Below are 55,232 nucleotides of genomic sequence, written 5' to 3' on the forward strand. Positions count from 1 at the left end.
CCGGTCCCCAGAGTGCACCATCGTGGTGGGGATGCTCAGGGCGGGATCGTGGAATTCGCGTTCCCGCGTGGCCGCGCCGCCGTGGTCGGTGACGGTCCAGCGGCTGATGGTGTTGTCGGTGTTGTGCACCACCCACAGCGTGTCGCTGCGCAGTTCCAGGCCGTCGCCGTTGCGCACGGTGCCGCCGGTCAGTGCCACCTTGCGAATCGGCTCGGCGCCGGTGAGGTCGATCCGGTACAGCTCGCCCGCCGACATCGCGACGACGAGCAGGTAGGTGCCTGCCTCGTCGGCGACGATCCCGTTGAGTTCGAAGGTCTTCGGGTCGCGTGGTCCGAGCACCGGTGCGAGGTCGGCGGCGACGGTCAGTTCGCCCCGGCCTTCGGTGGTGTGCGTGAGGGTGGCGCGGTAGACGACATTGCGGATGCTGTCGGTGAGGTAGGCGCTGCCGTCGGCGCCGAAGGCGAGGTCGTTGACGAAGCGCGGTCGGGTGTCCGGGACATCGAATCGAGCGAGCAGGGCCCGAGAACCGGTGTCGTACACCATGACTCCCGCGGTCGAGTCGATCACCCACAGCCTGCCGTCGCGGTCCACCCGTAGTCCGTTGGTTGTCTTGCGGCCGTCGGCGCCTGCCGGGAGGAATACCTCGGCCGTCGCCGTGTCCGCTCCCGCGCGGAACACGGTGCCGTCGGCGTAGGAGCCGACATAGGTGGTTCCGGTGCGTGGATCGAGCGCGATGCCCTCGGGATAGACGGCCGCGCCCGGCAGTCCATATGCGGTGCTCAGGACGGGTGACGCGGCCGGGTCGTCGGTACCGCAGGCGGTGAGCGCGAGGCAGGCGACGGCCATCGCGAGGGTCCTGATCATGGTTAAGCCTCTCGTTCACGTAATGCAATACATCATCAAACGAGCAGAAATGTAGATTAGAGTTCTAATGTTCGTCAAGGGTGATACTTCGAAATGGGCGGATACCATGCAGCCATGACGTCCATGCCCTCGACCGAGAGGCTGGGCACGTTTCTCAAGCGTGCCGAGCAAGCCATGATCGCGGCGAAAACAGCCGCGCTCAAACCGGCCGGGCTGACGGTTCCGCAGTTCAGCGCGCTGATGTACCTCGCCGAGAACCCCGGTATCTCGGCTGCCGCTCTCGCCCGGCTGGCGGGGGTGACGCCGCCGACGATGAACACCGTCCTGACCAATCTGCAGGACCGCGGCCTGGTCGAACGCTCACCACACGAGTGGCACAAGAATGTCCTCGAGACCCGGCTGACCGAGGCGGGCCGTGAGGTCACCGAGGCGGCCGACGCGCGCGCGATCGCGGTGGAACGCGCCGTGGCCGCCCGCTTCACCGCCGCGGAATTCGCTACGCTGACAGCGCTGCTGACCCGCACGGCACAGGCTTTCGAGGAAGTCCGCCGGGATCTTCCGTAGCAAACGCGAAGAGCCCGCCGGAGGGGTCCGGCGGGCTCTCTGGGGCGAACGGGTCAGCGTTCGGCCGCGGCCTTGATCTTGCGCAGCGTCTCGTGCATGCCCGAGACGAGATCGGCCTCGAACTTCTCCTCGCCGCCGGCGAGCTTGATGACCGGGCCCATCCAGCCGGGAATTCCCTTGGGGTCGAGGGTGCGTCGCTCGACGAGGCGGGTGCCCGCGGCGGTCGGCGCGAGCTCGTAGCTCCACACGGTGTGGTTCTCGTTCATCCGGAACGCCAGCGCGGTGTTGGGGACGAACCGCACGATGCGCGAACTGGTCGGCCAGACCTTCCAGCCGTCGCGGTTGAAGTTGATGGTGCGCGCCCCTTCGCGAACCCCACCGATCGCCAGCATCTTGACCGTGGTCGGGCTGAACTCCGACATCCGGTTCAGGTCCGCGAGAATCGACCAGACCTGCTCCGGCGATGCGGCGATGTCGATACTTGCTTCGAGATTGTTCGGCAACGGTGCCTCCGGGTTGTGCGTGACGTACGGTCACACCGAGCATAGGGTCGCCACTCGCTCCAGCCCTCCGCCCACAGTCGGATTTTGCCCCCACGACCCACCAAGCGGGGACGCCGGTTCGAGTCCGGTCGACGGGGCATCCGCCGCCCTGGTTTTCGGGGGCTTGTGGGTTCTCACAGAAAAGTGGGGGAAATTCCTTTAAAACACCTCCTATTCACATTTGGCTTCGGTATCGTCCGAGACGGCAAATCGCCAGTGACAGAAGGTCACAGAGTGTCAACTTGGAGTGCACCATGCTTTACAACATCACCGAGTCCAACTCCGGCAGCAGCGGCGACGGCGGCATCCTCGCCCTGCTGATGAGTCTGCTCACCAGCTCGATGAGCACCGGTTCGGCCCAGACCTCCGGTAACTGAGCGCATCTGAAGCAAACCTCCGGCTAACGCGCGGTAAGCCGGGAGGGCTGTCGTTGGGCCCGATCCATGACGAGGGGATCGGGCCCTTCGGTATTGTCAGCGACAATGTCACAGGATGCGAATACGGGACGAATGTATGCCGGGCAGCCCGTAGAGGACCGGCAACGCCAGCGGCGTGCGCGTTTTCTGGAGTCAGGCCTGACGGTCTTCGCGCGCGACGGGTACGCCAACAGTTCGGTCGGTGCCATCTGTAAGGACGCCGGACTGTCGTCGCGGCAGTTCTACGAGGAGTTCACCGGCCGCGAATCGCTGCTACTCGAGCTGTACGAGCAGATCGACCGCGAATCCCGCGAGGCGGTGGCTACCGCCCTCGCGGCGAAAAGCGACGCCAGCGCGATCGATCAGATCGACGCGGCCGTACGCGCTTACGTCGAGACCATCGGCACCGATCCACGCAAGGCGCGGGTGGCGCTGGTCGAGGTGGTCGGCGCCGGACCCAAGGTCGAGAAGTTCCGCCTCGAGCTACGCCGGGTGTGGGGCTCGCTGCTGGCCGGCGCCGCCGAGGACGCGGCCATGCACGGCGAAATCCCGTCCGGCGACTACGAGTTGCGGGTGCTCGCCATCATCGGCGCGGTGAACTATGTGGTCGACGGCTGGAGCGGTGCCGATCCGCGTCCGCCGCTAGACGATGTGATCCAGGTGCTGAGCCGGGTGATTCTCGGCGCGGTCGGGGCTTGATGGCGCGGGTCGAGACCGTCCCGATCCAGGTACCCGACGGCACCACCCTGCCCGTGCGGCTGATTCCGGCGCGCGGGCCGCACCGTCATCCGGTGACCCCCGACGCCCCGCGTCCGGTGATCGTGATCGTGCCCGGTCTCGCCGTGCCCGGTGAGTTCTACGAATACTTCGCCCACCAGCTGTCCGGGCGCGGATTCGATGTGGCCATCGGCGAATTGCGTGGTCAGGGCGGTAGTACTCATCGTCCCGGTGCCGAAAGCACCTACGGTTACCACGAATTGGTCGCCGTGGATTTTCCGGCGATGCTGCAGGTGGTGCGCCACCGTTTCCCCAGCAGCACCCCGTACCTGCTCGGGCACAGCATGGGCGGCCAGCTGTCGGTGCTGTACGCGGCCCGGGTGCGCGGCAGACTCGGCGGCCTGATCCTGATCGCCTCCGGCACACCGTATTACCGTGGCTACCGCGGTGTGCTCGGTCCGGGGATGCTCGTCGGCACGGCCGCGGTGGCGGTCGCGTCGAATCTCGCCGGTTTCTGGCCGGGCGACATGCTCGGCAAACGGGCATACGGCCGCCAGTCCAAGGTGCTCATGTCGGACTGGGCCCGCCTGGCCCGCACCGGCCGCTTCGTTCCGGTCGGCGCCGATATCGATTACGAGGAACGCGTCGCGCGGCTGAAGTTCCCGGTGCTGTCGATCACCATCGAGGGCGACGAGATGACCCCGCAGACCTCCGCCGACCATCTGCTGAGCAAGATGCCCGCCGCCGAGGTCACCCGCCGGTTCGAGCCGGAACCGCTTGGCCACAACGGCTGGATCACCAACCCGGACTCCACCGTCGATGCCGTCGAGAAGTGGCTACGCGACCGCTGAGACGCGGACACAGACGATCGAATCGCACGGGAACAAAACCGGTTCGCTGAATACATATATTCGTCATACTGGTCCATATGCGACGAATGGAGAATCGGTGACCGACCCGGGTTCGGCGGTGCTCGTGCGTGCGCTGGCGGCCGACGCCTCGCACACATCCGAATCGGTGCGGGCGGTGACGGCGCGGCTCATCCGCGACGGTTCCCTCGCCGAGGGGATCCGGTTGCCGACCATCCGGGAACTGGCCCAGCATTGCGGGCTGAGTACCCGCACGGTCGTCGCGGCCTGGGGTGAGCTGCGCAAAGAGGGACTGATCGCCACCAATCGCCGGGGCGGCACCGTGGTGGCCGCGGCCGGGGGAGTGCCGCTGGGGCGCCCCCTCGCCGAGCGTGACCTGCTCACCGGCAGCCCCGATTACGCCCTGCAGCCCGACCTGGCGCCCGCGATGCTCGCCGGGCTGCACACCGACGACCTGAACCGTCCCGGCCGCGACTACATCACCGACCGTTTGCGCGCGGCGGTATGTGACGGCTGGCCCTTCCCCGCCGAGGCGTTCGTCGCGGCGGGTGGCGGCTCGGAGGGTTTGTTTCTCGCAGTGAACGCGGCGGCCCCGGACGGCGCGCTCGTCGCGGTGGAGGAACCGGTGATGCCCGGGTTCCTGGATACGCTGACCGAGGTCGGATATCGGGTGATCGGGATCGCCGCCGACGAGCAAGGGGCACTGCCGGATTCGCTGGCCGAGGCATTGCGCCGGAGCCCGGCGGTGGTGGTGTTGCAGCCCGAAGGCGCGTACGCGACCGGCGGTGTGCTCTCGCCGCATCGGGCTGCGGAACTGGCCGAGGTGTTCGCGGCGGCGGAGGCGGAGCCGTGGATCGTCGAGGACGACGCGGTCGGACCGCTCGCCGCGGCGCAGGCGCACTCTCTGGGGAGCTGGTACCCGGAACGCTGTGTACGAGTGCGCAGCTACTGCAAGGCCTTCGGGATGGATATCCGGACCTGCGTGATCGGTGGCAGTGCCGAACTGGTCGACCGCGCCATCCGGGCCAGGGTGCACGGTATCGCCGCGAACAGCCGCATCCTGCAGAACGCCCTGGCGCACTTGATCACCGATCCTGGTGCGGCCGCGCTCATCGACACCGCCCGCGAACGCTATGCCGCGCGGCGGGCCGGTTTGATCGCGGCGCTGGCCGCACACGGGGTGGTCGCCGAGGCCGGGACGAACAGCCTGGTGGTGTGGGTCGAGGTCGCCGACGAACAAGGTGCGCTGCTCCGCTGCGCGCGGCACGGGGTGGTCGTCGGGTCGGCCGCGCGATCACATGTGGCGGCGGCGCGCGCTGCTATCCGGGTGGCGGTTCCCCAACTCCCCGACGACCCGCGACGGCTCGCCGAACTCGCGGCCCTGCTGGCGGACGCGGCGGCATCGACCCACCGCGAATTCCTCGACTGACCCGTTCGCGGGCGGCCGGACATCGGCCGTCACGCAGCGCTCGATCGCGTCACCGAGGGTTCGCGGACTGCCGCCCCTCGGCCCTCACGCCGTCCTGATCGCCTCGTTCGTCGACAGGGCCGCGATCCGGGTCAGGCAGTCGAGGTATCGGGGGTGGTGGACGGCGAGCGGCACGTAGTAGAGCACGTCGGTCGCCACAGGACGGTCTGTGTCCTCGGCGAGCTGCGCGGTGATCTGCTCGTTCGAACCGATGAGGATCCTGTTGTCCGTCAAATACTTTCGCAGGTCTGTGGGCTGCGGGTAGTAGCGCGGGCTCAGTGCGATGTCTGCCTCGAGAAGGGCGAGGGAATCGTGCTCGCTGTCGCCGGGGAGCACCGCCACATTCGTTCCGATCCGTGGCGTTTCCCGCGAGGCGTCGAGGTAGGCGTCGACCAGTTCGGTGACACTGCCGCCCGCACGTGCTTGTGAATTGCCGTGCGGCAGTAGTCCGTCGCCCGCGGCGGCTATCCGGCGGGCCGTGTCGATGTTCCCGGTGGACTGCCAGATCCGGGACCGCAGGGTGCCGGGCGGTGGGTAGAGGGCGATGTCGTCACCGACCTGTCCGCTGTCGAGGATGCGGTGGAGTTCGGCGACCCGCTGAATGTAGATCGTCTCCCGTTCGGCGTCGGACACACCGAATCCCGCGTAACTGGTGGCGGAATGCCCGAAACCGAGGCCCTTGCCGAGGCCGAGTTCGAGCCGTCCGCCGCTGAGCGCGTCGGTGACGGCCGCGTCCTCGGCGAGACGGACCGGATGCTCGAACGGCACTGTCACCACGCCGGTTCCGAGCCGGATGTGATCGGTGTGCTGGGCAGCGGCGGCCACGAACGGGAACACCGACGGCAACGCCGCGTGATGGGCCTCGAAGTGCCGTGCGGCGAACCAGACGGTGCCGAAACCGAGGCGTTCGGCGTGCACCGTGATCTCGATGGTGCGGCGGTAGACCTCGGCAACCGGTGGGCCGCTGCGCAATTGGACGAACAGGGCGCGATTCACAGGCCGTAGTGCCCTCTCAGCGTTGTGGTCTGGTACTCGGTGCGGAACAGTCCACGTGCCTGCAGCAGCGGAACGACGTGATCGACGAAAACGTCCAGCCCGCTGGGCAATTCGTCGAGCATCACGTTGAAGCCGTCGGCGGCGCCTTCGGTGAACCAGTCGGTGATGAAGTCGGCCACCTGCTCGGGCGTGCCGACGACCTTGGCGTGCACGCTTCCGGACGCGAGAAGCCGCGCGGCGCCGCGGGTATCGGCGCCCGTCGCGCGCACATTGTCGAGCAGGACCGCGCGCTGGCCGCGTGAGCCCGCGTCGCTGTTCTCGTCGGGGATCTTGTCCCACGGGAACGGGGCGTTCAGGTCGAGGTCGTCGGGGGAGATGCCGAGACGGTCGGCCAGGTTGGTCAGTTGCACGTCGTCGGGGATCAGGTCGAGGAGCTCGCGTTCGCGTTGCCTTGCCGCGGCTTCGGTGTCGGCGAGCACGATGATCAGACCGGGAAGCAGTTTCACGCTGTCCGGGTCGCGCCCCGCCGCGGCGGCGTGCTGTCGCAGTTCGGTGCGGCGCGCAGCAGCGGAGAGGGGGTCGACATGCGCGGAGTAGATCGCGTCGGCGGTCCTGGCGCCGAGCTCGACGCCGTGGCTCGACGCGCCCGCCTGGATCAACACCGGTTTGCCGTGCGTCAGCGGCGGTGACTTCAGCGGGCCCGCCACCCGGAAGAATTTGCCCACATGGTCGACCGGGCGGACCACTTCGGGATCGAGGTAACGCCCGGTCGCCTTGTCACCGACGAGTGCGTCCGCCGGGACCGAATCCCACAGCGCTGTGACGACCTCGAGGAATTCCGCGGCCCTGGCATACCTCTCGGCCTTCGGCAGCGCTTGGTCGAGGGAGTAGTTGCGGGCGGCGTTGTCACCGCCGGTGACCACGAAGTTCCAGCCGACCCGCCCGCCCGACACCGACGAGAGCGCCGCGAACGAGCGGGCCAGATTGTAGGGGTCGTTGTAGGAGGTGGTCGCGGTGACGATCACCCCGATCCGGCTGGTGTGCGCGGCCAGCACGGCATGGGCGACGAACGGTTCGAGCAGGCGGCTCGGCGCGGTCCAGTCCTTGGCCTGGATATCGGGGGAATCGGCGAGGAATACCGCGTCGAGCAGGCCGCGCTCGGCGGTGCGTGCCACGTCGAGGTAGTGCTCGATCTCGACGAAGTGGGCCGCCGGCTCCGGTGCGCGCCGCCACGGGCTGCCGATGGCGCCGCCCGGAATGAGATTCGCGTTGAGAATGACATGTCTCGGCATGAGGGATCCTAGGAATTCGACAGGGCGACAGAGGGTTCCGTTGCGAGCGGACGGGCGGGATCGGCGACCCACTGCGACAGGGAGCCGGGATAGAGGGCGATCTCGATGCCGAGCGTCGCCAACACGAACACCTGCAGGGCCGCCGCCATCGCGCTGCCGCAGTAGCTGGCGGCCGGGGTTCCGGCGTCGAGGCCGAGGCGGTGGTAGCGGGCGCGCAGCGTTGTCTCGTCGAGAAGCAGTCCCTCGTCGTCGAAGTCGTCGAAGACCGGGGCGCTGACGGCGCCGGGAATATGCCCCGGATACTCGCCCCCGCCGTGGAAGTGGGCCGGCGGGCGGGCATCGAGGAGAGTGCCGAGGCTGGGAAGCTCAGCGACACCGACTGTTTCGATGACGGGCAGTGCTCCCGGTCGTGCGATGGCGGAGGTGGCCCGCATTCCGGACGCATTGGGTTCGTTGGCGCCGTCGTTGCCGCGAGCGTCGGGCCCACTGCCCTGTGTGCTCGACGGCTCCCCGGGCCGATCCGAGGTGAGTCGGCCGCCCGCCGCCTGCCAGGCGCGTAGTCCGCCGTCGAGGATGCGGACGTCGGTCAGACCGGCCCAGCGCAGCACCCACCAGGCGCGGGCGGCGGCCACCGAGCGGGCGTCGTCGTAGACCACCACCGTGCTGTCGGGATGGATACCCCAGCGGCGCAGTGATTCCGTGAGGTGGTCCGCGTGCGGCAGGGGGCGTGCGCCGGAATCGGCGGTCGGGGTACCGGACAGATCGGCGTCGACATCGGCGAATCGCGCGCCCGGCAGGTGTTCGCGCTGGTAGTTCGCGCCCTCCCCGGCCGTGCGGACGTCGAGCAGCACGAGCCGCGCGGGCGGGGCGTCGCGCAGGTCGGCTGCGGAGACGAGGTGGGCGGCACGGTCGCCGGGCATCGGGGTCCTTTCGCCGATTTCGGTGTGTTCGACCGGCCGAGAATATGTAGTCCGGGTGAGGGAACACATATTTGGAGTCCGCCTGACTTTTTGTGTTCCCGTGGGTGTTTGGCCGACTTATGTTTCTCCCGCCGGGTCGTCGGAACCCGGGAGATGGGAGGTCGGCCGTGACAAGCCGGATCGTCGACGCGCAGTGGGTACGGAACCGTCGCGCGGACGCCGTCGTCATCGAAGTGACCAATGGTCATGGGCCTGCCGTCATCCCGGGTGCCCGGTCCGTCTACTGGAAAGACCTGCTCTGGGACCGGTCGCGCCGCGAGTTCCCCACTGCTCGTGAGCTGGCCGACCGTCTCCACGCTCTCGGTGCCCACGCCGACGCCCCGGTTGTCTTCGCTGGGGACCCACCACAATTCGCGGCCTACGCACTCTGGGTCGCCACCGCTGTGGGAGTCGGGGGCGATCTGCGCTACCTCGATGGAGGTACCGCAGCGTGGCAGCATGACCGGGCGGAGGCTGCGCGAACGCCGCTTCCCCTCGTACCGCCCCGGTTCTCCGAGGTCGTCGTCGGCCGCGAGCAGGTTCGCGCGGCGATCGACTCTCCGGCGGTCCTTCTCGACCTGCGCTCGCCCGAAGAGTTCGCGGGACACCGCGTTTCACCGTCGTCGGAGCCGGTCGACCACGGCGCCGAGCGACACGGACACATTCCCGGAGCGCTGAACCTGCCCGCACAAGACCTACTCGACCCTGCGGGCTTGCTCCGGCCGATCGACGAAATCGCCGCGCGCGTAGCGGAACTCGACATCGCCGGCGTCGACGACATCGTCGCCTACTGCCGGCTCTCCCACCGAGCCGCACTCGGCTGGCTGATCTTCACCGACCTTCTCGGTGACCATCGCCTCCGCGTCTACGACGGCTCGTGGACCGAATGGGGCAGCCTCGTCGGCGCTCCGGTCCACAACCCGGCCGAGGCGGGGGAGCCGACCTCATGACGGAATCACAAGCGCGGGTCGCACCGAGCTCCCTCGACCACGCGAAGGTGCGCCGAGAGGATGCCGAGGCGCGCAAGGGAATAGTCGCGAGCCGGCACCGGGTCGTCGCACGTCGTGTCTCCGGGGTCCTTCTTTCGGCTGTCGGGATGATGTGGGCGGCCGTCACGTTGGCGTTCCTCGCGGTGCACATCGCGCCGGGCGACCCGGTGACCGCGATCATGGGCGAGTCGAGTGATCCGGCCCTGCGGGAGCGGATCGAGCGGGACTGGGGGCTGGATCGTCCGCTGCTCGTGCAGTACGGCCTGCATCTGGGCCGGTTGTTGCACGGTGATCTCGGCTATTCGTATGTGCGCGGTGAACCCGTGGCCGACATCCTGTTCGGCGAGCAGTTGGTGACGAGTGCGCAGCTCGCGGGGTTCGCGCTCCTGATCGCGGTGGTGCTGGCGCCGTTGCTCGCCGTGCTCACGGCGGGTCGGCGTGATGTGTTCAGCCGGGCGACCGCGACACTGGAGGTGATCGTCGCCTCGGCGCCCCCGTTCTGGACCGGTCTGGTGCTGATCTGGGTGTTCGCGTTCACGCTGAAAGTTCTCCCGGTGACCGCGGGCAACGAATTCCAGCGGCTCGTCCTGCCCGCCGTCACCCTGGCCTTGCCGATCGCCGCGGTTCTCGCGCAGGTGATGCGGGAGGGGATCGAGCGCGCCCTGGAGCAGCCGTTCGCGCTCACCGCCCGCTCGCGCGGGATCAGCGCCACCCGGTTGCGGGTGCGGCACGGGTTGCGACATTCGCTGATTCCCGCCGCCACGCTGGCCGGCTGGGCGGTGAGCGGGCTGCTCACCGGGACGGTCGTGATCGAGGAGGTCTTCGGTCGGGCCGGTATCGGCCGGGAGACCATCGCCGCCGTCACCCATTCGGATGTGCCGGTAGTCCTCGGCGTCGCCCTGCTCACCGCCGCCATCTACCTCACCGTCACGGTCCTCGTAGACCTCGCCTACCTGTGGATCGACCCCCGCCTCCAGGAGCCGACCGCATGACCGACACCGCATCCGCTCACCTGAAAGCCGCGAAGCCGACCGGCGGCGTCGACCCGACCGCCGGCGGTCCGTCCGATGGGCGGTACAGCGAGGCCGTCGCGGTCGAGGCAGCCGACGTGCCTCGAGGGGTCTCCGAGCGGTCCACCAACGGGTCGACATCGAAGTCGCGGACTTCGGTGGGCCGGCAGGAGACGCGCGGCAAGGTGCATGCGCTGCATCAGTTGGTCGCAGTAGCCTCGAAATGGCCGCTGAGCGTGATTGTTTCGGCGGCTGTGCTCGCGTCGGCCGCCGTCGCCGCACTCGCACCGGACCTGCTGTCGGGCAGCGACCCACTGCACACCGATCTGCTCGCCGCCCACGAATCACCGTCCCTTGCCCACCCGTTCGGCACCGACCAGCTCGGCCGGGACGTGTTCACCCGCGTCGTGCACGGCGCTCGGCTGTCACTGTTCATCGGGGTCACCGCGACAGCGCTGGCGGTGGCCATCGGGGTGACGCTCGGATTGATCGCCGGAATCGGCAATCGGCTCGTCGATGCTGTGGCGTCGCGGGCGTTCGACCTGCTCGGGGCGTTTCCGGAGATCCTGCTCGCCCTGGTGCTCATCACGTTCACCGGCACCGGCACCGCCAACCTCATCCTCGCGATCGGTATCGCCGCCGCACCTCGGTTCGCCCGGGTGATGCGGGCCGAGACCCGGGCGGTGCGTGGCAGCGAGTTCGTGGCGCAGGCGGGGTTACTCACGCGGTCGCGGGCACGGACCGTGGTCCGCCACATCCTGCCCAACGCGCTGCGCTCGCTGCCGGTGGTGGTCACCCTCGGGCTCGGCACGAGCATTCTCGGGGCCGCCGCGCTGAGCTTCCTCGGCTTCGGCCCGAAACCGCCCGTGCCGGAATGGGGTTCGATGCTGGCCGAAGCGCACGGTGATCTGCGGATCGCCTGGTGGTCGGTCGTCTTCCCCGGTGCCGCCGTCACCGTCGTCGTCCTCGCGACGACCGTCCTCGGCCGCTATGCCGGTCACCGTTTCGAGCGAAGGGCGCAGCTATGACCGACACCCTGATCGAGGTCCAGAACCTGCGCGTCGAATTCGATGGACGTGAGGTGGTGCTTGGGGTCGATCTCGAGCTGCGCCGCGGCGAAATCCTGGCCATCGTCGGCGAATCCGGGTCCGGGAAGTCGGTGACCACCCGCAGTCTGGTCGGTCTCGCGGGCGGCCGGGTCAGCGCCGATCGGCTCGATCTGTTCGGCGCCTCGGCCCTCGACCTCACCGAACGGCAGTGGCGTGGAATACGCGGCGCCCGAGTCGGTTTGGTGTTCCAGGACGCCCTGGTGGCGCTGGACCCGTTGCGCACCATCGCCGACGAGATCGGTGAGTCGCTGAGCGCGGTCCCGCGCAACGAGCGCAACGACCGCATCGACGGACTGCTGCGTTCCGTCGGCATCGCCGACCCGCAGGTCCGCAAGCGGCAGCGCCCGTTTCAGCTTTCCGGCGGCCAACGCCAGCGCGCCCTGATCGCCTCGGCGCTCGCGGCGGGCCCGGACGTCCTCATCGCCGACGAACCGACCACCGCCCTCGACGTGACGGTCCAGAAGCAGGTGCTCGAGCTGCTTGCCGCACAGGTCGCCGGTGGTCGGGCCATGATCCTGGTCAGCCACGACCTGGCCGTCGTCTCCTCGATCGCGGATCGCATCCTGGTGATGCGGGCGGGCGAGGTCGTCGAGGCGGGGTCCGCCCGTGAGGTCATCGAGCGACCCCGGCACGAGTACACCCGCGCGCTGCTCGCGGCGGTGCCGCACGGCAGTGCCCGCGCGCGGGTCACCGAGCCGGTTTTCACCGCGGAAGGTCTCACGAAGTCGTACCGGGGAGTTCCGGCGATCACCGATATCTCCTTCGAAGTCGGTGCGGGTGAAGTGCTCGGCGTGGTGGGTGAATCCGGGTCGGGTAAGTCGACCGTGGCCAAGATCGTCACCGGGCTGATCGAGCCCGACCGCGGCGAGATGCGCTTCGGTACCGAGCCTTTGACGCGTAGGACTCGCAAACCCGGTGAGCTGGGTCTGGTCGCACAGGACTCGGTCGGTTCCTTCGACCCCCGCTACCGGGTGGGCGAGATCATCGCCGAGAGTGTCGCGCTGCGTGTGCCGCGCGCCGAACGTCGAGCCGAGGTGCTGCGCTTGCTCGACGCCGTGCACCTGCCCGCCGACACCATCGACCGACACCCACGCGAACTGTCCGGCGGGCAACGGCAGCGGGTCAATATCGCCCGCGCGCTCGGCGCCCGCCCGCGCCTGATCGTGTGCGACGAACCGGTGTCGGCGCTCGACATCTCCGTGCAAGCCCAAATCCTCGACCTCGTCGCCGAACTCGCCGCCACCGAAGACGTCGCGATCGTGTTCATCTCGCACGATCTGGCCGTCATCCGGCAGATCTGTCACCGGGTGCTCGTCCTGAATCACGGTGTGGTCGTCGAATCAGGTACGGCCGACGACGTTTTCCACCACCCCTGTTCGCCCTACACCCAAGCCCTGCTCGATGCCGTCCCCCGACTGGCGGTCCCGGCTCCCACAGAAAGCTCCTCGCGTGCGTAATCGCCTCACCCGACTGTTCACCGCGCTGCTGCTGGCCACCGCGCTGGCCGCGAGCGCCTGCGCCGCCGACCCCGAACCCGGCGGCGGCGGTGGTGGCCCGACCACTCCGCCGCAGGCAGGCGGCACCTTCACCATCGCCTTGCCTGCCTATCCGTCGCGCGGCCTCAGCCCGCACTACGGCGCGGCCTTCGACGCCTCCCAGGTGCTGCGGAGCAGCTTCGACAGCTTGATCGCGGAGGACCATGACGAGCAGTTCCATCCCTGGCTTGCCACGGAATGGACCATCTCGCCGGACGGCCTGGTCTACGAATTCGCCCTGCGCAAGGACGTCACCTTCCACAACGGCGAGAAGTTCGACGCCGCGGCGGTGAAGGCGAATATCGACGCCTTGCGCAACCCCGACTACCCGTCCTGGACGGTGCTGGGCCTGCTGCAGTATTCGAGTGTGAGCGCGGTCGACGTGCTCGACCCGTACAAGGTGCGCATCACCTTGAGCACCCCGCGCGCCGATTTCCTGTCCACCCTCGGCGGACTCAGCGGCGCCATCGTCGCCCCGAGCAGCCTGAAGGCCGACAAGCAGGCGCTGACCAGCGGCGCGGGGTTCGTCGGGTCAGGCCCGTTCGTGCTCGACAAAGTGGTGCAGGGCCAGGAACTGCGGTACCGGAAGAACGCTGCCTACAACTGGGCTCCCGCCACCGCGAAACACCAGGGTGCCGCCTACGTCGACGAACTGGTGGTGAAGTTCATCCCTGAGGCCGCCACCCGCGCCGGACTGCTGCGCAGTGGTGAGGTGAACGCCATCGGCACTGTGAAGGCCACCGATATCGGCCTGTTCGACGGTGTCGGCGGATTCCAGTACGAGCAGATCGGTTCGGCGGCCTCGCCGTGGGTCATCATGCTCAACCTCACCCACGGTGCCACCACCGATGTGCGCGTGCGTCGCGCCATCGCCAAGGGTGTCGACATCGCCGCTGTCACCAAGAGTCTCACCAAGGACACCCAGCAGCGCGCGTGGAGCCTGATCTCCCCGGACAGCGCCTACTACGACCCGAAGTTCGAGAACAAGGGCGGCCCCGAACTCGACGCCGCGAAAGCGCTTCTGGCGGAGGCCGGCTGGACCGGCACCGATGCCGAGGGCTACCGCACCGACGGTACCGGCAAGCGGTTGACCGTTCGATTGGTCGCCACCAACCCCACCTACCCCGAGGACGATTTCCTGAAGGCCTGGCAGGCCGAATTGCGCCAGAACCTCGGCATTCAGGTGGAACTGCAATTCGTCGACAACGCCCAGATCTACGACCTGCTGGCCCGCAACGACTACGAAGCCTTTCCCCGTCAGGTCGGCGGCCTCGACCTGTCGCTGCAATTCAACCGCGCCTACGGGTCGACCACCCCCGACCTGAAATACGGCCAGATCGACGGCATCACCATCGGCTCCATCGTCGGCGGCTCCAAGCTGGCCGACCCGCAGGTGGACCGGTGGCTCGTCGACGCGACCAAAGCCACCGATCGCGAACAGCGCAAACAACTGTTCAACCGCATCACCGCCCACCTTCTCGACAATGCCGTCGCGATCCCCCTCTACACCGACCGCAACAGCGTCGCCGCCGACGCGACCGTGCACAACCCGACCTCGCTGTTCGATGCCCCTCGCAACAGCGTCAACGGCTGGGCCTACGACATCGCCGTCCGCTGACCAGCATCCTCCTCCCGGAAGGCTCGATCATGACCGTCGCCACCCCCACCCCTACCCTCACTTTCGACCGCAATATCCCGCGCGGACTCGTGCACCGCGAATCCATCGCCGAGGTGTTCCTCACCGACGCGCAACCGACGCCGGACGGTGCGATCTTCGCCGCCCAATTACCGCGCAACCATTCCTATTTCAGCGATCATCGCGGCACCGCGACCACCTATGACCCGCTGTTGCTGATCGAGGTGTTCCGGCAGGTCGCCATCTATTACGCGCATTCCTTCGTCGGGGTGGCGCGCTCGGAGAAATTCATCTTCGGGTCCGCCGACTTCACCATCGCCGACGCCGACACCCTGCGCATCGGCCAGTGCCCCGGGCACTGCGTCATCGAGGCGCGCGTGATCGCCGACAAACGACGCGACGACCAGATCATCGGCCTCACCCTGGAAATGGTCGCCGAGATCGAGGGCCACGAGGCGGCCCGGGAGATCATGGTCTACCAGTGGATGCCCGCGCCGGTGTGGAACCGGATCCGGGTGCGTGGGCGCGAATCGCTCGGCCTGCCGGCCGAGCCGAGTATTCCGGCCCAGCCGCCGGTCGCCCGGATGCGCCCGGGTTCGGTGGGCAGGCACAACCCGCGCAACGCCATCCTCGCCAACCCGGTGCTCACCGGGGAGGAACTGACCGCGCTCACCATCATCGACACCGATCATCCGTCGCTGTTCGACCACGCCCTCGACCATGTGCCCGGCATGCTGCAGTTCGAGGCGGCCCGGCAGGTGGCGATGGCGGCCGCCAACGCCATTCTCGGCCTGGACACCAGCCGGATGGTGATGCACCGGCTCGGCATCGAATTCACCAAATTCGGGGAATTCGAACGGGATACGATCGCCCGCGCCACCGTCACCGGTGACACCGACGGCGCCCGCGCCCGGGTGAGCCTCACCCAGGGCACCGATGTGATCGCCGCCGGTGACGTGGAACTGCGTTTCCGTCCCGCCGATATCAGGACGATGGTCCAGTGAGCGCCCCGTTCGTCTGGTTCGATTTCGGCGGCGTGCTCTCCCCACCGCTCGACGAGCTGTTCCAGCGCTACGAACAGGTGGCGGGCATCCCCGTCGACCTGTTCAAGCACGCGATCGCCGAGGTGGGCGCCCAGTACGGGCTGGCTCCGCTGGCCCCGATCGAACTGGCCCTGCTCGACGAACGCACCTGGGTGGCGAAGTTGCACGCGGTGCTCCGGGCCAAGGCACCCGAGCTCGACTTGTCGCGCAGTGAACCGGATTTCGGCAGACAGTGGTTCGCCGGGCACGAGGTGAACCACGCGGTCCGTAATTTCGCCATCGAGCTGGCGGGCGAAGGAGTCCGCGTCGGCGTACTGAGTAACAATGTCGTCGAATGGGAGCCGTACTGGCGCACCATGATCGACCTCGACGGCCACCTCAGCGCCCTGATCGATTCGTGCAAGGTCGGCTTCCGCAAACCCGACCCGGAGATCTTCACTCTCGCCGCGGAGACCGCCGGTGTGCTCCCGGGAGAATGTGTCCTTGTCGACGACCTGGCCGAAAACTGCGCGGCGGCAAGGGAAGCCGGGTGGACCGCCGTGCAGTACCGCGACGCCGACCAAGCCATCGCCGACGTGCGTAGGGCCATATACGAGGCCCGATGATGCGACGGCATCCGCAGCGCCCGGCTGAAAGCTGTGCACACAGGCACCTGGTAGCCACAAGCACGGCCCGCGATCCGATCCTGCGCACGAGCGCTGAAGGCTCGAGCGCCCCCGTCCAGTGGTCTGTTCAGCGCGATGGCGCATGGGGTGGGGCGGGGCCGGTCCGGTGGTTGTTCCGGTGGGATGGCGGCGCATGGGGTGGGGCCGACCCGGCTCGGCGGTCGGGCCGGGTCGGCGACCCGCGAGGTGTGGAAGGTGTTCGCCCCGGGTCGGCATGGCGTGGCAGCGGGTTCGTCCCGGCCGGTCTCGACCCGGTGGCCCGCTCACAAGGTGGACGCGAGGTAGCCGTCGGGGCGGATCACAGCCGAGGTCCACGGCTGGTCGGGTGCCACCTTGCCGGTGACGACCAGTGCGTCGTCGGGAGCGTCGGGGACGGGAGTGTGTTCGTCGGGACGGATCGCGACGAACCGGCCCGCGTGCAGCAGTTCCGCGAGAGTGCTCACCCGCCCGTTGTTTTCGGTGAGGACCAGGTCGTGCTGGAATCCGGGCTGGAATTGCCCGCTGATGAGTTCGGCGATCCCGTCGTGCACAGCGGGCACGGCGAGCATGGCCAGCACGGCGTCGCGGACCTGCGGGTTCGCGGGGTTCATCATCCGAGACTGCAGGACGGTGTTGCCGACGATCGCCGCGGCGTGCGCCACGCGTTCGCGGGAGTAGTCGGCGAGGACGGTGGGTCGCGCGCGTCCGGTGAGCACGCGGGCGAGCCGCCAGCCGAGGGCGAAGGCGTCCTGCATGCCGGAGTTGAGTCCTTGGCCGCCGAGCGGGTAGTGGCTGTGGGCGGCATCGCCCGCCAGCAGCAACCGCCCGTCCCACATGCTGGTGCGGTAACGGCCGTGGTCGCTGAACCGGGTGAGGTGGCTGATCCGGCTCAGCGCGGGCTCGGCACCGAGTACGTAGGCGAGGCGTTCCCGGTACTCCGCTTCGGTCGGTTCGGGGCGGTGCTCGAGGGGCCCGCTGAAATCCATCGCGATGATGCGAGCCTGGCCGCCCGGGTTCGGGTTGTGCATGGTCCAGCCGGTCGGCGTCGGGTTCCAGCCCGGCGGAATCTCGCCGGGCACATCCGAAACCGCGAGGCCGGCAATGGCATTCATCGTCGCCGGGTACACCTGGGCGGGGAAGTCCCCCGTGCGGGCGACAAGACTGCGTGCGCCGTCCGCTCCCACCACGTACTTCGCCCGAATCCGCATCCCGACGTCCCCGGCGCTGCCCTCGTGCACATCACGCCGCGCGTTGCTTTCGGTCGTGGTCTGGGCGGTGCCGCCCCGCGCGCTGTCCCCGGTCGCGGCACGGGTGCCGCCGACCCCGACACCTCCCGCGGTGGCGGCGTAGCCGATGTCCATCCCGGTACCATTTGCGGCCGCGCTCCTCTCCGCTGCGCTGCCGCCCGCGACTGCCGCACGTTCGCCGAGTTGTGCGTCGACCTGAGCCGTGACCCCATGGTCTCCGGCATCCAACCGGATAACGCTGTGCCCCCGCAGGATTCGGGCACCCAGCGACAGCGCCCGATCCTCGAACGCCGCCTCCAACCTGGCCTGCGGGATTCCCGCGATCGGTGCGGGCTCCACGCTCGGCGCGCTCAGCGTGAGCACCGGTTGCGCCGCGAACTGGAACCGGGTCCGGTGCACACCCACCGGATTGCGGGCGATGGCATCGGGCTGCACCGACGGAATGTACCCGCGCCGGGCCAGCAGCGACAGCGTGCGGGCGTGCACGGTCCCGGCGCGTGGACGCAGGTCGAGTTCGGTGCGCGACTCCACGACAACCACGTTCACCTGCTGCAAGGCCAGCTCCGCGGCGACGAGCATGCCCACCGGACCGCCGCCGACCACCAGGACATCGGTCTCGATCGCGTGCGGTCCGGTGCTCATCGGCTGCTCCTGGGGCGGGTAAGCCGCATCCGCGACTTCCGGTTGTACGAGAACTGTCGTAGCTACTAATATCATCGTACCTACCGATCGGGTAGTACCTAATTCGCGTATCGGAGCCCACCGAGGGAGATCCATGTCGACCGCAACCGAAACCCAAGCTCCACCCAGTCCCGCCACGCTGCCCGTCGTTCTCGCCGCGCAGTTCGTCACCCCGATGGCGATCGCGGGCACCGCCATCGCGCTACCGCTCATCTCCCGTGATCTCGGCTCGAATCCCACTGCGCTGCAATGGGTTGTCAACGGGTTCAATATCGCCTTCGCGCTCACCACCCTGTTGTGGGGTGCGGTCAGCGACCGGATCGGGCACCGCCGCACCTTCGGGATCGGTGCCGCGCTGGTGGTCGTCGGCAGTGTCGGCAGCGTCGTGGCGCCCGCGCTGATCGTGCTCGACCTGGCCCGCGTGATCGCGGGTGTCGGCGCGGCGGCCATCCTCACCGGATCCACCGCACTGCTGTCGAGCGCATACGAAGGCTCCCGCCGCACAAAGGCTTTCGCGATCTTCGGCACGGTCAACGGTCTCGGCCTCGCCCTCGGACCGACCATCTCCGGCCTGCTCATCGCGGTGGTGGACTGGCGCGGAGTGTTCGTGGTGCACGCGCTGATCCTCGCCGCCGCGGGCCTCGGCACGCGCCTGCTGCCCGCCGCCGAACCCAGCACCGCCGAGCACGGCCCGATCCTCGACCTCGGACTCCTGCGCAACCGCGAATTCCTGGCCATGTGCCTGGTTCCGGTGGCCGGATCGATCGGTTTCGTCACGCTGCTCACGTACCTGCCGTCGGCGCTGAGCGGCATCACCGACCTGTCGCCCGGTACGTCCGGGCTGCTGATGCTCGCGATGACCATTCCCGTATTCATCGCGCCCGTCGCGATCGGTCACCTGGTCACCCGGTTCCCCGCGCTCACCATCGGCCGCGTCGTCTACCTCAGCCTCGCGGCCCTGATTCTGGGCAATATCGGCGTACTCGCCCTCGACGAAGGCCGATCGGTGCTGTGGATCGTCGTGCCGATGGTGCTGCTCGGCCTCGGCTTCGGGCTGCCCATCGGTCTCGTCGACGGGCACGCGCTGTCGGTCGTTCCCCCCGAACGCGGTGGCACGGCGGCCGGCGTCCTGAACTTCTTCCGCATCGGGAGCGAGGCCGTGTTCGTCGCGGGCTACGCGATCGTGCTGTCCGCGGTGGTCGGCAGGCAGCTCAGCGGAGCCGCCGCGCACGACACCGCCGCAGGCCAGTTCGGTCACCCCGACGTCTATCGCACCGCGTTCACCACCACCGTCGGGGTGCTCATCGCCCTGCTCGTCGCTCTCACTCTCGCCATCATCGTGGTCCGCCGACAGGCGCGCCCGGAAGGAGTCACCTCATGACACACGCCATCGACGCCGTCCGGGTCGATCTCGACGGCATCGCGAACATCAGCCCACCCACCATGATCGAGCCGGTGGCCGAGCGCTCGCGCGGCGGGTTACCGCAGGTCGTGCTGCCCAGCGGCCACACCGCCGTCCACGTGACCAGCTATCGCGACGTGCACGCGGTGCTCACCGACCTCAGTTTCGCCCGCGCGGAGACCAACGTCGAGGACGGGCCGACCTTCCTGCCGACGATCATGCCGACGGAGATGCTGCTCAACCTCGATCACCCCGGGCACGGCAGGCTCAAGGGCTTCGTCGCCTCGGCCTACAGCGCCGCGACGATCGCCCGCCGCGCACCCGCGGTGCAGCGCGTCCTCGACGGAACGGTCGCGGATCTGCGGGCGCAGAACGCCGGCGGCACAGCCGATCTCGTGCAGACGCTGCTGGACCCGGTGACCATCGGCGTGAACGTGGACTACCTCGGTATCCCGACCGCCGACATCGCCTACTTCCGGCACCTCTCGCGGAAGATGCAGCTGGCCCACGACACCGACGTCCCCGCCTTGCTCGCCGAGTTCTGGACCCTTTACCACTACATCGAAGACCTGGTGGCCCGGCGCCGCGACCTCGAACCTGGCCTTATCCTCGACCTGCTCGACGCCCGCGACTCGGTCTCACCCCCGGTCACCGACGCCGAGTACGCGGCGATCCTGCTCGGCTCGATCGTCGGCGGCGATCAGAACATCCTGTCCGTCATCACCAAGATCGCCTACGTGGCCCTGGCCCGGCCCGAACTGTGGGACCACCTGGTGCGCAACCCCGACACCGTCCCCACGGCGATCGAGGAATTCCTGCGGCTGCTGCCGCTGGGGCGCATCTCCACCTTCCCCCGGGTCACCACCCGGGAGATCACGCTGTCACAGGGCGTGCTCCACCCCGGCGACATCGTGTACGCCGACGCCCACTCGGCCAACCGCGACCCCGACGTGTACCCGGACCCGTCGGTGCTAGACCTCGGCCGCGACGGGAAACGGCACCTGCAATTCGGCTACGGCATGCATCACTGCATGGGTGCGGCGCTGGCCCGGATGGAGATCATCGAGGTGATCCGGCGGCTCGTCACCGAGTTCCCCACCCTCCGACTGGCTGTACCGGAACACGAGATCGTCTGGGAGACAGGCGTTCTCGTGCACCGGCCGGTGACGCTGCCGGTCAGCTGGTAGCCGGGGCGGCCGGATGACGGTCCGCTGCGAGGATCGCGGCGAGCAGACCCGGAAACGCGGTTTCCATGTCGTCGCGCCGCAGCTTCGTCATCCGGCCGTTGCCCACGTCGCGCTGCCAGATCAGCCCGGCCTTGCGCAGCACCCGGAAATGGTGGGTGCGGGTAGACGGTGCCCAGGGCATCCCGAACACGCTGCAGAACTGTTCGGCGCCCTCGGGCTCGGCGTAGAGCTGGGCGATCACGCTGCGCCGGTTGTCGTCGGCGAGAGCGGCGAGCACGGTCGACAGGTCGAACTCCTCGATATCGGGATGACCATCCGCATCGGCCACGATGCGCTCCTTCCGCTCGAACCTACGACAACCATAGTACCTACCTAGCGCCCGCGACCCTCCATCAGCATCTGCGTGAAGAACTCGTACACCAGCGCCGACAGGTACGCCGACTGCTTGTTGTCGGCCGCGCCGCCGTGTCCGCCCTCGATGTTCTCGTAGTACCAGACGGTGCGGTCCTGGGATTCCAGCAGCGCGGCCATCTTTCGCGCGTGCCCGGGGTGGACCCGGTCGTCGCGGGTGGAGGTGGCGAGCAGGATCGGCGGATACTGCTTGTCGGGGTCGGTGTTCTGATACGGCGAGTACTCGCTGATGAACGCCCACTCCTCGGGCTTGTCCGGGTCGCCGTACTCCGCGATCCACGAGGCGCCGGCCAACAGCAGGTGATAGCGCTTCATGTCCAGCAGCGGCACCTGGCACACGATGGCACCGAACAGTTCCGGGTAGCGGGTGAGCATCACGCCCATCAGCAGACCGCCGTTGCTGCCGCCGATCGCGCCGAGCCGGTCGGCGGTGGTGACGCCACGGGTCACCAGATCGCGGGCTACCGCGGCGAAGTCCTCGAAGGCGCGGTGGCGGTGCTCTTTCAGTGCGGCCGTGTGCCATTCGGGACCGTACTCGCCGCCGCCACGGATATTGGCCAGCACGTAGGTGCCGCCCTTTCCGAGCCAGGCCATGCCTGCCGTGCCCAGATACAACGGGGTTCTGGAGACTTCGAAGCCGCCATAGCCGTTTATGATCGTCGGGCCGGGCGTTCCGCGACGGTCGCGGTGGCGGATCACGAAGTAGGGGACTTCGGTTCCGTCGTCGGAGGTGGCGAAGAACTGCTCGGTTTCGATGCCGTCGGCGTCGAAGTACGCGGGTGCCTGCTTCAGCAGCGCGGGAGTTTCGCCGACCGCGCTGTTCAGGAGGGTGGTCGGGGTGGTGAAACCGGTAGTGGTGAGCATGAACTCGTCGCCGCCTTCCAGCGGGTCGAGATTGCTCACGGAGGTGCTCGACATCGCGGGGGTGTCGGGAAGGTCCGCGCTCGCCCAGCCGTCGGGGCCGGGGGTGAGGACGCGCAGACCCGTCTGCACATCGCGCAGGGTGGTGAGGATCAGGTGGTTCTCGGTCCAGCCCCACGATTCCAGCGAGGTGTGTGGGTCCGGAGTGAACAGCACCTCGAAGTCTCTTCCGCCCGCGAGGAAGTCGTCGATATCGGTGACCAGCAGGCTGCCCGCCGGGAAGGTCGTGCCGGCGGGGGTCCACGCGGTCTTCAGGCGCACCAGCAGCCAGTCGCGGTACCAGTCGACATCGGCGTCGGTGGGTGTTTCGAGCAGGCGCCACTCGCCGTCGACGAGCAGGGAGACTTCGGTGTTGTAGAAGTCCGTCGATCGGTGCAAATAATGCCGTTCGTAACCGGGGTGGCGGTCGAATCCGGCGCCGATCGACACGTCACTCGGCTTGCCCTCGAATACCGTTTCGGCCTCGGACAATGCGGTGCCGCGCCGCCAGCGCTTCGCGATGCGCGGATAGCCCGAATCGGTGAGCGAGCCGGGCCCGAAATCGGTGCCGACGTAGAGGCTGTCGGCGTCGACCCAGCCGACCCGTGACTTGGCCTCGGGCAGGAAGAACCCGCCGTCCTCGGGAGCGATGAATTGCCGTGTGGTCATGTCGAATTCGCGTTCGACCGTGGCATCGGCGCCACCGCGCGACAAGTGGATGACGGCACGTTCCTGCGAAGGGCGAAGCACCACCGCGCCCGACCACACCCAGTTCTCACCATCGGCCGCGGCGAGCGCGTCGACATCGATCAGCACGTCCCACTCGGGATTCTCGCCGGCATACGACTCGAACGTCGTCCGCCGCCACAGCCCGCGCGGGTGCTCGGCGTCGCGCCAGAAGTTGTACAGCCACGGTCCGCGTCGCGCGGGATAGGCGATCTTGGTGTCGTCGTCGAGCATCGCGAGGATGCGCTGCTCGAGGTCGGCGAACCGTTCGGTGTTCGCGAATCTGTCCGCGACCACCTCGTTGCGGGCACGGGCCCAGTCCAGCGCCGGTTCGGCGGTTACGTCTTCGAGCCAGAGGTAGGGATCGGTCACATTCTGCTCAACGCCGCTCATCCCCACATTGTTGCCGACGTGACTCACCAATAGTGCGCGACGTCTATCACCACGCGTGACGGCCCTTCGAGGGTGAACACACGGAACGGCAGCCGGGCGCGTACGCCGAGCCCGAGAGTGGTCTGCCCCTCGAACGAACCGGCCCAGGCGGCCTGACGGAAGGTCTGGTAGCCGGTCACGTTCACCAGGTCGCTGCGGCTACCCGGCAGGTAGGTGCTCGCGCCCGCGTCGTCGTGTGCGGGTGCCAGCACCGTGACCTGCAGGAACGCGCCTCCGCGCAGCGGGACGCCGGCCCCGGAACCGTCCTGGGTGACGGTGCCGACGTATCCCGCCCGGTAGCCGGACACCGGCCCGGTGAGGTCGACGACCAGGCGGTCGTAGCAATCGTGACGGCCCGCGCGCACATCGCGCACGGCACCCGACGAGTAGTTCGGACTCGACTTGTCCAGCGATCCCCACACGAGACCGCAGTAGGAGGGGGTCGCCGCGGCCGGCAGTGTCGAGAGACCGACAGCCGCCGCGAGACAAGCGAGCAGGACGAGGAAGCGACGCATGTCGCACCGCCTTCGAGCAAAGGGACGAGTACCGATTAATCGGGCGAATCAGACATCGCGTTAGCGTCGGTCCGGTGCCGATAGCGTTGCGAAACGTAGGATCGCAGGTCACGGATAACGATGGGGAGGTGTGTCCATGCTCTGGGAGCAGCATTGCTGTCTGCCGTTGTTACCGACGGCGCGGGTCGCGGATCTGGCGCGCTACCCGCTCGGGTCGTATCTGTCGGTGAATGTCGGGTACTCGGGGGAGACCAAGGCCGACTCGCTCGCCCTGCTGCGGTTGTTCCGTGAGCAGGCCGCCGCCGACCCGCGGTTCCGGCTGGTCGATCGGGTGAGTGATATCGGTGCGCCCGAGGCGATTTCGCTGGCCTTCGATCTAGAGGACTCCGCACCGCTCGACGGCGACCTCGACAACGTCGCGGTGTTCTACGAACTCGGCGTGCGCTCCCTGCTGCCCACCTACAACCACGCCAACGCGGCAGGCTGCGGCTGCCTCGACACGGTCGACACCGGACTCACCGCGTACGGAAAAGACCTGGTGCGCAAGCTGAACGAGGTCGGCATGTTCGTCGACGGCTCGCACTGCTCCCGCCGCACCGGCCTCGATCTCGCCACCCACACCGCCGCCCCGATGATCTACAGCCACTCCAATTTCGCTGCCCTGTGGGCACATCCGCGAAATATCACCGACGATCAGGCTCGCGCCTGTGCCGCGACGGGCGGGGTGATCGGCATCAACGGTGTCGGCATCTTCCTCGGTGAGAACGCACCCGAAGCGCGAGCCGAGCGCCTCGCCGCCATGGCCGACCACATCCGCTACGGCGTAGACCTGGTCGGCATCGACCACATCGGCATCGGCTCCGACTACTCCTTCGACGGCGACCAGTTCAACGCCGAGATCCAGGACAACCCCGCCGCGTTCTCAGCGGACTACACCGCCTGGGGCCCCTTGCAGTGGACCCCACCCGAAGATCTCCTCGGCGAGACCCCTGGTATCCCGAGCCTCGACGACCACCTCGCCGACCGTGGCTTCACCCCCGTCGAACGCGCCGCCCTCTTCAGCGGCAACTTCACCCGCGTCGCCACCCAGGTCTGGCGCTGACCTGGACGGTCGAGCACCACGCTCCGGTGGCGGCATCGGCCGAGTACTGCACCCGAGCGTGGTGATCTTGGTCTTCAGGCGAGCTGGACGAGCATTTTGCCGGTGTTGGCGCCGGTGAGGACGCCGAGGAGGGCGGCGGGGGCTTGGTCGAGGCCCTCGTAGGTGGTTTCGGCGGTGTGGAGGGTGCCGTCGGCGAGCCAGGCGGCGGCCTTCGGGATGTACTCGGCGAAGAGTGGGAGGTAGCTGGTCACCAGCATGCCGCGCAGGGAGATTTCCTTGGTCGCGGCGAGGTAGAGGTCGGGGGTCGCTCGGTCGGTCGCGCCGTTGTAGCCGCTGATGGCGCCGACCAGGGCGATGCGGCCGTGCTGGTTGAGCACCTCGATCGCGACCTTCAGGTGTTCACCACCCACGCTGTCGAGGTACACGTCGATGCCGTCCGGTGCGGCTTCGGTGAGCTGTCCGGCGAGGTCACCGGCGCGGTAGTCGATCGCCGCGTCGAAACCGAACTCCTCGAGCACCTTTCGCGTCTTGACCGGGCCACCCGCGGAACCGATCACTCGTTTCGCACCGAGGGCCTTGGCGATCTGGCCCGCCACACTGCCGACCGCGCCCGCGGCCGCCGAGATGAACACCGTGTCGCCCGGCTCCACCTTCGCCACCTCGGTCAGGGCGGCGTAAGCAGTGAGGCCGGTGGTGCCGAGAGCACCCAGGAAGTGCTGTGGGGCAGCGAGTTCGGGGTCGATAGGGGTGGCCGATAGCGCATCGATGAGGGAGTGTTCGCGCCATCCGGCGAAGTGCGTGACCGTGGTGCCGACCGCGATATCCGGAGATGTCGAAGCGATCACCTCACCGATCGCCGAACCTTCCAGTGCCGCACCGATTTCGAACGGCGCGATGTAGGACGGCTTGTCGTCCATCCGGCCGCGCATGTACGGGTCGACCGACATCCAGGTGTTGCGCACCAGGATCTGACCGTCGGCGAGTTCGGGCAGCTCCCGCTCCACGAGAGCGAAATCGGTGGCGACCGGGGCACCGTTCGGGCGGGCGGCGAGGTGGATTTCGCGGGTATGCGTCGGAATGGTCATAATCTTGCCTTCTTTCGAGGTCAGCCGGTGTTTTCTGACCGGTGCAGACCACGTTATGGCGGTCCGATCGTCGTTCCCAGGTCCGCACACGCCACCACCCGGTCCTGACGCGCCAGAGCGAACGGGCAGCGTGCCGTGAGTCGTCGGACCTGGGGAGCGAGAGGATTTCGCACCGATGATTTCCATACGCGGGGCGCGTCTATATCGATGACAACCGTTTCGGAGGAGGCGCGAAGATGGGCAAAGTATTCACGCATATGACGATGTCGCTGGACGGATTCGTCGCGGAACCCGACGACGGGATCGGCGAACTGTTCGAGTGGTACGAGGGCGGCGAGGTGACCGTGTCGAGCGCGAGCAGCGAGCGGTCGCTGCAGGTCGACGAGGCGGGCGCACAGGTGCTGCGCGAGTGGATCGACAACACGGGCGCGCTCATCGCGGGCCGTCATCTGTTCGACATGACCAACGGTTGGGGCGACAAGCACCCGGTGGGCGCCCCCGTTGTCGTCGTCACCCATCACGCCCCCGACGACGCCGCACAACGTTGGCCGAACACCACATTCGTCGGCGACGTGGCCTCCGCCGTCACCGAGGCCAAAAGGATCGCAGGAGACAAGAACGTCACCATCGCCAGCTCGAAAATCATCCAGCAGGCCCTCGACCTCGGCCTGGTCGACGAGATCTGCGTCAGCCTTGTCCCGGTACTGTTCGGTGAAGGCGTCTCCTACTTCGGAAAATTGGCGAAAGGCCATCTGCTGCTGGACGATCCGATCGTCGTTCCGGGTCGCCGCGCCACCCACCTGACCTACAGGGTGCGACGCTGAAACGCCCGGTCCTGGCAGGACCGGGCGATCGGAATCAGTCGGCGACGGGCACGAATTCGGCAGTGCGCTTTCGTGCCGCGAATTTCTCGTACAGGTAGAAGTATCCCTTCACATACTGTCCGACGAGAACGGCGTTGATAATCGTCCCTTCGCGAATGAAATGCGGAGCGCCGAGGAACACCAGGCCGATGCCCGCCGACAGGGCGAGCAGGGTGCAGTCGAAGACCGTCTTGATATTGCCCCATTTCCGGCCGGTCATCTGCTGGATGGTGTTCACGAACAGATCGATCGGCATCAGGATCAGATTCGCGCGGATCATCAGGAACAGGCCGAGCGCCAACATCGCATCGGCGAAGACCAGCAGGACCAGGTTGGCCGTGTACGGCTCGAGGTGGATCCATTCGGTGAGCCACAGGTTGAGATCGAGGAGCAGGGCCAGGACCAGCGCCGGGATCATCGAGAGCAGATAGCTCGCCTTGAAAGCCTTCGGGCGCACCAGGAAGGTCAGCACGAGCATGATGACTTCGAGGATGAGGTTGTAGTTGCCCTGACTCAACGGCGTGAAGACCAGCGTCATCGTGCGGGTGAGGCTGCTCTGCGGGGAAATGCCGATCGCCGCCCTGATGGCCAGGCTGAGTCCGAGGGTGAGGATGTATATCCCGGCCACGTAGGTGATCCAGCGGCGCACCTTGTTCCCGTTGTCGATGACTGCCGCGTCTTTGTCGTGTTGCATAACGGTGGATCCCTTGCTCTGCGGTAGCCGAGGCTATTTCATGAAGCCGAAGCGGTCGAGCGAAATGAACAGCGTCAGCAGTTTGTTGACCACCGGTTCACCTTCGTTCTTGTTGCCGAGAACGGCGAGGGCGTTGTCGATCGCGCGGGTGGCTTCGACGAGTTCGGCGAGATCCATATCGGCCATCACGCCGTAGAAGTCGAGCGGCAGAACGGCTTTCACCGCACCGCCCTCGGTGACGACGCAGCCACCGACGAGACCGTCCAGGTGCTGGAGGCTGCCGCACATCTCGGCGCTGTCGGCACCGACGACTACGAAATAGGCCTTCGGTGCGGGCCAGAACGTAGCGACCGCGCCGCCATCGATCGAGACGCCTTTGAACAATCCGTTCACGATGTGCCGTTCCCCGTCGGCGTAGCGCTGCACGAGCGAGATCCGGTTGAGCCGCACACCCTCGTGCTCGGGCACGATCGAACCGTCGCGCACAGGAACCCAGACTTCCTGGGCGAACTTGAGGTGCCCGCGCCCGTAGACGTCGAAGAGCAGGACTTTCGCCCGCGTGCCGTCGTCGGAGACCTCGAGCGGTGTGAGGTCGAGCTGCTCGGGACGCAGGTCGTCGAGACCGGGGCGCGGCTGCTTGGCGAGCACCGAATAGTCGATGCGGACCGGCTCGAGCAGCCTGCGGTCCTTCGCCATCAACCTGCCGCCCTTGAAGACATAGCGCGGATTGATGCGCGAAAGGCTGTCGGTGAGCACGATGTCGGCGAACCGTCCCGGACTCAGCGAACCGAGATCACGATCCTTGTGGAAGGAACGCGCGGCGTACAGGGTGCCCATCTTGATCGCCTGAATCGGTGGCATCCCCATCTCGACGGCCAGCGAGATCACCCAGTCGATATGGCCCTGCCGCAACACCCGGTCCACCGAGATATTGTCGGCGCAGAGCTGGAAATTCTCGGCGGGCCAGCGACGTTTGACGATGGCGCGCAACATCGTTCGAATCACCTCCGGACTGCCGACCCCGAATTTGATCTGGGTGTTCAGGCCGTAGCGGATGCTCTTCTCGATATCGTCTTCGTTCCACACATCGTGGTTGTTGTCGACGCCGATCGCGGGCATGTAATTCAGCAGGGTGTCCGACAGTGCCGTCACGCCCCAGTGGCAGTTCACGAATCCCGCGTTCGCCCGGCCGAGCGCGGACTTGCGGAAGTCCTCGGCATTGCCGGTCATATACGACAGGTGGGCGAGTTCACCCAGGCCGATGACCGGATCCATCTCCAGCATCGCCTCGGTGACTTCCGCCGGGGACTTCTTCCCCGGTGCGAACGCGTAGAGCCGGTACGGCAGCTTGTCGTAGTCGGCGAACAGCGCCCGCACCGCGTCGACGGCCTCCTTGCCCGCCGCACTGGCGAAGTCGAGCGTCTCCCCGAACACCGTCGTGGTTCCGCTCGGCACGATCGCCTCGCCGAACGCCGCCGGATGTGCGAGCTGGGATTCGAAGTGCAGATGCACATCGATCAGGCCGGGTATCGCGTAAAGCCCACCACCGTCGAAGGATTCGCGGTACCGAATGGTGTCGTCGGGATTCAGCGCGATGATGCGTTCGCCGTGCACCAGAAGGGAACCGGGATAAACGGTTTCGCTGTGTACGTCGAGTATGTACAGATTGTGGAGCAGCAGGTCGGCTTCCCGCCTGCCCTCCAGGATGTCGAAAATGGCCCGGACATGGTTTTCCTGATCGGCGACCGCGGCGGATCCGGCGAAGGAGTCGGTTGTCGAATTCGATTGGGGCATCAGCGTCCTCATCTCGATATGTGTGCCTGTATTGATTGGACGCGACCGGCACTGTTGCCCACAAGCATTCGTTTTCGCACGAGGTGTACTCAATTCTCGTACACTCCGCCGAGGAGGTGCGTGATGCTCCATTCACGATTGCTGCACTACATCGACGAGGTGGCTCGGCTCGGGTCGATTCGTGCGGCAGGCGCCCGGCTGCACGTCGCGCCCTCGGCGATCAACCGGCAGATCCTGCTGCTCGAGGCGGAGCTGGAACAGCCGCTGTTCGAACGGTTGCCTCGCGGTATGCGGCTCACCCCGGCCGGCGAGGCGCTGGTCGCCCATATCAGGCAGACGCTGCGCCAATACCGGGAAACGGTCACCGATATCCGGGACCTGCGCGCCCTCGGCAGCGGCGAGGTGGTCATCGCCACCATGACCGGCCTGGCCAGCAGTGTCGTCGCCACCGCCGCTGCCAGCTTCCGGGCTCGTCATCCGCAGATCCGGATCTCGATCCGCACCATGTCGACCCTCGACATCGTCGGGGCCATCGAGAACAGCGAGGCCGACCTCGGCCTCGGCTTCAATATCCCGGCCTCGGCCCAGCTGGAAGTCTGCTGGCAGATGAACACCCGGCTGGGAGTTGTCGTCTCACCGCATCATCCGCTCGCACCGATGGACACCGTTCCGCTCGCCCAGTGCACGCCGTTTCCGTTGATCTTCGCCGACCGGTCCATGGTGATCCACGGCATCGTCGCCGAAGCTTTCACCAACGCGGGACTCGATATCCAGCCGGCCTTCCACACCAATTCCATCGAAACGATGAAGCGGCTCGCCATGTCCGGAGACGCCATCGCCTTCCTGAGTGAATTCGACATCGCCGAGGAACTCCGCGACGGCCGGCTGCTCTTTCGTCAGGTTCGAGACGCGTTCAGCCTCAACATCATCTCCCTCGTGCGCCGGGAGAAACACGCGCACGGCCTGGCCGGCTTTCTGCTCGCCGACGAGATCGGGAAGACCTTGCGGCCAGGGGCGTCAGCGCGCGAGGGTGGGCGGGGTTCCGGTCCAGCGGTGGAAGGCCTTGCGGAGGGCGCGGTCGTCGGTGAAGGCCAAGTGGCGGGCGATGGTTGAGGTGGTGAGGCCCTGGGAGAGCAGGGTTTTCGCGCGCTCGTAGCGGAGGCGGTCCAGTTCCTCGCGCCAAGTGGTGCCATGGTCGGCGAGGTGGCGTTGCAGGGAGCGTTCGCTCATGGCCAGGGCCTTCGCGACGCGGGCGAGGGTGGGGTCGGCGGCGTCGAGGGCGGACGCGAGGGCGATGCGGAACGCGTCGAGGGGGTCGGCGACGGTGCGTGCGGACGCGAGGACGAGGTCGGCGTGGCTGCGCATCAGGTCGGCGAGCATCGGGTCGGCGCGGGGGAGTGGAGCGTTGGCATCGTCGGCGCGGAACGTGATCGAGTCGGCGTCGGCACCGAATTCGATGTTGCCCGTGCCGAATACGTCGATCAGGGAGCGGTGGTCGGCCGGTGCGAGATGACCGAAGGTCACCTTCGCCGGGACCAGCACTCGGCCGGTCGCCTCGCGGGCGCGGCGCAGGTAGTACGCCAGCACGTATTCGTTGACCGTCGACGCGACCATCGGGTCGTTGGCCGACGTGCGATAGCCGATGGTGAGATCGGCCTCGCCGGACAGGTCGAAACCTTCGGCAGCGGCGGTGACCAGACGGTGGTACGGCTGGGCGGCGCGCAACGAATCCGCCAGTGTCGCGCCGGTTGTCACCAGGTAGTCCCAGGTGTTCAAGGTGCCCAGCGGTGCGGCCTCGGCCACCGCGGCGCCCGCGCCGGGCCGCGCGATCAACTCCCACAGCCGAAGCAGCGAACTCATCGGCAGCCGGTTCAGCTCACCACGCAGCACCACGTCGTCGGTGCCGGGTACGCGCGCCAGCTGTTCCTCGGCCACCCCGAACCGTCGCGCCGACTGAACCAGCAGGCGCACCAGGTGGACCGAAACGGTGCCGTCGACCCGGCTGCCGATTTCCGCTCGGCCCCCTGATCCCGCGCCGCTCATCCCGCCGACAGTACCGTCCGGTCCGCCTCGAACGAGGTCGGGCGAGCGCATCTCACCGAAGTGGGGGACGGGTGGGTGAACTCCCCGAAACAGAGTTAGGCTCGGTGACGTGACTTCCCACTACGATGTCGTCGTTCTCGGCGCTGGTCCCGGCGGATATGTCGCCGCGATCCGTGCCGCTCAACTCGGCCTGCGAACAGCGATTGTCGAGCAGAAATACTGGGGTGGCGTGTGCCTGAACGTGGGCTGCATCCCGTCCAAGGCACTGCTGCGCAACGCCGAACTGGCCCACATTTTCCACAAGGAAGCCAAGACCTTCGGCATCTCCGGTGAGGTCAGCTTCGACTTCGGCGCCGCCTTCGACCGCAGCCGCAAGGTGGCCGACGGTCGCGTCAAGGGCGTGCACTTCCTGATGAAGAAGAACAAGATCGACGAGTTCGACGGTCTCGGCACCTTCACCGGCCCGAACTCGCTCGACGTCGCCCTCACCAAGGGTGGCAACGAGTCGATCAGCTTCGACAACGTCATCATCGCCACCGGCACCACGACCAAGCTGCTGCCCGGCACCCAGCTGTCGGAGAACGTGGTCACCTACGAGGAGCAGATTCTCACCCGCGACCTGCCGGGTTCGATCCTCATCGTCGGCGCGGGCGCCATCGGCATGGAGTTCGCCTACGTCCTGAAGAACTACGGCGTCGACGTGCGGATCGTCGAATTCCTCGACCGGGCCCTGCCCAACGAGGACGTCGATGTGTCCAAGGAGATCACCAAGCAGTACAAGAAGCTCGGCATCACCATCACCACCGGTGCGGCCGTGCAGTCGATCGACGACGACGGCTCCAAGGTCACCGTCCAGATCAAGGACAACAAGTCCGGCAACGTCGAGACCGTCACCGTCGACAAGGTGCTGCAGGCCGTCGGCTTCGCGCCGCGTGTGGAGGGCTACGGCCTCGAGACCACCGGCGTGCAGCTCACCGACCGCGGCGCCATCGCGATCGACGACTACATGCGCACCAACGTGCCGCACATCTACGCCATCGGTGACGTCACCGCCAAGCTGCAGCTGGCCCACGTGGCCGAGGCACAGGGCGTGGTCGCGGCGGAGACCATCGGCGGCGCCGAGACCATGGCGCTCGGCGACTACCGGATGATGCCGCGCGCCACCTTCTGCCAGCCGCAGGTCGCCAGCTTCGGCCTCACCGAGCAGCAGGCCCGCGACGAAGGCTACGACGTGAAGGTGGCGACCTTCCCGTTCACCGCCAACGGCAAGGCCCACGGCCTGGCCGACCCGACCGGCTTCGTGAAGCTGATCGCCGACAACACGCACGGCGAACTCATCGGTGGCCACCTCATCGGCCCCGACGTGTCCGAGCTGCTGCCGGAGCTCACACTGGCCCAGAAGTGGGACCTCACGGTCAACGAGCTGGCTCGCAACGTGCACACCCACCCCACGCTCAGCGAGGCATTGCAGGAAGCGATCCACGGCCTCGCCGGCCACATGATCAACTTCTGATCAGCAGATCCCGAGGGGCGGTTCGCGAAGCGGCCGCCCCTCGCTCATGCCCGGAACTACCGGGTTTCTATTTCTTTTCGGCCGAATCGCGGAGATTGATTTGGTGAATCCACTTTTGTGGTCGATGATGCGTTAGCACCTCTGGTGGTTGTTCCAAGCTCGTGTTCGACATGTTCGTGTTCCATGAGATGGTCCCCTCGCCCGGTCGACTCGCGGGTGGCGGGCACGGTTGAGAGGCAACTGAGAACCCATGAGCAAGCGCATTCTCGGATGGATGGCACGTGTGGCGGCTCTTGTCGCGGCGGCTGGATCGGTTGCCGTGGCTCCCGCAGCGGCGGAACCTCTTTTCCCTGGTGGACCCGATATTCCGGGTGTCCCCTCCGTGATTCCGACGGCGTCACCCTGCCCGGTGGTCGAGGCAAGGGCGTGCATGCGGCTGTCGACGAACGAGGCATGGCTGGTCGACAACGGACGGGTGGTCTTCGGACCGACACCGATCTCGCACGGAATGGCGGGATTCGAAACTCCGCCCGCGGTGACCCGCATTTCCTTCAAGCGGGAATTCCACTGGAGCACCATGCACGACGCACCGATGCGATGGGCGACATTCTTCAACGGTGACATGGCATTCCACGTCGGCCCGGTCACCTCGAAGTCACACGGTTGTGTTCGCATGACCGAAGACGGCGCCCACCGATTCTTCGACTACTTGAACCCCGGCGACATCACCCAGGTAATCCCGTAGCCGCCTCTCCGTGACTTCAGGCCAGACTCGGGTACGTGGGGACTGCGGACGCGGCAAGCTTTTGGATGTGGTCGCGTCCGCCCGTCCCCGGTGAGTTACCCATGTTCTCGCCTCGGGTCGTCGGCGCGAGATATCTGCGGTATACACCACTATGCGCAAATGGTTGACGGGTGCGGCCGCGGTGGTCGTGGTCGTGGTCGCGGTGGTGGCGGGGCTTTATGTACTGATGAATTCGCGCACCTACCAGCTCACCGGCGAACTCGTGAACCGTGTCGAAACCCAGGACAAAGTCGTCGCACTCACCTTCGACGACGGGCCGACCGAACGAACCCCGGAAATCCTGCGCACCCTGGCCGAATTGCAGGTGCCCGCCACCTTCTACCTCGTCGGTGACGATCTCGCCGCGCATCCCGAATTCGGGCAGGCGATCGCGGCGGCGGGGCACGAAATCGGCAACCACACCTACACGCACCGCCGCATGGTGCTGGTTTCGGGCGACACCGTGCGTGACGAGATCGAACGCACCGACACCGAGATCCGCCGCACCGGCTATCAGGGGCCGATCACCTTCCGCCCGCCCTACGGCAAGAAGCTCTACGGCCTGCCGAAATACCTCGCCGACCACGACCGCACCACGGTGACCTGGGATGTCGAACCCGATTCCGCGGGCGGCGTCGACCGTGACACCGTGGTCGCCACCACCCTCGAACAGACCCGCCCCGGTTCCATCGTGCTGCTGCACGTCATGCACGGCACCGAATCGGCGGCCGCGCTGCCAGGCATCGTCACCGGCCTGCGCGCACAGGGATACCGCTTCGCCACCGTCTCCGACATGCTGGCGAAGAACTAGCCGTTGCCGCGGTAGCCGGAGCGCGCCGCCTGCACCGTGTCGATATTGGTCTCGAGGACCTCGATCAGCGCGTGCAGCCGGACGGCCACCTGTGCGCCCAGCTCGGTGAGGGTGTATTCCACGCGCGGCGGAATGGCCTCCAGGACTTCGCGGTGCACCATGCCGTCGCGCTCGAGGGCCTGCAGGGTCTGCGACAGCATGCGCTCGCTCACCCCGTCGACCCGCCTGCGGAGCGCGCTGAACCGGAACGGGCCCTCCCGCAGGGCCACCAGGGCGAGCACACCCCACCGGCTCGCGACGTTCTGCAGCACCGACCTGGACGCGCAGTCGCGTGCGAAGACGTCGGCTTCCAGCGTCTGATCGTCGTCGAGGTGCTGCTCACTCATACCGGTGATCTTACCCTCCTTGACGACAGCGCCTACTGAATGCATAGTACTTACTAATAGTTAGTGCATGTCGATCAGTTCGGAGGAAGTCATGACTGTTGCGGTGGCCGGAGCGAGTGGACAGCTGGGCAGGCTCGTCGTCGAGGCATTGGTGGCGGCCGGTGAGCGGCCGGTGGCGATCGTGCGGGATCCGGCGAAGGTGGCCGATCTCGATGTCGAAGTACGCCGGGCGTCCTACGACGACGCGGCAGCGCTCGATGCCGCGCTGATCGGTGTCGACCGGTTGCTGCTCATCTCGGGCAACGAGTTCGGCGCGCGAGTCGCCCAGCACACCACCGTGATTCGAGCGGCCGAACGCGCGGGTGTCGAGCTGCTGGCCTACACGAGCATTCCGCAGGCCGAGGTGAACCCGATGATCCTGGCCGCCGAACATCGCGGCACCGAAGAGGTGCTCGCGGGCGCGTCGGTGCCGACGGTGCTGCTGCGCAACAGCTGGTACTGGGAGAACTACAGCCAGGCCGCGGCCCTCGCCGCACAGACCGGCGTGCTGCACGGCGCGATGGACGAGGGTCGCGTCTCGGGTGCGGCCCGAGCCGACTACGCCGAGGCCGCGGCCCGCGTCCTCACCGGAGACGGGCACGCGGGCCGCGTCTACGAACTGGGTGGCGACGAAGCCCTCTCCGGCCCCGACCTGGCCGCCGCGATCGGTGCGGCCACCGGCGCGACTGTGCGCTACGAGAACCTCCCGACCAGCGAATACGCGGCCACCCTGCACGCCGCGGGCGTGGACGAGCAGTTCGCCACGGTCCTCGCCGACTCGGACGCGGGCATCGCCCAGGGCTTCCTCGAGGTGCGCACCGGCGACCTCACCAAGCTCCTCGGACGCCCGGCCACCCCGGCGGCCTCGGTCTTCGCGTCGGCCTGAGCCCCCGGGTCTTCGAGGTTCCGTCGGCTTCGACCGGACCCTGCGCGGTCCCCGCACGGCGAATCTCAGTGCCGACGGGGACCGGCGGCGCACCCGTTAGAAGGTGATGGTGTCCCGGGCGGCCCAAGTGCCCGGTGACGCCCCCGGTTCGCACCGCTACAGTGCGGAGCGTGGCTCATGAAACTCCCCGTCGGCGCGCGCACACCTACCTGAGTGGTTTGTTGTTCGTGGTCGGTGTCCTGCATTTCGTCGCGCCGAAGCTGTTCGACGGCATCGTTCCCAAGCAGTTGCCCGGCGAACCCCGGGCCTATACCTACGGCTCCGGGGTCGCCGAGCTGGGTGTCGCCACGGCGCTGGCAGTGCCGAAGACCCGGCGTTTCGGTGGCTGGCTCGCCGCGGGCCTGTTCGTCGCCGTTTTCCCGGCCAATGTGCAGATGACCGTCGACGTGCTCGGCAACCCCAAGTCCTCGCCCGCCTTCAAGGCCGGGGTGGTCGCACGGTTGCCGCTGCAGATTCCGCTGATCGTGGCCGCGTTGCGGGTCGCGCGCCGCTGATCACACCCACTGCACGAGCTGGATGACCACGCCGTTGGGGTCGGTCATCTGGAAGTAGCGCTCGCCCCATTCCTCGGTTTCGATGGGCGTCTCGATCGGGACGCCCGCGTCGCGCAATCGCTCGTATTCGCTGTCGATGTCGTCGACCACGAAGACCACGAGCACACCCTCGCCCGCACTGCCCGCGATCCGCGCCGGCTTGAACGACTTCAGGCCGGTGCGCAGGTAGATGACGTCCATGCCCGCGTCGGGCCTGCCGAGGCTGACGAACCCGTCGGCGGCCATGTTCTCGGTGAAACCGAGGTGGTCGACGAGGAACTGGGCCGACGCCTGCGGGTCGTCCACATTGAGCGAGACGGCGGAAGCGGTGATCTGCATGGACTCTCCTCGATGACGTTACTCCGTACTTTGTACGCTTTTAGTCTGCGAATAATGACCACCGACCGCTCTATGAGCTGGCTCACACCTTGAAGGTGTCGCGTTCGATCCGCAGCGTGGTGATGGTCGACGCGAGGCCCTCGTACTGATTGACGAGCAGCACGATCTCGATGAGCAACCGCTCGTCGTAGTGCGCGGCCAGCTCCGCCCACGCCGCGTCGTCGATATCGCGGGTGGTCACCAGCCGGTCGGTCGCGGTGAGCAGCGCCCGCTGACGCGGCGTCCACCCCTCCGCGTCCGGCCCCGCCGCCACCCGATCCACCTCGACCGCGGTCAGCCCGGCCTTGCGCCCCAGTCGGCGATGGTGGTCGGCCTCGTAACCGCAGTCGCGCAGATGCGCCACCCGCAGAATCACCAATTCGGCCTCCGCGCGCGGCAATCGCCCACCCGGCATGAGCTTGCCGGAGAAATGCAGCCAACCCCGGAACAGCCCACGGGTGCGACCGAGTGTGCTGAAAAGGTGGGCGTCCGCCGTGCCCGCCGCGCGAGAAAGTACCTGCCAGACAACCCAGTTGATCGGTCCGAGTTCACCCAACCGGCCGGGGGAAATGCGTGGTAGGGGCGTTGCGGCCATCGTCGTCCACCTCGTCTTATCGCTCGGTTCCGTCGGAATCGACAGCGTACTCGGCGGTACGCGCGCACGGTGGCGAGTCGGTTTTTCTTTGGTTTCCAGTGGTTTTCGGAACAGTTGCGCGTCATGATTTGGGTACCGCAGCGCGCAGCGGCGGTGAGGTCGCAGCAGTGGTAGGGGAACATCGCAATGCTGGTTCGGATCAGGCCGGGCGCGGAACTCACCGGCGCCGAGCGGGAGTTCGTCGAATGCCTGAGCGCCTATCCGAGCCCTGGGCTCGCCCTGATCGACCCACAGGTGGGGGATCGGCGCCTCGACGCGGTGGTGGTGACGCCGCGGGGGATCACGGTGATCGACGTGTTGGGATTCCGGCGACGGCAGAGCGGGTTGCTTGCCATGTCGAGCACGGGGGCGTGGACGATCAGCGACAGTCCGCTGGAGTTGGACGCCGGACCGTCGAGCGGGCTGACCGACCGGCTCGAACACGGTGTGCACGCGGTGCGGGTGGCGCTGGAACACGCGCTGCAGGAGAGCAGGCATGTGTGCGGGGCGGTGGTGCTCGTGCCGTACCGGGGTGTGGTGGTGCGACCGGCGCGCACCGCCTTACGTCCGGGCCTCGACGTGCTGGTCGCCAATACTGTCGACGCGCACGAATTACGCGTCTACCTGGAGAACTTCTCGGCCGGCCCGCGCGAATGGACCGTCGAGAGGGTGCTCAACACCTGCGCCGCGCTCGGCCTGGCCGACCTCGCCCCCACCCGTACCGAGCTCACCGACGACGGATTCCCGGCCAAACGCCCCGACCCGGCACCGACCGCCCCACGACCCCGCCGTGTCGAACCGCCCGCCCCGCCCACCGAACCGGCAAAGGAGGGCAAACTGGCAGGTCTGGTGGTGTTCGGCCTGGCTGTGCTCGGCATGCTGATCGTGCTGGTGATGGTGATCCTCGCCCTGCTCACCGACTCACCGTCCCCGCGAACGGTCTCCGACATCACCGAGTCGACCACCCCGGCCCCGGTCACCGTCACCCACCGTCCCGCCCACTGCTGGCCGTTCCAGACCGACTGCTGACTCCCGTCCGACACCGCCGCACAATCGCGGCACGTGGGTCGGGCCGTGCCCGACTGGGCACCGACACCGCGACGGAACTGTCAATCACGCACAGTCCCACCTAGTTTCGTGAAGGCGATAGCTTGCTCGGCCCGAGCCCGCACATGCACGCAGGACGTGGTGATGTGGGTGACGAGGGTGTGCAGGGCGCGCTCGCGGCGTCCGGCCAGCACGTGCTCGGCGATGGCGATGTGTTCGGTGGTCATCGCCGCTACCCGGTCGGTGGTCGGCACATCCATCGTGCGCACCGGGCGGACCCGGATGTAGACGGCACTCAGAGCTTCGGCGAGGGCCGAATTGCCCGCTGCCCGCAGCAGTTCGGTGTGGAACCGCTCATCGGCCGCGACCAGCTCGGGGCCCGGGCGCGGCGGCGTGTCCCTGAATTCTTGCCAGCGCGTGAGTTCCGTGCGGACGGCGACCAGATCGTGTCCGGCCGGGGCCGCAGCCGAACCGAGCGTCGAACGTTGAAAGCCCCGTGTTTCCAGAACCATTCGTAACTCGAAAAGCTCGTCGAGTTCGGCCAGCCGTGGCCGGTAGAGGTACAGCCCCTCCGGATGACGCTGCACCAGGCCGTCGGCCTGTAACCGGGCCAGCGCCTCGCGCACCGGAGTGCGCGAGACGCCGTAGCGCCGGGCCAGCCGTTCGGCGCGCAACCGCTCGGCCGGTGCGAGCCGACCGGTCGCCAGATCGTCACGCAGCGATTCGTACACGCGGTCGGCCAGCGAAACCCGCCCACCCCTGCCCATGACGCGGCCTGCGTTCAGATCGCCATCGCCGCGCGCACAGCCGATTCCGCGCCCGCCCCGCCCGGTCCGGTGGAACCGACGTGCCCCGAGTGCAGCACGTAGTACCGCTGGGCGGCCTGCAACGCGAAACCGATGTGTTGCTCCACCAGCAGCACGCTCAACCCGCCGCGCTGCGTCAATTCGATGATGGTCCGCTCGATTTCGGCGACGACCGAGGGCTGGATGCCCTCGGTCGGTTCGTCGAGGATGAGCAGTTTCGGTTCGGTGATGAGGGCGCGGGCGATGGCGAGTTGCTGCCGCTGACCGCCCGAGAGCAACCCGGCCTTGCGGGTGAGCAGCTCGCGCAGGGCCGGGAACAGATCGAGCGACTCGTCGATCAGCGCCTTGCCGCGCTTGCGACCATCGGCCACCACCTGCAGGTTCTCGGCTGTGGACAGCTGGGGAAAACTCTGCTGACCCTGCGGAACATAGGCGATGCCCCGCTTCACCCGTTGTGACGGCGAGAGCTTGCTGATCTTCTCGCCGTCGAAGGTGATAGTGCCCGACTTGGTCGGCAGCAGCCCGACGGCGGTGCGCAGCAGGGTGGTCTTGCCCGCGCCGTTGTGGCCCATGATCGCGACCACGCTGTCGTCGGGGACGGTCAGGCTCACGCCGTGGACCACCTCGGTGCGCCCGTATCCCGAACGGACCTCTTCTAGTTCAAGCATCGGCGGCTTCCTTGTCTGTGGTTGCCATGGCCGCGGTGCCGAGGTAGACCTCCTGCACGCGCGGGTCGGCCTGCACCTGTTCCACGCTGCCCTCGCTGAGCACCTTGCCGCCCGCGAGCACCGTCACCGAGGTGGCGAAGGACCGCATGAAGTCCATGTCGTGCTCCACGACCAGGACCACGCGGTCACCACCGATGCGGCGCAACAGGTTTCCGGTCTCCTCGCGTTCCTCGGCGCTCATGCCCGCGACGGGTTCGTCGAGCAGCAGCACCGAGGCGTTCTGCACGAGCAGCATGCCGATCTCGAGCCATTGCTTCTGGCCGTGTGCGAGCACTCCGGCGGGTTTGTCGCGCAGCGCGGTGAGACCTGTTGTCTCCAAGGCCTCTTCGATGGCGGGCAGCACGGATTTGCGCGCACGCAGCAGCGACAGTGCCGAGCGGCCCGCGCCCGCCGCGATGTCGAGGTTCTGCAGCACCGTGAGCTGCTCGAACACACTCGCCGTCTGGAAGGTGCGCCCGACGCCGAGCCGGGCGATCTGGTGCACCTTCTTGCCGAGCAGTTCGATACCCGACTTCTGCGCCGACCCGGTCGCCGGGACCAGGCCGGTAATCGCGTCGATGAGGGTGGTCTTGCCCGCGCCGTTGGGCCCGATGAGGAACCGCAGGTCGCCCTGCAGGACGGTCAGGTCGACATCGGTCACCGCCTTGAATCCGTCGAAAGACACCGACAGACCGCGGATTTCGAGGTAGTCGCTGTTCATGCCCGCATTGCCGCCGGGCTTGGGTTCGTGTGAAGTCATCGGGCCAGCACCTTCTCCTCGGTGACCACAGCGGGTGTTTCCGGTTTGCGGCTCTCGCGCCATCCCTTGACCATCGGCCACAGTCCGGCGAGACCGGCGGGGATGAACCCGACGACCACGATGAACAGCACGCCCTGCAGGTAGGTCCAGCCCGACGGGAACGACTCCGACAGCGAGGTCTGCGCCCAGGCGACCCCGATCGCGCCGAGCACCGGACCGAGCAGGGTGGTGCGGCCACCGATCGCGACGCCGATCAGGAACGCGATCGACGGGACGACACCGATATCGGCGGGCGAGATGATGCCGACGATCGGTGTGAACAGCGCACCCGCGATACCGGCGAGGAACGCCGCGACCACGTACGCGACGATCTTGATATTCGCGGGGTCGTACCCGAGAAAACGCACCCGCTCCTCGGCATCGCGCACCGCGATCAGCAGCTCGCCGTAGCGGCTGCGGTTGAGCTGACGGATCAGCGCCACCACCACGAGCAGCGTGCCCGCCGCGATGAAGAACAGCATCTGCCGGTTGGCCGGGTCCGAGAGCCGGAACCCGAAGAACGCCCGGAAGTCCGACAGCCCGGTGAAGCCACCGATGGCCTGCTGACCGGTCAGCAGAATCGCCAGTGCCGCCGCGAGCGCCTGGCTCAGAATGGCGAAGTACGCACCGCGCACCCGCCGCTTGAACACGCCGTACCCGAGCACGGCCGCGACCAGCGCGGGCAGCACGAGGATGGCCAGGATCGCGACCGATGCGGATTCGAACGGCTGCCAGAAGCCCGGCAGTTCGCTGATGCCGGAGATCTCCATGAACTCGGGCACCTCGTTGCCCAGGCGTGCGGCGTCGGCGAGCTGCATGTGCATGGCCATGATGTAGGCGCCGATGCCGAAGAACACACCCTGTCCGAGGGTGAGCATTCCACCACGGCCCCAAGCCAATCCGATGCCCGCCGCCACGATCGCGAAGCAGAGGAACTTGGCGAGCAGGTTCAGCCGGAAGTCGCTCAGCACCGCCGGGGCGACGGCGAACAGGACTATCGCCGCGACCGCGAACCCGGCCAGCGGAGTGAGCCGGGGATAGGCGCGAAGGCGTTCGGTCAGTGCGTTCATGCCAGGCTCCTCGTCCGCACGGTGAACAGACCCTGCGGGCGGACCTGCAGGAAGATGACGATCAGCACGAACACGATCACCTTCGCGATCGACGCGGTGGTGGAGTATTCGATGAAGGAGTTGAGCAGACCGAGCGCGAACGCCGCGATCACCGTGCCCTTGATCTGGCCGAGCCCACCGATCACGACCACGAGGAAGGCGTCGATCAGATAGCTCTGCCCGATGGTCGGGCTGGTCGAACCGATGAGCGTGAGCGCGACACCGGCCACCCCCGCCAGGCCCGAACCGATGAAGAACGTGCTGATATCGGTGAATCTGCTCGATATGCCGCTGGTTTCGGCGAGACCACGGTTCTGCACGACCGCGCGGATGCGACGGCCCATCGGGGTCGTCTTGAGGACGGCGGCCAGCGCGGTCACCGCGACGATCGCGAGCACGAGAATGAAGATGCGCGTCTTGGGCACCACCGCACCGGCGATGGTGATTCCGCCACTGAGCCATTCGGGCACCAGCACGTTCTTGGCGGGCGCGCCGAAGATGTCACGCGCGGCCTGCTGCAGCACCAGGCCGACACCGAAGGTGACGAGCAGGGTGTCGAGCGGCCGGTCGTACATGTAGCGGATGAGCCCCATTTCCAGGACGGCACCGAGCAGGCCACCGATCAGGAAACCGGCGAGCAGCGAGACGGCCAGCGAGACACCGGCCGAGGAGAAGACCTGCTGCACAACATAAGTGGTGTAGCAACCGGCCATGATGAACTCGCCGTGCGCCATGTTGATGACGCCCATCTGACCGAAGGTCAGCGACAAACCGAGCGCGGCGAGCAGAAGAATGGATCCCAGGCTCAACCCTGTGAAGAGCTGGCCGATCAGCACGTCCATTGTGGTGGACTCCTAGAGAAACGGTGTGGGACGCGGCGCGCCCCACACCTGCCGGGCGACTTACTTCAGGCCCTTGGCCCACTCGTAGGACTTCAGGTACGGGTCGGGCGTGATCGCCTTGCCGGAATCCCACACCGTGTAGATCAGGCCGTCGGCGCGGATCTCACCGATGCGGGCGGTCTTGGTGATGTGGTGATTGGAGCCGTCGATGGTGACGGTGCCCTCGGGGGCCTCGAAGCTCACGCCGTCGGCCGCGGCCTGGATGTCGGCCACCGCGAACGACTTCGCCTTCTCCACCGTGTTCTTCCACAGGAACACCGAGGCGTAGGCGGCTTCCATCGGATCGGAGGTGGGCTTGTCGGCGCCGAAGGCGGCCTTGTAGTCGGCGACGAACTTCTTGTTCGCCGGGGAGTCGACGGTCTGGTAGTAGTTCCAGGCGGTCAGCTGGCCGGCGAGGCGGTCCGCACCGATACCCACGACCTCTTCCTCGGCGATCGACACCGAGACCACCGGCATCTCGGCAGCCTCGAGGCCCGCGTTGGAGTACTCACGGAAGAACGCCACGTTGGAGTCGCCGTTGAGGGTGTTGAACACCGCGCCCGCCTTGGCGGTGCGCACCTTGTTGACGATGGTGGAGAAGTCGGTGGAGCCGAGCGGGGTGTAGTCCTCGCCCTTGATCTCGATGCCGTTGGCGGCGGCGTAGGCCCTGATCTCGCGGTTGGCGGTCTGCGGGAAGACGTAGTCCGAACCGACCAGGTAGAGGGAGGTGATGCCCTTCTGCTTCAGGTAGTCCAAGGCCGGGACGATCTGCTGATTGGTGGTGGCGCCGGTGTAGAAGATGTTCTTGGAATCTTCCAGACCCTCGTACTGCACCGGGTAGTAGAGCAGCGAGTTCAGGCTCTCGAACTTGGGCTTCATGGCCTTGCGGCTCGACGAGGTCCAGCCGCCGAACACCGCGGCGACACAGTCGGAGCTGATGAGCTTCTCGGCCTTCTCGGCGAAGGTCTTCGGGTCGGACGCGCCGTCCTCGGGGACGATTTCGATCTTCTTGCCGAGCACCCCGCCCGCCGCGTTGATCTGGTCCACAGCCAGCTTGGTCGAATTGGCAACGGTGACTTCGGAAATCGCCATGGTGCCCGAGAGCGAGTGCAGCGAACCGACCTTGATGGTGTCTTTTGTTGTGTCGACGCAGGACGCCGCGGTGGAACCGGTCGAGGCGTCGTCGCGGGCGCCGCAGCCGGTGAGCAACAGGCCGGCCAGGGCTACCGCCGTGGGGACGGCCAGTGCCCTGAGCACACGGGAATCAGACATGGGGCGTTCTCCTCATCAGGTGTAACGGCGGCGCACGCGCGCCACAACGAACACACCGCTGCCTGGCTGTACACCGGGTTGTATACAGCGGCTGTATTCGTGAGCGGAACAGTAGATGGAACATGTTGCAGCGGAATATCTCCCGGTCACGTGCCCGTTTCGTCTGTTTCGTCCGTGTGAATTGTTCGGTGGGGAGCTACAGCGTGGCTACGGTTGCGTAGCCACGCACCCGTGCGGCACGCTGGCGATTCGTACGACGTCGAACAGCCGGAATCTCGCGGCGCTCGGGCCGCGGGGTGGTCAGTCGAGGAGGAGCCCAGTGGGGCACTACAAGGCCAACGTGCGTGACATCGAATTCAATCTCTTCGAGGTACTCGGGCTCGACAAGCTCCTCGACACCGGCGCCTACGGCGACCTGGACTCCGACACGGTGCGCCACATCCTCGACGAGGTGCGCAGGCTGGCCGAGGGCCCGATCGCGGAGACCTTCGCCGAAGCCGACCGCAACCCGGTGACCTACAACCCCGACACCTTCGACATCACCGTGCCCGAGCCGCTGCGCAAGACCGTGGCCGCCGTGCACGAGGCGCAGTGGTACCGGCTCGGCATGCCCGAGGGCATGGACGGCACGCCCGCGCCCAACGTGCTGCTGTGGGCCATCAACGAGCTCATCATCTGCGCCAACCCCTCGGCCAGCTTCTTCAACATGGGCCCGCTCATGGGCTCGGTGCTCTACGAGATCGGTACCGAGGAGCAGAAGCGTTGGGCGCGTGGGGGTTTCGAGCGTGGCTGGCAGGGCACGATGGTGCTCACCGAGCCCGACGCGGGCTCCGACGTCGGCGCGGGGCGCACCAAGGCGATCCCGCAGCCCGACGGGTCGTGGCACATCGAAGGGGTGAAGCGGTTCATCTCCGGTGGCGATGTGGGCGAGGCGGCCGAGAACATCTTCCACCTGGTGCTGGCCCGGCCCGAAGGCGCGGGGCCCGGCACCAAGGGCCTGTCGCTGTTCTATGTGCCGAAGTTCCTCTTCGACCCCGACACCATGGAGATCGGCGATCGCAACGGTGTGTACGTCACCGGGCTCGAGCACAAGATGGGCATCAAATCCTCGCCCACCTGCGAACTCACCTTCGGCGCCACCGGTGTGCCCGCCAAGGGGTGGCTGGTCGGTGAGGTGCACAACGGGATCGCGCAGATGTTCAAGGTGATCGAGAACGCGCGCATGACCGTGGGGGTGAAGTCGTCGGGCACGTTGTCGACCGGGTATCTGAACGCGCTCGAATACGCCAAGACACGGGTGCAGGGTGCGGATCTCACGCAGATGTCCGACAAGACGGCGCCGCGCGTGACCATCACCCACCATCCCGACGTGCGCAGGTCGCTGGCCATGCAGAAGGCGTACGCGGAGGGGTTGCGGGCGGTGTACCTCTACACGGCCGCGCATCAGAATGTGGATGTGGCGCAGCTGGTTTCGGGTGCCGACCCGGAGATGGCGCACCGCATCGACGATCTGCTGCTGCCGATCGTCAAGGGTGTCGGGTCCGAGCGGGCCTATCAGTTGCTCACCGAATCGCTGCAGACCTTCGGCGGGTCCGGCTATCTGCAGGACTACCCGATCGAGCAGTACATCCGCGATGCCAAGATCGACTCGCTGTACGAAGGCACCACCGCCATCCAGGCCCAGGACTTCTTCTTCCGCAAGATCATTCGCGACGGCGGTGCCGCGATGGGCCACCTGAACGCGCAGATCACCGCGTTCCTCGCCAACGATTCCGGCCGCTTCGCCACCGAACGCACCCTGCTGCGCACCGCCCAGTCCGACGTCGCCGCCATGGCCGCCACCCTCACCGGCTACGCCATGGCAGGACAGCAGGACCCGCCCGAGCTCTACAAGGTCGGCCTGGGCTCGGTGCGCTTCCTGATGGCAGTCGGCGACCTGCTCATCGGCTGGCGCCTGCTCGCCCAGGCCGAAATCGCCGCCGCCGCCCTCACCGGCGAATCCTCCGCCAAGGATCGCCCCTTCTACCAGGGCAAAGTAGCCGTAGCCTCGTTCTTCGCCAAGAACGTCCTGCCCGAACTCACCGCAACCCGCTCCGTCCTGGCCGCCCTCGACACCGACATCATGGCCATCCCGGAAGAAGCCTTCTGAGCGCTACTTGATGAGGTAGGGGGAGACGGAGCTGCGGTGTTCGCTGATGTCGAGGGACTTGCCGAGTGGGGGGAAGGCGCGTTGGGGGCAGTTGGAGCGGACGCAGACTCGGCAGCCCGCGCCGATGGGGGTGGCGGTGGCTTCGCCGAGGTCGATACCGTCGGCGTAGACGACGCGGGAGGCGTGGCGTAGTTCGCAGCCGAGGCCGATGGCGAAGGTTTTGCTCGGCTGGCCGTAGCGGGTGGCGCGGCGTTCCACGGTGCGCGCGACCCAGAGGTATTTGCGGCCGTCGGGCATCTGGGCGATCTGGGTCATGATCTTGCCCGGATAGGCGAAGGTCTCGTAGACGTTCCACAGCGGGCAGGTGCCGCCGCTGGCGGAGAAGTGGAAACCCGTGGCGGACTGGCGTTTCGACATGTTGCCCGCGCGGTCCACCCGGACGAAGGAGAACGGCACACCGCGCAGCGACGGACGTTGCAGGGTGGACAGGCGGTGGCAGACGGTTTCGTAGCTCTGCGAGAAGAACGCCGACAATCGTTCGATGTCGTACCGGAAGTCCTCGGCCACCTCGTGAAAGTGGGTGTAGGGCAACACCGTTGCTGCGGCGAAGTAGTTGGCGAGGCCGAGCATGGCCAGCTTGCGTGACGCGTCGGAGGCGAAATTGCCCTCCTCGACCAGCTTTTCGAGCAGCGCGCCGCATTCCAGATAGGCCAGTTCGGCGGCCAGTTTGAAGGTGCGCTGTCCGCCGGACAGGTGCGGGGAGATCTCGAGCTGCTTGGTCTGCGGGTCGTAGGTGTGCAGTACGCCCTCACCGAGGTCGATGCGCTCGCTGATCCGTACACCGTGCGAGCGGAGCAGTCGCGCGATCTCGGTGCTCACCTCGCCACCGTGGAAGCGGATGCGGGCGGTGAGATCCTCTGCGGCGGTGTCCAACTCGTGGATGTAGTTCTGGCGCTGATAGAAGTAGTCGCGCACTTCCTCGTGCGGCTTGCTGATCGCGGCACTGCCGGAGCCGTCGGCGAAACGGTCCTCGGTGGCGGCGGCCAGCTGAGCGCTGGTGTTGCGGTACCGGTTGTGCATGGCGACCAGGGCCCGCGCCATCGACGGGTGCGCCGACACCATGTCGGCGATCTCCTTGGTGTCGGCCTCGATGCCCAGCTCGGCATCCATCACCACTTCCTGGAGTTCGGCGATGAGCCGGGTGTCGTCCTGGGCGGAGAAGAAGGTGGGGTCGACGCCGAAGACCTCGTTGATCCGGGTGAGCACCGGGACCGTCAGCGGGCGCACATCGTGCTCGATCTGGTTGAGATAACTGGCCGAGATCTCCAGTTTCTGGGCCAGCGTCACCTGGCTCAGCCCACGCTCAGTACGCAGCTGGCGCAGCCGCGCACCGACATAGGTTTTGGCCATATGTCCAGTTTATGGGCGGTTTCACAGGGTTGCCAACCGGTTCTTAGCAGCGTGTGCTGAGCGATGTGTCACACCCGCGCGCTACGGTCGAACGGTGCTGTTCAGCGATGTCGTCGCGACCTCGGAGCAGGTCCGGGCCACCCGGTCGCGCAAGGAGAAGACCGCCGCCCTCGCCGCGTTGCTCTCGGCCGCGGGTCCGGCGGAGATCGGCACTGTGGTCGCCTGGTTGTCGGGTGAACTCACACAGGGCCGGATCGGCGTGGGGTGGCGAACGGTCACCGGGCTGGGCGCGGCGGCGAGCGATCAGACCCAACTCACGGTCGAACAGGTCGACAACTACTTCACGCGGCTCAAGGGCCTGAGTTCCACCAACAGCCGCCGCGAAGTACTCGCCGAGCTGTTCACCGCGGCGACCGAAGAGGTACAGTCCTTTCTGATCCGGCTGCTCACCGGCGAACTGCGCCAGGGGGCGCTCACCGCGCAGGTAGTAGAGGGCCTGGCTCGATCCACCGGCATCGGCGTCGACGTGATCCGCCGCGCCCACATGCTCTCCGGGAACCTGCCCGCCACCGCCGTCGCCGCGATCACCGGCGGCGAGGACGCGCTGCGGGCGTTCCGCCTCGAGGTGGGCAGGCCGGTCGCGCCGATGCTCGCCTCCCCGGGCGGCTCACTGGACGAGGCGCTGGCCGAACTCGGCCCACAGGTGAGCGTCGAACACAAACTCGACGGCGCCCGCATCCAGGTGCACCGGGCGGGGGAGCGGGTGTGGGTGTTCACCCGCACCCTGCGCGACATCACCGCGGGCGTACCCGAACTGGTCGAGTTGGTTCGTGGCCTGGACTGCACGAGCGTGGTGCTCGACGGCGAGACCCTCGCGCTCACCGACGCCGGTCGCCCGCGCCCGTTCCAGGAGACGATGAGCCGCTTCGCCACCGTCGGCGACACCCGCGAACTGCTGCTGCACCCGTACTTCTTCGACTGTCTGCACCTGGACGGCGAAGACCTGCTCGACGAGCCCCTGCGCGTGCGCCGCACCGCACTGGACCGGCTGGCCGGACAGCACGCCATCCCGGCACTGGTCGCGCCCGACGCCGAGGCGGCCGCCGAGTGCTACGACGACGCGCTCGCCGTCGGCAACGAGGGCGTGATGGTGAAGTCGCTCGAGGCGCCGTACGCGGCGGGCAGGCGTGGTAAGGCCTGGCAGAAGGTCAAACCCGCGCACACCCTCGACCTGCTGGTCATCGGTGCCGAATGGGGGTACGGCCGCCGCACGGGATTCCTGTCGAACCTGCACCTGGCCGCGCTCGACCCGGACACCGGCGAACCGGTGATGGTCGGTAAGACCTTCAAGGGCCTCACCGACGAACTGCTGCGCTGGCAGACCGAGGAATTCCCCAGTCACGCCACCCACCGCGACGCCCAGACGGTGTATCTGCGCCCGGATCTGGTGGTCGAGATCGCGCTCGACGGCGTGCAGACGAGCACCAGGTACCCCGGCGGCGTCGCCCTGCGGTTCGCCCGGGTGCTGCGGTACCGCCCGGACAAGGAACCCGCCCAGGCGGACACCATCGAAACCGTGCGTGCGCTGGGCGGACGCTGACCGCCGCGACTTTCGGGGCAACACTGCGGCAATCCGGAACGGCCATACGACACACTGGTCGGGTGAGCGCCGAACTTGTGGTCCTGTTGATCGTCATCGTCACAGCTCTCGCCTTCGACTTCACCAACGGCTTCCACGACACGGCCAACGCCATGGCGACCTCCATCGCCACCGGTGCGTTGAAGCCGAAGACGGCCGTGGCGATCTCGGGTGCGCTGAACCTGATCGGCGCGTTCCTCTCGGTGGCCGTCGCCGCGACCGTCGCCAAGGGGATCGTGCGGCTCGACGAGGTACAGGGCCAGGATCTGCTGGTGATCGTGTTCGCGGGGCTCGTCGGCGGCATCCTGTGGAATCTGTTCACCTGGTTGCTCGGCCTGCCGTCGAGTTCCTCGCACGCCCTGTTCGGCGGGCTGATCGGCGCCACGCTCGCCGCGCTCGGCTGGAGCGGCGTCATCTGGGTTTCGGGCACCGAGGGTGTGCTGGTGAAGATCGTGCTGCCCGCGGTGCTCGCGCCGGTCGTCGCCGCGCTGGTCGGCGCGATCGGCACCTATCTGGTGTACCGCATCACCCGAGGGGTGAGTAAGGACAAGACCGACGAGGGCTTCCGCTGGGGTCAGATCGGATCGGCCTCGCTGGTCTCGCTCGCCCACGGCACCAACGACGCGCAGAAGACGATGGGCGTCATCTTCCTCGCGCTGGTGGCCTACGGCTCGATCGACGCCGACGACCACATGCCGCTGTGGGTGATGGCCTCCTGTGCCTTCGCCATCGCGCTCGGCACCTACCTGGGTGGGTGGCGCATCATCCGGACCCTCGGCAAGGGCCTCGTCGAGATCGAGTCGCCGCAGGGCCTGGCGGCCGAATCCACGTCGGCGGCGATCATCCTCACCTCCGCGCACTTCGGGCTGCCGCTGTCGACCACACAGACCGCGACCGGCGCCATCCTCGGCACCGGCATCGGCAAGGGCGCCGAGGTGCGCTGGGGCGTGATGGGCCGCATGGTTGTCGCATGGATGCTCACACTGCCCGCGGCAGGCGTGGTCGGCGCGATCTGCTGGGGGCTGGCGTATCTGATCGGTGGCCTGGCGGGCGTGCTCGTGGTGTTCGCGATACTGATCTCGGGAGCGCTGGCCATCTACCTGCGCTCGCGCCGCGACCCGGTCGACCACCACAACGTCAACGAGGAATGGGCCTCGGCCGAACCCGACCACCCGCGGCCGGAATAGGAGGACACCGGGATGCACACACTCTGGCTGAATCTGCGTGAACTGTGGGATGTGCTGATCGCCGCCCTCGTCCTCGGCGCGGGCGTGCCCGCCGTCTTCGCGTTCGCGGTGCGCTGGTGGGCCAACGGCGAAACGGTCGACGCCGACGGAGGGGTGCGGCGCAACCATCTCGCCCTCGCGGGCGCGTTCGTCTGCGTCGTTCTCATCGTCGCGCTGGTGATCTGCGGAATCCTGTTCACGGCAAAGGCTTTCATCGCACACCAGTTCGGCATCCACCTGTTCGGACAATCCTGAGCGAGGACCAATGACCGACTCGTCACCCACTCCACCGGTACGCCCCGGCCTGATGTCGCGGGTGCTCGGCTGGCTGCGCGCCGGCTACCCGCAGGGTATTCCGCAATCGGACTACGTCGCGTTGTTCGCGGTGCTGCACCGCAACCTCACCGATTACGAGGTGGTGGCCATCGGCGAACAGCTGATCGCGGCCAATCCGAATCGCGAATCCATCAGCCACGCCGAGATCGCGGCCGCTGTCGCCGATTTCGCGAAACAGCAGCCCGCCGCCGAGGACGTGTCGCGGGTGGCCTCGCACCTGGCGGCCGGTGGCTGGCCGCTGGCCGAACCGATCGACGACTCCGAGTAATTCGCCGTGTGCCAATAGAATTGGTGGCTGACGATTCCACCGGATTCGTGCCGTTCGCGCGCTAGCATGCACGGGTGGTACGGCGTGCGGCAGAAGTCGAGAGTGGTCGAAGTTATGGTGGATTGTCGCGCGAGCAGCGAATTGCCCTACGCCGGAGCCGATTGACCGACGCGGCCCTGGAATTGTTCGGAACCCGTGGTTATTCCTCGACCTCGATCGAACGATTGTGTGCCACTGCGAATGTGTCGACGCGCAGTTTCTACGAAGACATCGGCAGCCGCGAAGCGCTACTGATCGCGCTGGTCGACCGGCTCAATTCCGCCGCGCTGCAACGCCTCGACGAAGCCCTCGACCGCACCCGTGAACAGCCGCTCGTGGTGCGCGTGGTGGAGAGTTTCCGCGCGTTTCTCTCGGTGACCTGCCGGGATCGGCGGGCCGCACGGGTTTTCTACGTGGAGATCGTCGGGGTGAGCCCGGCGGTGGAGGAATGGCGGCGCGCGCAGCGGCGTGCGATTTCGGCGCTGCTCACCCGCGAGGCGCAACGTGCGGCCGAACGCGGTGAGGCGCCCTCGCGCAGTTTTCACCTGTTCACCCTCGCGCTGATCGGCGCGGTCACCTCTCTTGCCCAGGAAATGGTGCACGCCACCGTGCCGGGCGACGCGATCTCGGTCGACGAGATCTGCGACCAGATCGCCTACTTCATCCGTTCCGGTCTGCCCGCGCGCACGGCCTGAGGAACGAAAACGGGAGGCGCCCGATGGACGCCTCCCGTTTGTCGTTACCGCGAAATCAGATACCCATACCCTGGGCGAGCAGCGGCCACGAATCGTGCAGCGCCTGCTCCCAGTAGGGCCAGTAGTGGGTGCCCATCGGGGTGAACTGGTAGGTCGCCGGAATGCTCAGCGAATCCAGCTTGGCCTTCAGGTTCTGGCTGCAGGCGTTGGTCGCCGCCTCGATGCCCACACCGAGGCCGAGGTTGATCGCACCCATCGGGCCGGGGGCGTTGCTGAGGTAGTACTCGACATCGGCGTTGGACGGCATGCCGCTACCGCTGGAGATGTAGAGGTTGGTGCCGCGCAGCTTCTCGGCGTTGATGACCGGGTCGTTCTCCACCCAGGCCGGGTCGTTGTCGGCGCCGTACATGTTGGCGGTCTTGCCGCCCGCCCAGGTCTCCACCGAGAACTTGACGGCCTGCTTGCCCAGCGGGTCGGCGATCTGCGCGCAACCGCTGTAGGCGGCCACCGACTTGAACAGGCCCGGCTTGGCCTCGGCCAGCTGCAGCACCGAGGTGCCGGAGGTGGACAGGCCGGCCAGCGCGTTCAGGCCGGTCGAGTTGAGGGTGCTGTCGAGCAGCGGCGGGAGCTCTTCGGTGAAGAAGGTCTTCCACTTGTTCAGGCCCAGCTTGGGGTCTTCCTGCTTCCAGTCGGTGTAGTAGCTGCCGCGACCACCGATGGGCTGGATGACGTTGACCTGCTTGTCGGCGAGGAAGCCGAGCGCGTTGGTCTGGGCTGCCCAGCTCGCGGTGCCCTCACCGGCGTCGAGGCCGTTGAGCATGTAGAAGTTGGGCGCGGGCTGCGACTCGTCGACGGGGCGCTGCACGTCGATGGTGATGTCTTTCTTCATCGCCGCCGAGTACACCTTCAGGTGCCAGGTGCGTCCTTCCTTGACGACCGAGGTCACCGAGGATGCCTTCTCCGGCTGGGCCGAGGCGCCACCGGCGAGCGCCGCCACCGACATGGCGGCGGTCAGGGCCACGGCCGTCGTGCGCAGCGCGGCGACATTTCGTAGTGCAGAAAGTTTCATCGAACAGTCGGTTCCAGTCCACGGGCCGTGTCGGCGCCGTCATCGCAGTTGGTCCCCGCGCACCGGGTATAGCGCCCGGTGGCGACGAGGCTGTCAGATCCTCCGATATCCTATGTCCTCCCCGAGAGTGAAACTGTTACGAGTCCCAATCTGTGGACTTAACGGTCGCGCAATAACCGCCGGTGAATCGGAAATATCGGGGAAACCGGGCGATCTTAGGGTGACGCCATGGGTATAGAGGTCAGCGGATTATCCAAGTCGTTCCGGGTGGGGCGCGACACCGTGCACGCCTTGGATTCGGTCGACCTGCACACCGCCGACGGCGCGTTCCTGTCGTTGCTCGGCCCGTCCGGGTGTGGGAAGTCGACCGTGCTGCGGATCCTGGCCGGCCTCGACGAACCGAGCGCGGGTACCGCGCGGATCAACGGGCACACTCCGGCGCAGTTGCGTGGTTCGCACGAGCTGGGGATCGCGTTCCAGGATTCGGCGCTGCTGCCGTGGCGCAGTGTTGTGTCGAATATCGCGTTGCCCTTGCAGGTGGCGGGGCTGCCCGTGGACCGGGAGCGGATCGCGGAACTGGTCGCGCTGGTCGGGCTGGAGGGATTCGAGAAGGCCAAGCCCGCGCAGTTGTCGGGTGGGATGCGTCAGCGGGTATCGATCGCGCGGGCGCTGGTGGTCGAACCGTCGGTGCTGCTGCTCGACGAACCGTTCGGTGCGCTGGACGACATGACCCGGCAGCGGCTGAACCTGGAACTGCTGCGGATCTGGACCGAGCAGCCCGCCACGACGCTGATGGTGACCCACGGCATCGGCGAGGCGGTGTTCCTCTCCGACGTGGTCGCGGTGATGAGCCCGCGACCGGGGCGGGTGCTGGAACTGGTAGAGATCGATCTGCCGCGGCCACGCACGCCGGAGATGATGCGCACGCCCGAATTCCACAAGCTGCACGACTACCTCTCGGAACTGTTGTTCGGGCGGGCGGGCGTGGCATGACGGCCTCGGGTACCGGCGAGCGTTCGGTGCCGGGTGGGCGCCTGTGGGTCGGCGGTGCGCGGTTCGCCGGGGCGCTCGGTGTGACGGCGTTGATCGTGTGCTGGTGGGTGCTCGCCGCCGCGGGCGTCGCGGGGGGAACGGTGCCGACGCCGTGGCAGGTGCTCTCGACCATGTGGTCGGACGGGTGGGCACTGTACGGGCCGAACTTCCAGGTCACCGCGGGTGGTGCACTGCGTGGCTTCCTCTGGGGCAATGCCCTCGCGATCGGGATCGCGGTGGCGATCATGCTGGTGCCGCGCGTCGAACCCCTGGCCACCCAGCTCGCCATTCTGAGTTACTGCACGCCGCTGGTCGCGCTCGGACCGATCATCCTGGTGGTGTTCGGCGGGCGCACGCCGACGGTGTTCCTGGCCGCGATGTACTGCTTCTTCACCACGATGGTCGGCGCGGTGAGCGGGCTGCGCTCGGCCGACCCGGCGAGCCTGGACCTCGTACGCGCCTACGGCGGCGGTCGATGGCAGCAGCTCTACCGCGTGCGAGCCGTCGCGGCGCTGCCGAATACGTTCGCCGCGTTGAAGATCGCGGCGCCGTCGGCGGTGCTCGGCGCGATCATCGGTGAGTACCTCGGCGGTGTGGACAGCGGGATCGGGGTGGCGCTCACCGCGGCGCAGACCGCCTACAACGTGCCGCGCACCTGGGGGATGGCGTTGGCCGCGGCAGCGCTGGCCGGGCTCGGATATGTGCTGATCGCGCTGCTGGCCCGGGTGGTCGCACCGTGGACGAGTGTGGAGGCGAAACGATGACGGTGTTGCGCGGCCTCGGGCGGTTCCTGTTCCCGCTGGTCACCTCGCTGCTACTGCTGCTCGTGATCTGGACGTTGTTCCTTCGGGCGTTTCCGCAGATCGGCCCGCGGGTCGGCAAGACACCCTCGGACATCTGGGCCTACCTGGTCACCTCGCCGGGTGCGCCGACGGCCCGGCAGGCGATCCTCGACGATCTCGCGATCACCCTGGCCGACGCCGCCGTCG

Annotated in this window: 56 protein-coding genes (2 of these 56 only partly in view); 32 read left to right on the top strand and 24 right to left on the bottom strand. The window is 67.3% G+C overall.

The window, feature by feature from the left end; all coding sequences use genetic code 11:
- Nucleotides 1–864, bottom strand: the 5' portion of a protein-coding gene (locus LDL21_RS00755; protein WP_225278397.1) for an SMP-30/gluconolactonase/LRE family protein. It extends 96 nt beyond the left edge of the window; only the first 864 of its 960 coding nucleotides appear in the window; it begins with the start codon at nt 862–864; its stop codon lies beyond the left edge, outside the window.
- Nucleotides 865–978: 114 nt separating this feature from the next.
- Between LDL21_RS00755 and LDL21_RS00760 the strand changes: the two genes are divergently transcribed.
- Nucleotides 979–1,428, top strand: coding sequence for a MarR family winged helix-turn-helix transcriptional regulator (locus LDL21_RS00760; protein WP_225278398.1), 450 nt, complete (start codon nt 979–981; stop codon nt 1,426–1,428).
- Between the two features lie 53 nt (nt 1,429–1,481).
- Here LDL21_RS00760 and LDL21_RS00765 read toward each other — a convergent pair whose 3' ends face one another.
- Nucleotides 1,482–1,931 (bottom strand): SRPBCC family protein, encoded by a 450-nt coding sequence (locus tag LDL21_RS00765; RefSeq protein ID WP_225278399.1) that lies wholly within the window; start codon nt 1,929–1,931, stop codon nt 1,482–1,484.
- A 293-nt stretch (nt 1,932–2,224) separates the two neighbouring features.
- Between LDL21_RS00765 and LDL21_RS29710 the strand changes: the two genes are divergently transcribed.
- From LDL21_RS29710 to LDL21_RS00780, 4 genes are all read left to right on the top strand, one after another.
- A complete protein-coding gene (locus LDL21_RS29710) occupies nt 2,225–2,347 on the top strand; it encodes a hypothetical protein (RefSeq protein ID WP_255283991.1) in 123 nt (40 codons plus the stop codon).
- A 105-nt stretch (nt 2,348–2,452) separates the two neighbouring features.
- Entirely contained in the window at nt 2,453–3,085 is a 633-nt protein-coding gene (locus LDL21_RS00770; protein ID WP_225278400.1) for a TetR/AcrR family transcriptional regulator, read from the top strand.
- Entirely contained in the window at nt 3,085–3,954 is an 870-nt protein-coding gene (locus tag LDL21_RS00775) for an alpha/beta hydrolase family protein (protein ID WP_225278401.1), read from the top strand. The genes LDL21_RS00770 and LDL21_RS00775 overlap by 1 nt, the downstream gene beginning before the upstream one ends.
- 97 nt (nt 3,955–4,051) lie before the next feature.
- The gene (locus tag LDL21_RS00780) at nt 4,052–5,401 is read left to right on the top strand and encodes an aminotransferase class I/II-fold pyridoxal phosphate-dependent enzyme (protein ID WP_225278402.1); all 1,350 of its coding nucleotides are present in this window, start codon (nt 4,052–4,054) and stop codon (nt 5,399–5,401) included.
- Nucleotides 5,402–5,485: 84 nt separating this feature from the next.
- Here LDL21_RS00780 and LDL21_RS00785 read toward each other — a convergent pair whose 3' ends face one another.
- Genes LDL21_RS00785 through LDL21_RS00795 form a run of 3 tightly spaced genes read right to left on the bottom strand, consistent with a single transcriptional unit; the run spans nt 5,486 to nt 8,648 of the window.
- The gene (locus LDL21_RS00785; protein WP_225278403.1) at nt 5,486–6,436 is read right to left on the bottom strand and encodes an LLM class flavin-dependent oxidoreductase; all 951 of its coding nucleotides are present in this window, start codon (nt 6,434–6,436) and stop codon (nt 5,486–5,488) included.
- A complete protein-coding gene (locus LDL21_RS00790) occupies nt 6,433–7,728 on the bottom strand; it encodes an NtaA/DmoA family FMN-dependent monooxygenase (protein WP_225278404.1) in 1,296 nt (431 codons plus the stop codon). The genes LDL21_RS00785 and LDL21_RS00790 overlap by 4 nt, the downstream gene beginning before the upstream one ends.
- Before the next feature lie 8 nt (nt 7,729–7,736).
- Complete coding sequence (locus LDL21_RS00795) at nt 7,737–8,648, bottom strand: sulfurtransferase (RefSeq protein ID WP_225278405.1); 912 nt, start codon at nt 8,646–8,648, stop codon at nt 7,737–7,739.
- Nucleotides 8,649–8,815: 167 nt separating this feature from the next.
- Here LDL21_RS00795 and LDL21_RS00800 point away from each other — a divergent pair, with 167 nt between their 5' ends.
- Genes LDL21_RS00800 through LDL21_RS00830 form a run of 7 tightly spaced genes read left to right on the top strand, consistent with a single transcriptional unit; the run spans nt 8,816 to nt 16,614 of the window.
- A complete protein-coding gene (locus LDL21_RS00800; protein WP_225278406.1) occupies nt 8,816–9,637 on the top strand; it encodes a sulfurtransferase in 822 nt (273 codons plus the stop codon).
- Complete coding sequence (locus tag LDL21_RS00805) at nt 9,634–10,668, top strand: ABC transporter permease (RefSeq protein WP_225278407.1); 1,035 nt, start codon at nt 9,634–9,636, stop codon at nt 10,666–10,668. The genes LDL21_RS00800 and LDL21_RS00805 overlap by 4 nt, the downstream gene beginning before the upstream one ends.
- The gene (locus tag LDL21_RS00810) at nt 10,665–11,714 is read left to right on the top strand and encodes an ABC transporter permease (RefSeq protein ID WP_225278408.1); all 1,050 of its coding nucleotides are present in this window, start codon (nt 10,665–10,667) and stop codon (nt 11,712–11,714) included. Before LDL21_RS00805 ends, LDL21_RS00810 begins: the two co-directional genes overlap by 4 nt.
- Nucleotides 11,711–13,252 (top strand): ATP-binding cassette domain-containing protein, encoded by a 1,542-nt coding sequence (locus LDL21_RS00815; RefSeq protein ID WP_225278409.1) that lies wholly within the window; start codon nt 11,711–11,713, stop codon nt 13,250–13,252. The genes LDL21_RS00810 and LDL21_RS00815 overlap by 4 nt, the downstream gene beginning before the upstream one ends.
- Nucleotides 13,245–14,948 (top strand): ABC transporter substrate-binding protein, encoded by a 1,704-nt coding sequence (locus LDL21_RS00820; protein ID WP_225278410.1) that lies wholly within the window; start codon nt 13,245–13,247, stop codon nt 14,946–14,948. The genes LDL21_RS00815 and LDL21_RS00820 overlap by 8 nt, the downstream gene beginning before the upstream one ends.
- A 29-nt stretch (nt 14,949–14,977) precedes the next feature.
- Nucleotides 14,978–15,970, top strand: coding sequence for an AfsA-related hotdog domain-containing protein (locus LDL21_RS00825; RefSeq protein WP_225278411.1), 993 nt, complete (start codon nt 14,978–14,980; stop codon nt 15,968–15,970).
- Entirely contained in the window at nt 15,967–16,614 is a 648-nt protein-coding gene (locus LDL21_RS00830) for an HAD family hydrolase (RefSeq protein WP_225278412.1), read from the top strand. Before LDL21_RS00825 ends, LDL21_RS00830 begins: the two co-directional genes overlap by 4 nt.
- A gap of 323 nt (nt 16,615–16,937) precedes the next feature.
- On the opposite strand, the gene LDL21_RS00835 is transcribed toward LDL21_RS00830, so the two are convergent.
- A complete protein-coding gene (locus LDL21_RS00835) occupies nt 16,938–18,542 on the bottom strand; it encodes an FAD-dependent monooxygenase (RefSeq protein WP_225278413.1) in 1,605 nt (534 codons plus the stop codon).
- 133 nt (nt 18,543–18,675) lie between these two features.
- Between LDL21_RS00835 and LDL21_RS00840 the strand changes: the two genes are divergently transcribed.
- Both LDL21_RS00840 and LDL21_RS00845 read left to right on the top strand, forming a co-directional pair.
- Nucleotides 18,676–19,962, top strand: coding sequence for an MFS transporter (locus tag LDL21_RS00840; protein WP_225278414.1), 1,287 nt, complete (start codon nt 18,676–18,678; stop codon nt 19,960–19,962).
- Nucleotides 19,959–21,170, top strand: coding sequence for a cytochrome P450 (locus LDL21_RS00845; protein ID WP_225278415.1), 1,212 nt, complete (start codon nt 19,959–19,961; stop codon nt 21,168–21,170). The genes LDL21_RS00840 and LDL21_RS00845 overlap by 4 nt, the downstream gene beginning before the upstream one ends.
- On the opposite strand, the gene LDL21_RS00850 is transcribed toward LDL21_RS00845, so the two are convergent.
- From LDL21_RS00850 to LDL21_RS00860, 3 genes are read right to left on the bottom strand one after another with little or no spacing between them, the layout of a single operon-like run.
- On the bottom strand, nt 21,160–21,498 hold the full coding sequence (locus LDL21_RS00850; RefSeq protein ID WP_225278416.1) for an ArsR/SmtB family transcription factor: 339 nt from the start codon (nt 21,496–21,498) through the stop codon (nt 21,160–21,162). The genes LDL21_RS00845 and LDL21_RS00850 overlap by 11 nt on opposite strands.
- A gap of 44 nt (nt 21,499–21,542) precedes the next feature.
- Nucleotides 21,543–23,600 carry a prolyl oligopeptidase family serine peptidase gene (locus LDL21_RS00855; protein WP_225278417.1) on the bottom strand — a complete coding sequence of 686 codons (2,058 nt, stop codon included), beginning with the start codon at nt 23,598–23,600 and terminating at the stop codon, nt 21,543–21,545.
- 23 nt (nt 23,601–23,623) lie between these two features.
- Nucleotides 23,624–24,154: an AMIN-like domain-containing (lipo)protein gene (locus LDL21_RS00860; RefSeq protein WP_225278418.1), complete on the bottom strand. Its 531-nt coding sequence runs from the start codon at nt 24,152–24,154 to the stop codon at nt 23,624–23,626.
- Between the two features lie 136 nt (nt 24,155–24,290).
- Between LDL21_RS00860 and LDL21_RS00865 the strand changes: the two genes are divergently transcribed.
- Nucleotides 24,291–25,256 (top strand): dipeptidase, encoded by a 966-nt coding sequence (locus LDL21_RS00865; RefSeq protein WP_225278419.1) that lies wholly within the window; start codon nt 24,291–24,293, stop codon nt 25,254–25,256.
- A 74-nt stretch (nt 25,257–25,330) separates the two neighbouring features.
- On the opposite strand, the gene LDL21_RS00870 is transcribed toward LDL21_RS00865, so the two are convergent.
- On the bottom strand, nt 25,331–26,341 hold the full coding sequence (locus LDL21_RS00870) for an NADP-dependent oxidoreductase (protein WP_225278420.1): 1,011 nt from the start codon (nt 26,339–26,341) through the stop codon (nt 25,331–25,333).
- Between the two features lie 236 nt (nt 26,342–26,577).
- Between LDL21_RS00870 and LDL21_RS00875 the strand changes: the two genes are divergently transcribed.
- On the top strand, nt 26,578–27,165 hold the full coding sequence (locus LDL21_RS00875; RefSeq protein WP_225278421.1) for a dihydrofolate reductase family protein: 588 nt from the start codon (nt 26,578–26,580) through the stop codon (nt 27,163–27,165).
- A 34-nt stretch (nt 27,166–27,199) separates the two neighbouring features.
- Here the strand turns inward: LDL21_RS00875 and LDL21_RS00880 are convergent, their stop codons facing one another.
- Both LDL21_RS00880 and LDL21_RS00885 read right to left on the bottom strand, forming a co-directional pair.
- Nucleotides 27,200–27,898 carry a YczE/YyaS/YitT family protein gene (locus tag LDL21_RS00880; protein ID WP_225278422.1) on the bottom strand — a complete coding sequence of 233 codons (699 nt, stop codon included), beginning with the start codon at nt 27,896–27,898 and terminating at the stop codon, nt 27,200–27,202.
- A gap of 33 nt (nt 27,899–27,931) precedes the next feature.
- Nucleotides 27,932–29,692 carry an adenine deaminase C-terminal domain-containing protein gene (locus LDL21_RS00885; protein ID WP_225278423.1) on the bottom strand — a complete coding sequence of 587 codons (1,761 nt, stop codon included), beginning with the start codon at nt 29,690–29,692 and terminating at the stop codon, nt 27,932–27,934.
- A gap of 123 nt (nt 29,693–29,815) precedes the next feature.
- Between LDL21_RS00885 and LDL21_RS00890 the strand changes: the two genes are divergently transcribed.
- Nucleotides 29,816–30,805 carry a LysR family transcriptional regulator gene (locus tag LDL21_RS00890; protein ID WP_225278424.1) on the top strand — a complete coding sequence of 330 codons (990 nt, stop codon included), beginning with the start codon at nt 29,816–29,818 and terminating at the stop codon, nt 30,803–30,805.
- Here the strand turns inward: LDL21_RS00890 and LDL21_RS00895 are convergent.
- On the bottom strand, nt 30,710–31,735 hold the full coding sequence (locus LDL21_RS00895) for an AraC family transcriptional regulator (RefSeq protein WP_225278425.1): 1,026 nt from the start codon (nt 31,733–31,735) through the stop codon (nt 30,710–30,712). The genes LDL21_RS00890 and LDL21_RS00895 overlap by 96 nt on opposite strands.
- Before the next feature lie 109 nt (nt 31,736–31,844).
- Here LDL21_RS00895 and lpdA point away from each other — a divergent pair, with 109 nt between their 5' ends.
- From lpdA to LDL21_RS00910, 3 genes are all read left to right on the top strand, one after another.
- Nucleotides 31,845–33,248, top strand: coding sequence for a dihydrolipoyl dehydrogenase (lpdA, locus tag LDL21_RS00900; RefSeq protein WP_225278426.1), 1,404 nt, complete (start codon nt 31,845–31,847; stop codon nt 33,246–33,248).
- A gap of 430 nt (nt 33,249–33,678) precedes the next feature.
- Complete coding sequence (locus LDL21_RS00905; protein WP_225278427.1) at nt 33,679–33,993, top strand: L,D-transpeptidase; 315 nt, start codon at nt 33,679–33,681, stop codon at nt 33,991–33,993.
- 151 nt (nt 33,994–34,144) lie between these two features.
- The gene (locus LDL21_RS00910; RefSeq protein ID WP_225278428.1) at nt 34,145–34,843 is read left to right on the top strand and encodes a polysaccharide deacetylase family protein; all 699 of its coding nucleotides are present in this window, start codon (nt 34,145–34,147) and stop codon (nt 34,841–34,843) included.
- Here the strand turns inward: LDL21_RS00910 and LDL21_RS00915 are convergent.
- The gene (locus LDL21_RS00915; RefSeq protein ID WP_225278429.1) at nt 34,840–35,229 is read right to left on the bottom strand and encodes a winged helix-turn-helix transcriptional regulator; all 390 of its coding nucleotides are present in this window, start codon (nt 35,227–35,229) and stop codon (nt 34,840–34,842) included. The genes LDL21_RS00910 and LDL21_RS00915 overlap by 4 nt on opposite strands.
- A gap of 91 nt (nt 35,230–35,320) precedes the next feature.
- Between LDL21_RS00915 and LDL21_RS00920 the strand changes: the two genes are divergently transcribed.
- A complete protein-coding gene (locus tag LDL21_RS00920) occupies nt 35,321–36,154 on the top strand; it encodes an NmrA family NAD(P)-binding protein (RefSeq protein WP_225279188.1) in 834 nt (277 codons plus the stop codon).
- A 161-nt stretch (nt 36,155–36,315) separates the two neighbouring features.
- Entirely contained in the window at nt 36,316–36,708 is a 393-nt protein-coding gene (locus LDL21_RS00925) for a DoxX family protein (RefSeq protein ID WP_372462119.1), read from the top strand.
- Here the strand turns inward: LDL21_RS00925 and LDL21_RS00930 are convergent, their stop codons facing one another.
- Entirely contained in the window at nt 36,709–37,086 is a 378-nt protein-coding gene (locus LDL21_RS00930) for a VOC family protein (RefSeq protein WP_225278431.1), read from the bottom strand. It lies immediately after the preceding gene.
- Between the two features lie 82 nt (nt 37,087–37,168).
- Nucleotides 37,169–37,720 (bottom strand): carboxymuconolactone decarboxylase family protein, encoded by a 552-nt coding sequence (locus LDL21_RS00935; protein ID WP_225278432.1) that lies wholly within the window; start codon nt 37,718–37,720, stop codon nt 37,169–37,171.
- A gap of 186 nt (nt 37,721–37,906) precedes the next feature.
- On the opposite strand from LDL21_RS00935, the gene LDL21_RS00940 reads away from it, so the two are divergent.
- Entirely contained in the window at nt 37,907–38,788 is an 882-nt protein-coding gene (locus LDL21_RS00940) for an NERD domain-containing protein (RefSeq protein WP_225278433.1), read from the top strand.
- Nucleotides 38,789–38,868: 80 nt separating this feature from the next.
- Here LDL21_RS00940 and LDL21_RS00945 read toward each other — a convergent pair whose 3' ends face one another.
- Genes LDL21_RS00945 through urtA form a run of 6 tightly spaced genes read right to left on the bottom strand, consistent with a single transcriptional unit; the run spans nt 38,869 to nt 44,380 of the window.
- Nucleotides 38,869–39,573: a GntR family transcriptional regulator gene (locus tag LDL21_RS00945; protein ID WP_225278434.1), complete on the bottom strand. Its 705-nt coding sequence runs from the start codon at nt 39,571–39,573 to the stop codon at nt 38,869–38,871.
- 14 nt (nt 39,574–39,587) lie between these two features.
- Entirely contained in the window at nt 39,588–40,280 is a 693-nt protein-coding gene (gene urtE, locus LDL21_RS00950; RefSeq protein WP_225278435.1) for an urea ABC transporter ATP-binding subunit UrtE, read from the bottom strand.
- Nucleotides 40,273–41,079 (bottom strand): urea ABC transporter ATP-binding protein UrtD, encoded by an 807-nt coding sequence (gene urtD / locus LDL21_RS00955; RefSeq protein WP_067484707.1) that lies wholly within the window; start codon nt 41,077–41,079, stop codon nt 40,273–40,275. Before urtD ends, urtE begins: the two co-directional genes overlap by 8 nt.
- On the bottom strand, nt 41,076–42,188 hold the full coding sequence (urtC, locus tag LDL21_RS00960) for an urea ABC transporter permease subunit UrtC (RefSeq protein ID WP_225278436.1): 1,113 nt from the start codon (nt 42,186–42,188) through the stop codon (nt 41,076–41,078). Before urtC ends, urtD begins: the two co-directional genes overlap by 4 nt.
- A complete protein-coding gene (gene urtB, locus LDL21_RS00965) occupies nt 42,185–43,069 on the bottom strand; it encodes an urea ABC transporter permease subunit UrtB (protein WP_067484718.1) in 885 nt (294 codons plus the stop codon). The genes urtC and urtB overlap by 4 nt, the downstream gene beginning before the upstream one ends.
- Before the next feature lie 60 nt (nt 43,070–43,129).
- A complete protein-coding gene (urtA, locus tag LDL21_RS00970; RefSeq protein ID WP_225278437.1) occupies nt 43,130–44,380 on the bottom strand; it encodes an urea ABC transporter substrate-binding protein in 1,251 nt (416 codons plus the stop codon).
- Nucleotides 44,381–44,699: 319 nt separating this feature from the next.
- Here urtA and LDL21_RS00975 point away from each other — a divergent pair, with 319 nt between their 5' ends.
- Nucleotides 44,700–46,529 carry an acyl-CoA dehydrogenase gene (locus LDL21_RS00975; RefSeq protein ID WP_225278438.1) on the top strand — a complete coding sequence of 610 codons (1,830 nt, stop codon included), beginning with the start codon at nt 44,700–44,702 and terminating at the stop codon, nt 46,527–46,529.
- Between the two features lie 3 nt (nt 46,530–46,532).
- Here the strand turns inward: LDL21_RS00975 and ramB are convergent, their stop codons facing one another.
- The gene (gene ramB / locus LDL21_RS00980; RefSeq protein WP_225278439.1) at nt 46,533–47,939 is read right to left on the bottom strand and encodes an acetate metabolism transcriptional regulator RamB; all 1,407 of its coding nucleotides are present in this window, start codon (nt 47,937–47,939) and stop codon (nt 46,533–46,535) included.
- Between the two features lie 94 nt (nt 47,940–48,033).
- On the opposite strand from ramB, the gene LDL21_RS00985 reads away from it, so the two are divergent.
- The 5 genes from LDL21_RS00985 to LDL21_RS01005 all read left to right on the top strand — a co-directional run bounded on the left by LDL21_RS00985 (nt 48,034) and on the right by LDL21_RS01005 (nt 52,142).
- Nucleotides 48,034–49,539 carry an ATP-dependent DNA ligase gene (locus tag LDL21_RS00985; protein WP_225278440.1) on the top strand — a complete coding sequence of 502 codons (1,506 nt, stop codon included), beginning with the start codon at nt 48,034–48,036 and terminating at the stop codon, nt 49,537–49,539.
- 62 nt (nt 49,540–49,601) lie between these two features.
- A complete protein-coding gene (locus tag LDL21_RS00990; RefSeq protein ID WP_225278441.1) occupies nt 49,602–50,765 on the top strand; it encodes an inorganic phosphate transporter in 1,164 nt (387 codons plus the stop codon).
- Nucleotides 50,766–50,777: 12 nt separating this feature from the next.
- Nucleotides 50,778–51,059, top strand: a complete 282-nt coding sequence (locus tag LDL21_RS00995; protein WP_225278442.1) for a hypothetical protein — start codon at nt 50,778–50,780, stop codon at nt 51,057–51,059.
- A gap of 10 nt (nt 51,060–51,069) precedes the next feature.
- Nucleotides 51,070–51,408, top strand: a complete 339-nt coding sequence (locus LDL21_RS01000) for a DUF3349 domain-containing protein (protein ID WP_067641966.1) — start codon at nt 51,070–51,072, stop codon at nt 51,406–51,408.
- Nucleotides 51,409–51,482: 74 nt separating this feature from the next.
- Nucleotides 51,483–52,142 (top strand): TetR/AcrR family transcriptional regulator, encoded by a 660-nt coding sequence (locus tag LDL21_RS01005; RefSeq protein ID WP_067979284.1) that lies wholly within the window; start codon nt 51,483–51,485, stop codon nt 52,140–52,142.
- Nucleotides 52,143–52,197: 55 nt separating this feature from the next.
- Here LDL21_RS01005 and LDL21_RS01010 read toward each other — a convergent pair whose 3' ends face one another.
- A complete protein-coding gene (locus LDL21_RS01010) occupies nt 52,198–53,211 on the bottom strand; it encodes an alpha/beta hydrolase (protein ID WP_225278443.1) in 1,014 nt (337 codons plus the stop codon).
- Nucleotides 53,212–53,439: 228 nt separating this feature from the next.
- On the opposite strand from LDL21_RS01010, the gene LDL21_RS01015 reads away from it, so the two are divergent.
- The 3 genes in view from LDL21_RS01015 to LDL21_RS01025 are tightly spaced (each overlapping or abutting the next) and all read left to right on the top strand, a layout consistent with a single transcriptional unit that may run on beyond the window.
- Nucleotides 53,440–54,204: an ABC transporter ATP-binding protein gene (locus LDL21_RS01015; RefSeq protein ID WP_225278444.1), complete on the top strand. Its 765-nt coding sequence runs from the start codon at nt 53,440–53,442 to the stop codon at nt 54,202–54,204.
- Nucleotides 54,201–55,007 (top strand): ABC transporter permease, encoded by an 807-nt coding sequence (locus LDL21_RS01020; protein ID WP_225278445.1) that lies wholly within the window; start codon nt 54,201–54,203, stop codon nt 55,005–55,007. The genes LDL21_RS01015 and LDL21_RS01020 overlap by 4 nt, the downstream gene beginning before the upstream one ends.
- On the top strand, nt 55,004–55,232 hold the start of the coding sequence (locus tag LDL21_RS01025) for an ABC transporter permease (protein WP_225278446.1). The gene runs 566 nt beyond the window's last position; only the first 229 of its 795 coding nucleotides appear in the window; its start codon is at nt 55,004–55,006; its stop codon lies beyond the right edge, outside the window. The genes LDL21_RS01020 and LDL21_RS01025 overlap by 4 nt, the downstream gene beginning before the upstream one ends.

Origin of the sequence: Nocardia rosealba, assembly GCF_020216065.1 — a bacterium.
Lineage (GTDB): Bacteria > Actinomycetota > Actinomycetes > Mycobacteriales > Mycobacteriaceae > Nocardia > Nocardia rosealba.

Bases quoted from the DNA above. Each gene is read 5' to 3' on its own strand.
- LDL21_RS00760 (WP_225278398.1), top strand. From the start codon at position 979: ATGACGTCCATGCCCTCGACCGAGAGGCTGGGCACGTTTCTCAAGCGT.
- LDL21_RS29710 (WP_255283991.1), top strand. From the start codon at position 2,225: ATGCTTTACAACATCACCGAGTCCAACTCCGGCAGCAGCGGCGACGGC.
- LDL21_RS00770 (WP_225278400.1), top strand. From the start codon at position 2,453: ATGTCACAGGATGCGAATACGGGACGAATGTATGCCGGGCAGCCCGTA.
- LDL21_RS00775 (WP_225278401.1), top strand. From the start codon at position 3,085: ATGGCGCGGGTCGAGACCGTCCCGATCCAGGTACCCGACGGCACCACC.
- LDL21_RS00790 (WP_225278404.1), bottom strand. From the start codon at position 7,728: ATGCCGAGACATGTCATTCTCAACGCGAATCTCATTCCGGGCGGCGCC.
- LDL21_RS00795 (WP_225278405.1), bottom strand. From the start codon at position 8,648: ATGCCCGGCGACCGTGCCGCCCACCTCGTCTCCGCAGCCGACCTGCGC.
- LDL21_RS00805 (WP_225278407.1), top strand. From the start codon at position 9,634: ATGACGGAATCACAAGCGCGGGTCGCACCGAGCTCCCTCGACCACGCG.
- LDL21_RS00810 (WP_225278408.1), top strand. From the start codon at position 10,665: ATGACCGACACCGCATCCGCTCACCTGAAAGCCGCGAAGCCGACCGGC.
- LDL21_RS00815 (WP_225278409.1), top strand. From the start codon at position 11,711: ATGACCGACACCCTGATCGAGGTCCAGAACCTGCGCGTCGAATTCGAT.
- LDL21_RS00825 (WP_225278411.1), top strand. From the start codon at position 14,978: ATGACCGTCGCCACCCCCACCCCTACCCTCACTTTCGACCGCAATATC.
- LDL21_RS00835 (WP_225278413.1), bottom strand. From the start codon at position 18,542: ATGAGCACCGGACCGCACGCGATCGAGACCGATGTCCTGGTGGTCGGC.
- LDL21_RS00840 (WP_225278414.1), top strand. From the start codon at position 18,676: ATGTCGACCGCAACCGAAACCCAAGCTCCACCCAGTCCCGCCACGCTG.
- LDL21_RS00845 (WP_225278415.1), top strand. From the start codon at position 19,959: ATGACACACGCCATCGACGCCGTCCGGGTCGATCTCGACGGCATCGCG.
- LDL21_RS00855 (WP_225278417.1), bottom strand. From the start codon at position 23,600: ATGAGCGGCGTTGAGCAGAATGTGACCGATCCCTACCTCTGGCTCGAA.
- LDL21_RS00860 (WP_225278418.1), bottom strand. From the start codon at position 24,154: ATGCGTCGCTTCCTCGTCCTGCTCGCTTGTCTCGCGGCGGCTGTCGGT.
- LDL21_RS00865 (WP_225278419.1), top strand. From the start codon at position 24,291: ATGCTCTGGGAGCAGCATTGCTGTCTGCCGTTGTTACCGACGGCGCGG.
- LDL21_RS00870 (WP_225278420.1), bottom strand. From the start codon at position 26,341: ATGACCATTCCGACGCATACCCGCGAAATCCACCTCGCCGCCCGCCCG.
- LDL21_RS00875 (WP_225278421.1), top strand. From the start codon at position 26,578: ATGGGCAAAGTATTCACGCATATGACGATGTCGCTGGACGGATTCGTC.
- LDL21_RS00880 (WP_225278422.1), bottom strand. From the start codon at position 27,898: ATGCAACACGACAAAGACGCGGCAGTCATCGACAACGGGAACAAGGTG.
- LDL21_RS00885 (WP_225278423.1), bottom strand. From the start codon at position 29,692: ATGCCCCAATCGAATTCGACAACCGACTCCTTCGCCGGATCCGCCGCG.
- LDL21_RS00890 (WP_225278424.1), top strand. From the start codon at position 29,816: ATGCTCCATTCACGATTGCTGCACTACATCGACGAGGTGGCTCGGCTC.
- LDL21_RS00895 (WP_225278425.1), bottom strand. From the start codon at position 31,735: ATGAGCGGCGCGGGATCAGGGGGCCGAGCGGAAATCGGCAGCCGGGTC.
- LDL21_RS00905 (WP_225278427.1), top strand. From the start codon at position 33,679: ATGCGGCTGTCGACGAACGAGGCATGGCTGGTCGACAACGGACGGGTG.
- LDL21_RS00910 (WP_225278428.1), top strand. From the start codon at position 34,145: ATGCGCAAATGGTTGACGGGTGCGGCCGCGGTGGTCGTGGTCGTGGTC.
- LDL21_RS00915 (WP_225278429.1), bottom strand. From the start codon at position 35,229: ATGAGTGAGCAGCACCTCGACGACGATCAGACGCTGGAAGCCGACGTC.
- LDL21_RS00920 (WP_225279188.1), top strand. From the start codon at position 35,321: ATGACTGTTGCGGTGGCCGGAGCGAGTGGACAGCTGGGCAGGCTCGTC.
- LDL21_RS00930 (WP_225278431.1), bottom strand. From the start codon at position 37,086: ATGCAGATCACCGCTTCCGCCGTCTCGCTCAATGTGGACGACCCGCAG.
- LDL21_RS00935 (WP_225278432.1), bottom strand. From the start codon at position 37,720: ATGGCCGCAACGCCCCTACCACGCATTTCCCCCGGCCGGTTGGGTGAA.
- LDL21_RS00940 (WP_225278433.1), top strand. From the start codon at position 37,907: ATGCTGGTTCGGATCAGGCCGGGCGCGGAACTCACCGGCGCCGAGCGG.
- LDL21_RS00945 (WP_225278434.1), bottom strand. From the start codon at position 39,573: ATGGGCAGGGGTGGGCGGGTTTCGCTGGCCGACCGCGTGTACGAATCG.
- urtE (WP_225278435.1), bottom strand. From the start codon at position 40,280: ATGCTTGAACTAGAAGAGGTCCGTTCGGGATACGGGCGCACCGAGGTG.
- urtD (WP_067484707.1), bottom strand. From the start codon at position 41,079: ATGACTTCACACGAACCCAAGCCCGGCGGCAATGCGGGCATGAACAGC.
- urtC (WP_225278436.1), bottom strand. From the start codon at position 42,188: ATGAACGCACTGACCGAACGCCTTCGCGCCTATCCCCGGCTCACTCCG.
- urtB (WP_067484718.1), bottom strand. From the start codon at position 43,069: ATGGACGTGCTGATCGGCCAGCTCTTCACAGGGTTGAGCCTGGGATCC.
- urtA (WP_225278437.1), bottom strand. From the start codon at position 44,380: ATGTCTGATTCCCGTGTGCTCAGGGCACTGGCCGTCCCCACGGCGGTA.
- ramB (WP_225278439.1), bottom strand. From the start codon at position 47,939: ATGGCCAAAACCTATGTCGGTGCGCGGCTGCGCCAGCTGCGTACTGAG.
- LDL21_RS00995 (WP_225278442.1), top strand. From the start codon at position 50,778: ATGCACACACTCTGGCTGAATCTGCGTGAACTGTGGGATGTGCTGATC.
- LDL21_RS01000 (WP_067641966.1), top strand. From the start codon at position 51,070: ATGACCGACTCGTCACCCACTCCACCGGTACGCCCCGGCCTGATGTCG.
- LDL21_RS01010 (WP_225278443.1), bottom strand. From the start codon at position 53,211: ATGAAACTTTCTGCACTACGAAATGTCGCCGCGCTGCGCACGACGGCC.
- LDL21_RS01015 (WP_225278444.1), top strand. From the start codon at position 53,440: ATGGGTATAGAGGTCAGCGGATTATCCAAGTCGTTCCGGGTGGGGCGC.
- LDL21_RS01020 (WP_225278445.1), top strand. From the start codon at position 54,201: ATGACGGCCTCGGGTACCGGCGAGCGTTCGGTGCCGGGTGGGCGCCTG.